60 protein-coding genes, 1 tRNA gene, 2 rRNA genes and 1 other RNA gene are annotated in these 46,728 nt (G+C 66.5%); 45 read left to right on the top strand and 19 right to left on the bottom strand.

Annotated elements, in window-relative coordinates:
* A 23S ribosomal RNA gene (locus A9310_RS16630) occupies nucleotides 1–228 on the top strand; the annotation flags it as partial.
* Between the two features lie 114 nt (nucleotides 229–342).
* Nucleotides 343–459 (top strand): 5S ribosomal RNA (gene rrf, locus A9310_RS16625).
* 56 nt (nucleotides 460–515) lie between these two features.
* Here the strand turns inward: rrf and A9310_RS16620 are convergent.
* On the bottom strand, nucleotides 516–2,381 hold the full coding sequence (locus A9310_RS16620) for an NAD(P)/FAD-dependent oxidoreductase (protein WP_065631573.1): 1,866 nt from the start codon (nucleotides 2,379–2,381) through the stop codon (nucleotides 516–518).
* Nucleotides 2,382–2,536: 155 nt separating this feature from the next.
* Here A9310_RS16620 and A9310_RS16615 point away from each other — a divergent pair, with 155 nt between their 5' ends.
* Nucleotides 2,537–3,796: a helix-turn-helix domain-containing protein gene (locus tag A9310_RS16615; protein WP_065631572.1), complete on the top strand. Its 1,260-nt coding sequence runs from the start codon at nucleotides 2,537–2,539 to the stop codon at nucleotides 3,794–3,796.
* An 11-nt stretch (nucleotides 3,797–3,807) separates the two neighbouring features.
* Here the strand turns inward: A9310_RS16615 and A9310_RS16610 are convergent, their stop codons facing one another.
* Both A9310_RS16610 and A9310_RS16605 read right to left on the bottom strand, forming a co-directional pair.
* Entirely contained in the window at nucleotides 3,808–4,494 is a 687-nt protein-coding gene (locus A9310_RS16610) for a response regulator transcription factor (protein ID WP_065631571.1), read from the bottom strand.
* The gene (locus tag A9310_RS16605; protein WP_065631570.1) at nucleotides 4,491–5,663 is read right to left on the bottom strand and encodes a sensor histidine kinase; all 1,173 of its coding nucleotides are present in this window, start codon (nucleotides 5,661–5,663) and stop codon (nucleotides 4,491–4,493) included. The genes A9310_RS16610 and A9310_RS16605 overlap by 4 nt, the downstream gene beginning before the upstream one ends.
* A gap of 159 nt (nucleotides 5,664–5,822) precedes the next feature.
* On the opposite strand from A9310_RS16605, the gene A9310_RS16600 reads away from it, so the two are divergent.
* Both A9310_RS16600 and A9310_RS16595 read left to right on the top strand, forming a co-directional pair.
* Complete coding sequence (locus A9310_RS16600; protein ID WP_065631569.1) at nucleotides 5,823–6,464, top strand: universal stress protein; 642 nt, start codon at nucleotides 5,823–5,825, stop codon at nucleotides 6,462–6,464.
* A gap of 26 nt (nucleotides 6,465–6,490) precedes the next feature.
* The gene (locus tag A9310_RS16595; RefSeq protein WP_065631582.1) at nucleotides 6,491–7,090 is read left to right on the top strand and encodes an MSMEG_1061 family FMN-dependent PPOX-type flavoprotein; all 600 of its coding nucleotides are present in this window, start codon (nucleotides 6,491–6,493) and stop codon (nucleotides 7,088–7,090) included.
* Nucleotides 7,091–7,100: 10 nt separating this feature from the next.
* Here A9310_RS16595 and A9310_RS16590 read toward each other — a convergent pair whose 3' ends face one another.
* Nucleotides 7,101–7,994, bottom strand: coding sequence for an alpha/beta fold hydrolase (locus A9310_RS16590; protein WP_065631568.1), 894 nt, complete (start codon nucleotides 7,992–7,994; stop codon nucleotides 7,101–7,103).
* A gap of 72 nt (nucleotides 7,995–8,066) precedes the next feature.
* Here A9310_RS16590 and A9310_RS16585 point away from each other — a divergent pair, with 72 nt between their 5' ends.
* The 5 genes from A9310_RS16585 (at nucleotide 8,067) to crcB (ending at nucleotide 11,831) form a co-directional block, all read left to right on the top strand.
* Nucleotides 8,067–8,510, top strand: a complete 444-nt coding sequence (locus A9310_RS16585) for a MarR family winged helix-turn-helix transcriptional regulator (protein ID WP_065631567.1) — start codon at nucleotides 8,067–8,069, stop codon at nucleotides 8,508–8,510.
* Nucleotides 8,511–8,619: 109 nt separating this feature from the next.
* Nucleotides 8,620–10,500 (top strand): propionyl-CoA synthetase, encoded by a 1,881-nt coding sequence (locus A9310_RS16580; protein WP_065631581.1) that lies wholly within the window; start codon nucleotides 8,620–8,622, stop codon nucleotides 10,498–10,500.
* A gap of 4 nt (nucleotides 10,501–10,504) precedes the next feature.
* Complete coding sequence (locus A9310_RS16575) at nucleotides 10,505–10,987, top strand: DUF6790 family protein (protein WP_065631566.1); 483 nt, start codon at nucleotides 10,505–10,507, stop codon at nucleotides 10,985–10,987.
* 14 nt (nucleotides 10,988–11,001) lie between these two features.
* The gene (locus tag A9310_RS16570) at nucleotides 11,002–11,466 is read left to right on the top strand and encodes a CrcB family protein (RefSeq protein WP_065631565.1); all 465 of its coding nucleotides are present in this window, start codon (nucleotides 11,002–11,004) and stop codon (nucleotides 11,464–11,466) included.
* On the top strand, nucleotides 11,463–11,831 hold the full coding sequence (gene crcB, locus A9310_RS16565; RefSeq protein WP_175401157.1) for a fluoride efflux transporter CrcB: 369 nt from the start codon (nucleotides 11,463–11,465) through the stop codon (nucleotides 11,829–11,831). The genes A9310_RS16570 and crcB overlap by 4 nt, the downstream gene beginning before the upstream one ends.
* 73 nt (nucleotides 11,832–11,904) lie before the next feature.
* Here the strand turns inward: crcB and A9310_RS16560 are convergent, their stop codons facing one another.
* Together A9310_RS16560 and A9310_RS16555 are read right to left on the bottom strand one after the other, a co-directional pair.
* Nucleotides 11,905–13,128 carry an acyl-CoA dehydrogenase family protein gene (locus A9310_RS16560; RefSeq protein ID WP_065631564.1) on the bottom strand — a complete coding sequence of 408 codons (1,224 nt, stop codon included), beginning with the start codon at nucleotides 13,126–13,128 and terminating at the stop codon, nucleotides 11,905–11,907.
* Nucleotides 13,129–13,161: 33 nt separating this feature from the next.
* Nucleotides 13,162–14,532 carry an acyl-CoA dehydrogenase family protein gene (locus A9310_RS16555; protein ID WP_065631579.1) on the bottom strand — a complete coding sequence of 457 codons (1,371 nt, stop codon included), beginning with the start codon at nucleotides 14,530–14,532 and terminating at the stop codon, nucleotides 13,162–13,164.
* Between the two features lie 179 nt (nucleotides 14,533–14,711).
* Here A9310_RS16555 and A9310_RS16550 point away from each other — a divergent pair, with 179 nt between their 5' ends.
* Both A9310_RS16550 and A9310_RS16545 read left to right on the top strand, forming a co-directional pair.
* Entirely contained in the window at nucleotides 14,712–15,170 is a 459-nt protein-coding gene (locus A9310_RS16550; protein ID WP_065631563.1) for a DUF2752 domain-containing protein, read from the top strand.
* A gap of 17 nt (nucleotides 15,171–15,187) precedes the next feature.
* Nucleotides 15,188–15,847: an MBL fold metallo-hydrolase gene (locus A9310_RS16545; protein WP_065631562.1), complete on the top strand. Its 660-nt coding sequence runs from the start codon at nucleotides 15,188–15,190 to the stop codon at nucleotides 15,845–15,847.
* A gap of 114 nt (nucleotides 15,848–15,961) precedes the next feature.
* Here A9310_RS16545 and hisN read toward each other — a convergent pair whose 3' ends face one another.
* Nucleotides 15,962–16,774 carry a histidinol-phosphatase gene (gene hisN, locus A9310_RS16540; RefSeq protein ID WP_065631561.1) on the bottom strand — a complete coding sequence of 271 codons (813 nt, stop codon included), beginning with the start codon at nucleotides 16,772–16,774 and terminating at the stop codon, nucleotides 15,962–15,964.
* A 19-nt stretch (nucleotides 16,775–16,793) separates the two neighbouring features.
* Here hisN and A9310_RS16535 point away from each other — a divergent pair, with 19 nt between their 5' ends.
* From A9310_RS16535 to smpB, 7 genes are all read left to right on the top strand, one after another.
* Nucleotides 16,794–17,186 (top strand): hypothetical protein, encoded by a 393-nt coding sequence (locus A9310_RS16535; protein ID WP_058253670.1) that lies wholly within the window; start codon nucleotides 16,794–16,796, stop codon nucleotides 17,184–17,186.
* A gap of 46 nt (nucleotides 17,187–17,232) precedes the next feature.
* Nucleotides 17,233–18,348 carry a peptide chain release factor 2 gene (prfB, locus tag A9310_RS16530; RefSeq protein WP_058253669.1) on the top strand — a complete coding sequence of 372 codons (1,116 nt, stop codon included), beginning with the start codon at nucleotides 17,233–17,235 and terminating at the stop codon, nucleotides 18,346–18,348.
* The gene (locus A9310_RS16525; RefSeq protein WP_065631578.1) at nucleotides 18,348–19,301 is read left to right on the top strand and encodes a mechanosensitive ion channel family protein; all 954 of its coding nucleotides are present in this window, start codon (nucleotides 18,348–18,350) and stop codon (nucleotides 19,299–19,301) included. Before prfB ends, A9310_RS16525 begins: the two co-directional genes overlap by 1 nt.
* Nucleotides 19,301–19,918, top strand: coding sequence for a hypothetical protein (locus A9310_RS16520; protein WP_083207414.1), 618 nt, complete (start codon nucleotides 19,301–19,303; stop codon nucleotides 19,916–19,918). Before A9310_RS16525 ends, A9310_RS16520 begins: the two co-directional genes overlap by 1 nt.
* 91 nt (nucleotides 19,919–20,009) lie before the next feature.
* Nucleotides 20,010–20,696, top strand: a complete 687-nt coding sequence (gene ftsE / locus A9310_RS16515; RefSeq protein WP_058253667.1) for a cell division ATP-binding protein FtsE — start codon at nucleotides 20,010–20,012, stop codon at nucleotides 20,694–20,696.
* A 54-nt stretch (nucleotides 20,697–20,750) separates the two neighbouring features.
* Nucleotides 20,751–21,659: a permease-like cell division protein FtsX gene (gene ftsX / locus A9310_RS16510; RefSeq protein WP_058253666.1), complete on the top strand. Its 909-nt coding sequence runs from the start codon at nucleotides 20,751–20,753 to the stop codon at nucleotides 21,657–21,659.
* A 90-nt stretch (nucleotides 21,660–21,749) separates the two neighbouring features.
* Nucleotides 21,750–22,226: an SsrA-binding protein SmpB gene (gene smpB, locus A9310_RS16505; protein ID WP_058253665.1), complete on the top strand. Its 477-nt coding sequence runs from the start codon at nucleotides 21,750–21,752 to the stop codon at nucleotides 22,224–22,226.
* Between the two features lies 1 nt (nucleotide 22,227).
* On the opposite strand, the gene A9310_RS16500 is transcribed toward smpB, so the two are convergent.
* Nucleotides 22,228–22,779 (bottom strand): hypothetical protein, encoded by a 552-nt coding sequence (locus A9310_RS16500; protein ID WP_139104647.1) that lies wholly within the window; start codon nucleotides 22,777–22,779, stop codon nucleotides 22,228–22,230.
* Nucleotides 22,780–22,985: 206 nt separating this feature from the next.
* Here A9310_RS16500 and ssrA point away from each other — a divergent pair.
* Nucleotides 22,986–23,359, top strand: a transfer-messenger RNA (tmRNA) gene (gene ssrA, locus A9310_RS16495).
* Nucleotides 23,360–23,414: 55 nt separating this feature from the next.
* On the opposite strand, the gene A9310_RS16490 is transcribed toward ssrA, so the two are convergent.
* The 7 genes from A9310_RS16490 to A9310_RS16460 all read right to left on the bottom strand — a co-directional run bounded on the left by A9310_RS16490 (nucleotide 23,415) and on the right by A9310_RS16460 (nucleotide 29,962).
* Nucleotides 23,415–24,293: a metal ABC transporter permease gene (locus A9310_RS16490; RefSeq protein WP_058253663.1), complete on the bottom strand. Its 879-nt coding sequence runs from the start codon at nucleotides 24,291–24,293 to the stop codon at nucleotides 23,415–23,417.
* Entirely contained in the window at nucleotides 24,290–25,111 is an 822-nt protein-coding gene (locus tag A9310_RS16485) for a metal ABC transporter ATP-binding protein (RefSeq protein WP_065631559.1), read from the bottom strand. Before A9310_RS16485 ends, A9310_RS16490 begins: the two co-directional genes overlap by 4 nt.
* Nucleotides 25,108–26,031 carry a metal ABC transporter substrate-binding protein gene (locus A9310_RS16480; protein WP_065631558.1) on the bottom strand — a complete coding sequence of 308 codons (924 nt, stop codon included), beginning with the start codon at nucleotides 26,029–26,031 and terminating at the stop codon, nucleotides 25,108–25,110. Before A9310_RS16480 ends, A9310_RS16485 begins: the two co-directional genes overlap by 4 nt.
* Before the next feature lie 64 nt (nucleotides 26,032–26,095).
* Nucleotides 26,096–26,737, bottom strand: coding sequence for a class I SAM-dependent methyltransferase (locus tag A9310_RS16475; RefSeq protein WP_065631557.1), 642 nt, complete (start codon nucleotides 26,735–26,737; stop codon nucleotides 26,096–26,098).
* Nucleotides 26,734–27,870, bottom strand: coding sequence for an ABC transporter permease (locus A9310_RS16470; RefSeq protein WP_065631556.1), 1,137 nt, complete (start codon nucleotides 27,868–27,870; stop codon nucleotides 26,734–26,736). Before A9310_RS16470 ends, A9310_RS16475 begins: the two co-directional genes overlap by 4 nt.
* Entirely contained in the window at nucleotides 27,867–28,706 is an 840-nt protein-coding gene (locus A9310_RS16465) for an ABC transporter ATP-binding protein (RefSeq protein ID WP_065631555.1), read from the bottom strand. Before A9310_RS16465 ends, A9310_RS16470 begins: the two co-directional genes overlap by 4 nt.
* A gap of 20 nt (nucleotides 28,707–28,726) precedes the next feature.
* Nucleotides 28,727–29,962 (bottom strand): CaiB/BaiF CoA-transferase family protein, encoded by a 1,236-nt coding sequence (locus A9310_RS16460; protein WP_065631554.1) that lies wholly within the window; start codon nucleotides 29,960–29,962, stop codon nucleotides 28,727–28,729.
* A gap of 187 nt (nucleotides 29,963–30,149) precedes the next feature.
* Here A9310_RS16460 and A9310_RS16455 point away from each other — a divergent pair, with 187 nt between their 5' ends.
* On the top strand, nucleotides 30,150–31,931 hold the full coding sequence (locus A9310_RS16455; RefSeq protein WP_065631575.1) for a long-chain-acyl-CoA synthetase: 1,782 nt from the start codon (nucleotides 30,150–30,152) through the stop codon (nucleotides 31,929–31,931).
* Nucleotides 31,932–31,933: 2 nt separating this feature from the next.
* On the opposite strand, the gene A9310_RS16450 is transcribed toward A9310_RS16455, so the two are convergent.
* Complete coding sequence (locus tag A9310_RS16450) at nucleotides 31,934–32,569, bottom strand: alpha/beta hydrolase (RefSeq protein WP_065631576.1); 636 nt, start codon at nucleotides 32,567–32,569, stop codon at nucleotides 31,934–31,936.
* Nucleotides 32,570–32,690: 121 nt separating this feature from the next.
* Here A9310_RS16450 and pgm point away from each other — a divergent pair, with 121 nt between their 5' ends.
* From pgm to A9310_RS16430, 6 genes are all read left to right on the top strand, one after another.
* On the top strand, nucleotides 32,691–34,334 hold the full coding sequence (gene pgm, locus A9310_RS16445; protein WP_065631553.1) for a phosphoglucomutase (alpha-D-glucose-1,6-bisphosphate-dependent): 1,644 nt from the start codon (nucleotides 32,691–32,693) through the stop codon (nucleotides 34,332–34,334).
* A 92-nt stretch (nucleotides 34,335–34,426) separates the two neighbouring features.
* Nucleotides 34,427–35,179: a DsbA family protein gene (locus A9310_RS16440; RefSeq protein ID WP_065631552.1), complete on the top strand. Its 753-nt coding sequence runs from the start codon at nucleotides 34,427–34,429 to the stop codon at nucleotides 35,177–35,179.
* 113 nt (nucleotides 35,180–35,292) lie between these two features.
* Nucleotides 35,293–35,368, top strand: a tRNA-Ala gene (locus A9310_RS16435).
* Between the two features lie 98 nt (nucleotides 35,369–35,466).
* A complete protein-coding gene (locus tag A9310_RS26495; protein ID WP_302621824.1) occupies nucleotides 35,467–35,601 on the top strand; it encodes a hypothetical protein in 135 nt (44 codons plus the stop codon).
* Nucleotides 35,594–35,767 (top strand): hypothetical protein, encoded by a 174-nt coding sequence (locus A9310_RS25960; RefSeq protein WP_175401156.1) that lies wholly within the window; start codon nucleotides 35,594–35,596, stop codon nucleotides 35,765–35,767. The genes A9310_RS26495 and A9310_RS25960 overlap by 8 nt, the downstream gene beginning before the upstream one ends.
* Nucleotides 35,767–36,855: a site-specific integrase gene (locus tag A9310_RS16430; protein WP_065631551.1), complete on the top strand. Its 1,089-nt coding sequence runs from the start codon at nucleotides 35,767–35,769 to the stop codon at nucleotides 36,853–36,855. Before A9310_RS25960 ends, A9310_RS16430 begins: the two co-directional genes overlap by 1 nt.
* Here A9310_RS16430 and A9310_RS16425 read toward each other — a convergent pair.
* From A9310_RS16425 to A9310_RS16415, 3 genes are all read right to left on the bottom strand, one after another.
* Nucleotides 36,852–37,064, bottom strand: coding sequence for a DUF3263 domain-containing protein (locus tag A9310_RS16425; RefSeq protein WP_065631574.1), 213 nt, complete (start codon nucleotides 37,062–37,064; stop codon nucleotides 36,852–36,854). The two genes, A9310_RS16430 and A9310_RS16425, sit on opposite strands and share 4 nt — an antisense overlap.
* The gene (locus A9310_RS16420) at nucleotides 37,061–37,477 is read right to left on the bottom strand and encodes a hypothetical protein (RefSeq protein WP_065631550.1); all 417 of its coding nucleotides are present in this window, start codon (nucleotides 37,475–37,477) and stop codon (nucleotides 37,061–37,063) included. The genes A9310_RS16425 and A9310_RS16420 overlap by 4 nt, the downstream gene beginning before the upstream one ends.
* A gap of 63 nt (nucleotides 37,478–37,540) precedes the next feature.
* Complete coding sequence (locus A9310_RS16415; protein ID WP_139104645.1) at nucleotides 37,541–38,071, bottom strand: hypothetical protein; 531 nt, start codon at nucleotides 38,069–38,071, stop codon at nucleotides 37,541–37,543.
* Nucleotides 38,072–38,587: 516 nt separating this feature from the next.
* Between A9310_RS16415 and A9310_RS16405 the strand changes: the two genes are divergently transcribed.
* The 18 genes from A9310_RS16405 to A9310_RS16330 form a co-directional block, all read left to right on the top strand.
* Entirely contained in the window at nucleotides 38,588–38,869 is a 282-nt protein-coding gene (locus tag A9310_RS16405; RefSeq protein WP_065631547.1) for a hypothetical protein, read from the top strand.
* Nucleotides 38,870–39,038: 169 nt separating this feature from the next.
* Nucleotides 39,039–39,410 carry a hypothetical protein gene (locus A9310_RS16400; RefSeq protein WP_065631546.1) on the top strand — a complete coding sequence of 124 codons (372 nt, stop codon included), beginning with the start codon at nucleotides 39,039–39,041 and terminating at the stop codon, nucleotides 39,408–39,410.
* Nucleotides 39,411–39,813: 403 nt separating this feature from the next.
* Entirely contained in the window at nucleotides 39,814–40,572 is a 759-nt protein-coding gene (locus A9310_RS16390) for a phage antirepressor KilAC domain-containing protein (protein WP_083207413.1), read from the top strand.
* Nucleotides 40,569–40,796 carry a hypothetical protein gene (locus tag A9310_RS16385; RefSeq protein ID WP_065631543.1) on the top strand — a complete coding sequence of 76 codons (228 nt, stop codon included), beginning with the start codon at nucleotides 40,569–40,571 and terminating at the stop codon, nucleotides 40,794–40,796. The genes A9310_RS16390 and A9310_RS16385 overlap by 4 nt, the downstream gene beginning before the upstream one ends.
* A complete protein-coding gene (locus A9310_RS16380; protein WP_139104644.1) occupies nucleotides 40,793–41,065 on the top strand; it encodes a hypothetical protein in 273 nt (90 codons plus the stop codon). Before A9310_RS16385 ends, A9310_RS16380 begins: the two co-directional genes overlap by 4 nt.
* Nucleotides 41,062–41,214, top strand: coding sequence for a hypothetical protein (locus tag A9310_RS25955; protein ID WP_175401155.1), 153 nt, complete (start codon nucleotides 41,062–41,064; stop codon nucleotides 41,212–41,214). Before A9310_RS16380 ends, A9310_RS25955 begins: the two co-directional genes overlap by 4 nt.
* Before the next feature lie 175 nt (nucleotides 41,215–41,389).
* Nucleotides 41,390–41,575: a hypothetical protein gene (locus A9310_RS16375; RefSeq protein ID WP_065631541.1), complete on the top strand. Its 186-nt coding sequence runs from the start codon at nucleotides 41,390–41,392 to the stop codon at nucleotides 41,573–41,575.
* The gene (locus A9310_RS16370) at nucleotides 41,572–41,850 is read left to right on the top strand and encodes a hypothetical protein (RefSeq protein ID WP_065631540.1); all 279 of its coding nucleotides are present in this window, start codon (nucleotides 41,572–41,574) and stop codon (nucleotides 41,848–41,850) included. The genes A9310_RS16375 and A9310_RS16370 overlap by 4 nt, the downstream gene beginning before the upstream one ends.
* Nucleotides 41,847–42,662 carry a lambda exonuclease family protein gene (locus A9310_RS16365; protein ID WP_065631539.1) on the top strand — a complete coding sequence of 272 codons (816 nt, stop codon included), beginning with the start codon at nucleotides 41,847–41,849 and terminating at the stop codon, nucleotides 42,660–42,662. The genes A9310_RS16370 and A9310_RS16365 overlap by 4 nt, the downstream gene beginning before the upstream one ends.
* Complete coding sequence (locus A9310_RS26615) at nucleotides 42,659–43,156, top strand: NUMOD4 domain-containing protein (protein WP_083207412.1); 498 nt, start codon at nucleotides 42,659–42,661, stop codon at nucleotides 43,154–43,156. Before A9310_RS16365 ends, A9310_RS26615 begins: the two co-directional genes overlap by 4 nt.
* Nucleotides 43,157–43,167: 11 nt before the next feature.
* On the top strand, nucleotides 43,168–43,716 hold the full coding sequence (locus tag A9310_RS16360; protein ID WP_139104643.1) for a hypothetical protein: 549 nt from the start codon (nucleotides 43,168–43,170) through the stop codon (nucleotides 43,714–43,716).
* Nucleotides 43,709–44,017, top strand: coding sequence for a YegP family protein (locus tag A9310_RS16355; RefSeq protein WP_065631537.1), 309 nt, complete (start codon nucleotides 43,709–43,711; stop codon nucleotides 44,015–44,017). Before A9310_RS16360 ends, A9310_RS16355 begins: the two co-directional genes overlap by 8 nt.
* Before the next feature lie 169 nt (nucleotides 44,018–44,186).
* Nucleotides 44,187–44,807, top strand: a complete 621-nt coding sequence (locus tag A9310_RS16350) for a 3'-5' exoribonuclease (RefSeq protein ID WP_065631536.1) — start codon at nucleotides 44,187–44,189, stop codon at nucleotides 44,805–44,807.
* Nucleotides 44,804–45,043 (top strand): hypothetical protein, encoded by a 240-nt coding sequence (locus A9310_RS16345; RefSeq protein ID WP_254661279.1) that lies wholly within the window; start codon nucleotides 44,804–44,806, stop codon nucleotides 45,041–45,043. Before A9310_RS16350 ends, A9310_RS16345 begins: the two co-directional genes overlap by 4 nt.
* 204 nt (nucleotides 45,044–45,247) lie before the next feature.
* Nucleotides 45,248–45,784: a DNA N-6-adenine-methyltransferase gene (locus A9310_RS25255; protein WP_083207411.1), complete on the top strand. Its 537-nt coding sequence runs from the start codon at nucleotides 45,248–45,250 to the stop codon at nucleotides 45,782–45,784.
* Entirely contained in the window at nucleotides 45,781–46,059 is a 279-nt protein-coding gene (locus A9310_RS16340; RefSeq protein ID WP_139104642.1) for a hypothetical protein, read from the top strand. Before A9310_RS25255 ends, A9310_RS16340 begins: the two co-directional genes overlap by 4 nt.
* A gap of 154 nt (nucleotides 46,060–46,213) precedes the next feature.
* Nucleotides 46,214–46,492 carry a hypothetical protein gene (locus A9310_RS16335; protein ID WP_139104641.1) on the top strand — a complete coding sequence of 93 codons (279 nt, stop codon included), beginning with the start codon at nucleotides 46,214–46,216 and terminating at the stop codon, nucleotides 46,490–46,492.
* On the top strand, nucleotides 46,489–46,728 hold a 240-nt coding region (locus tag A9310_RS16330; RefSeq protein ID WP_139104574.1), incomplete at its 3' end, for a hypothetical protein. The genes A9310_RS16335 and A9310_RS16330, both read left to right, overlap by 4 nt.

Raw genomic sequence — 46,728 nt, 5'->3', positions numbered from 1 at the left:
GACGAACCTCTGGTGTGCCAGTTGTCCCGCCAGGGGCACTGCTGGTTAGCTACGTTCGGAAGGGATAACCGCTGAAAGCATCTAAGCGGGAAGCCTGTTCCAAGATGAGGTTTCTCACCCCCTTCGCGGGGTTAAGGCCCCCCACAGACCATGGGGTTGATAGGCCAGAACTGTACGCACAGCAATGTGTTCAGGTGACTGGTACTAATCGGCCGAGGACTTACCAACAACACCCACAACATCACCAAACACGGTTTTGGTGTGTTCGCATCCACTATGTACTTCTGAAACAACACACAACAAACAAATAAACACTGTTGTGTGACAGTTGTTTCACAAAGTTACGGCGGCTATAGCGGAGGGGAAACGCCCGGCCCCATTCCGAACCCGGAAGCTAAGCCCTCCAGCGCCAATGGTACTGCACCCTAATCAGTGTGGGAGAGTAGGACACCGCCGAACACAATTTCAGAAAGGCCCCGCAACCCTCGTGGTTGCGGGGCCTTTCTCATTGGTGATCAGCTCAGGTGGTGGACGTCCGCCAAGCCGTATACGGGCGTGGGGATTCCTTCATATCGCGCCTTCAGCTGTAGCGCGAGATACAGCGAATAGTGTCGCGATTGGTGCAGATTTCCGCCGTGGAACCACAGGCCCGGTTGCTGGGTGGGCTTCCACATGTTCCGCTGCTCGCCCTCCCAGGGGCCCGGGTCCTTGGTCGTCTCGGAACCGAGTCCCCACACCTTGCCGACACGGTCGGCGACCTTTTGGCCCATGAGGTCGGCGGCCCAGCCGTTCATCGATCCGTACCCCGTTGCGTAGACGACCACGTCGGCGTCGATCTCCGTCCCGTCGGCGAGCACCACCGAATTCTCGGTGAGGTGGTCCAGTTGACCGTGGACCAGCTTGATCGTTCCGTCGGCGATGAGTTCGCTCGCGCCCACGTCGATGTAGTAGCCGGATCCGCGGCGTAGGTACTTCATGAAGAGTCCGGAGTCGTCATCCCCGAAGTCGAGCTGAAAGCCGGCCGCCTCGAGGCGTTCGTAGAAGTCCTTGTCCTGCTCGCGGATCTGGTCGTACACCGGTACCTGGAACTGGTGCATGATCCGGTAGGGCAATGAGGCGAAGGTGAGATCCGCCTTCTTGGTCGTCATTCCGGAGGCGACCGCCTCCTCGCTGTACAGGGAACCGAGGGCGATCGACCGCAGCGAGTCGGATTTCACGATGTGGGTCGAGGAGCGCTGCACCATCGTGGCGTCGACGCCGTTGTCCACCAGCGCCTTGCAGATGTCGTGCGCGGAGTTGTTGGAGCCGATGACGACGACCTTCTTGCCGAGGTAGCCGTCCGGTCCGGGATGTGCGCTCGAGTGGTGTTGCTCGCCGGCGAACACATCCTGCCCGGGGACCGAAGGGACGGCAGGTTTGCCGGACATCCCGGTCGCAAGGACCAGCTGCGTCGGATGGAGCGTGAGGCGCTCATCGTCCCGGTCGACCTCAACCGTCCACCGTGACTCGGCCTCGTCGTACTCGGCGGACAGACACGTCGTCTTGCTCCAGTACGGAACCTCCATGACCTTGGTGTAGAACTCGAGCCAGTCGCCGATCTTGTCCTTGGGTGCGAAGACCGGCCAGTTGTCGGGGAACGGTAGGTACGGGAGATGGTCGTACCAGACCGGGTCGTGCAGGCACAGTAACTTGTAGCGTTTGCGCCACTGGTCCCCGGGACGGTCATGGCGATCGACGACGACCGACGGCACGCCGAGCTGGCGGAGTCGTGCGCCGAGCGCGATACCGCCCTGCCCGCCGCCGATCACGAGCACGTACGGTTGCGCCGACCGTCCGAGCGACAGTTCCTCGTCGGCCTTCTTCTCCGCCCAGGAACGGGTGTCGGGGTCGGAACCGTGCACCGCCCCGAGCGGTCGATTCGGGCCGGCCGACTCCTCGTGTCCCTTGAGTTCCTGCATCGTCGTCAGCAGCGTCCATGCCTTGTCCTCCCCGGCGTCGCGCCCGCCACCGTCGGTGCCGTCGTCGTCGCGACGGATGCGCAGGTGTCCCTCACACCGTCCGACGGCGGTCTCGAACGCGATGAACGCCGAGACGACGCCGTCCCCGTCGTCGGTGGCCGGTTCAGTGGTGGTGAAGTTCGATGGCCGGGTGTCGGCGAGACGCGCGGTCAGCATGTCGGCGATCTGCTCGTGGCCCTCCACCGTCTTGATGTTCCAGGTGAATGCGGTCAGGTCGCGCCAGTAGCTGTCGGTCAGAAACGCGTTCGTCGCGCGGGCGATGTCGTCTGCGGCGAGTGCGGATTCGAACTCACGCAGCCAGGCGTCCATCCGCTTCTGCGGGGTGCGGTCGAGATGGACCAGCGGTTCCAATGTCTGAGTCATGATGCCTCCTCGAGATGTGCCCCGCGAACGTGATGTGGAACACAGCGGGTTGTGGACAGCAGACGCCCCGGTGCCGGGTGGCGGCAAGGGTTGCAGGGGGTTGCGAGGGGCGGGGTACGTTGTCGTCGTCTGTGACGTGACGCACAATCGAAGAGATGAACGCTTACGAGTCGGCCTCCGAGCTGGAGCCCGCGGTGCACGCCGGCGACGATCCGCGCGAGTTCGCGTCCGTTCTCAGCGCGGTTCACGACGCGGCGATGTCGGGCGGGCGCATGCCGGCGCGTCCGCGCAGCGTCATCGACGACTCGTGGCAGCGACTCCGACGTGCCGGTCTCGACCCGGACGTGGACTGCGCCGGGGAACGGACGCTTCAGCTCGAGGAGCTCGAAGAACGCCGCCGACGCTCCGGCCTGGCGGAGGTCGTGGACGAGTTGGCACGTGGCCTCGACTCGCTGATCGCCGACGGTGACAACATCCTGGTCGTCTCGGATGCCGACGGGCACGTGCTGTGGCGGAGCGGGTCGTCGAAGGTGCTCACGCGCGCGGACACTCTCGGATTCGTCGAGGGTGCCGACTGGGCCGAGGGCTCGGTGGGGACCAACGCGATCGGTACGGCACTGATGTCCGGTCGTTCGGTGCAGGTGTTCTCGGCCGAGCACTTCGTGCGCAGTCATCATTCGTGGACCTGTACCGGTGCACCGATCAAGGACCCGCGGACCGGTGAGATGTTGGGGGTGGTCGATGTGAGTGGTCCGGCCGCCACCATCCATCCGACCACCTTGGCGCTGGTGCATGCGGTCGCCCGGCTGGCCGAATCACAACTACGCGAGAGCCACCACCGACGACTCGATTCGTTGCGGGCGGTGGCCGCGCCGATCCTCGCCCGCATGCCCGGCCCGGCGTTGGCGGTCGACACCGACGGGTGGGTCGCCGCCGTGGACACCGTGTCTCCGCGATCGCGACTGATCCTGCCGCCGCGGCTCGGCCCCGGCCGGATCTTCGTGAATGCGCTGGGGGAGTGCGACGTCGAGGCGTTGCCCGGCGGATGGTTGGTGCGCGTCGCGGAGACCTCGGACGCATCCACCACACGGGTGATCGTGCGGGTACCGCCGGACGCGTCGGGTCTCCGAAATGTCGAGGTCACTGTCGAAGGCGCGAGCGGTGCCTGGACCCATCGCTGTTCGCCCCGGCACGGCGAGATCCTCACCCTCCTGGCGCGACGGCCCGGCGGCGTCACCGCGGCCCAGATGTCGATGCACCTGTTCGGCGTCGACGACCGGACGGTCACAGTGCGGGCCGAGATGTCCCGGCTGCGCAAGCACTTCGGTGGTCTGCTCGTGGCGGGCCCGTACCGGTTCGTCGACGGGGTCGACGTCGAGGTGATCGCCCCTGAGATCACCACCGTGCACGACTGATCTACACGGGCTCAGTCGTACTCGGCGACCACGAGCCCACGGTCGAAGGCGTATACGATCGCCGCCGCCCGGTCGCGGAGATCGAGCTTCGTGAAGATGTGGTTGATGTGGCTCTTCACGGTCACCTGCGAGATGCCGAGCGCCGCACCGATTTCCGCGTTCGTACGGCCGCGGGCGATCAGGCGGAGGACATCGGTCTCGCGATCGGTGAGCCCGGGTACGGTGCTCACCTGCTCACGACCCGACCGTCGGAAACCGTGGAGAACGCGTTCGGTCACCGCCGGATCGAGGAACGCGCCGTCGCGAACCACCGCGCGGACCGCCCAGATCAGCGCCTCGGCCGGCGAATCCTTGAGGACGAATCCGGCAGCTCCGGCGCGCAGGGCACGGGACAACAGGGCGTCGTCGTCGAAGGTCGTCAGGATCAGCACCGGCGGCGGCACCCGCAGGGTGCGCACCATCGTGGTGGCGGTGATGCCGTCGACGTCGCGCATCCGCAGATCCATCAGGACGATGTCGGGCCGGTTTTCGGCGATCCCCGCGAGGACTCCGGAGCCGTCCGCGCACTCACCCACGATGTCGAAGCCGTCGCGCAGGCGCAGGATGCGACGCAGGCCCGTACGGATGAGCTCCTGGTCGTCGACGAGGAGGACCCGGATCGGGTCGGTCGCGGGATCGGTGGGTGCGGTCGTCGTCATACGGGCGCCCCCGCGGTGATCGGTCGCGACGGCAGCGTCGCGTGTACCGACCAGGAGCCTGCGCGATGTGATGTGTGGAGCGTGCCGCCGAGCAGTGCCGCGCGCTGGGTCATTCCCTCGATACCGGTGCCGTCGCATTCTCGAGGCCGATCCTCGGTCGCCGGGTTCTCGACCGTGAGAGCCACTGCATCGGCCACCGACACCGAGACCGAGGCCTGCTTGGCCACCGAGTGTTTGACGACGTTGGCCAGGGACTCCTGGGTGATCCGATACAGCGCCGCACCGACCGGACGTGGCAGCTCGGTGAGGTCGCCGACGAGGCTGAAGTCGATGTCGACGCCGGCCTTGCGGTAGTCCTCGACGAGCCGGACGAGGTCTCCGGCGCCCGGTGACGGGGCCGTCGTTCCCGTCGGCTCGGTCGTCCCCAATACGTGGACGATGGTGCGGATCTCGGTCATCGCCTGTCGGCCTTGGCGTTCGGCGTCGGAGAGTGCCTCCAGTGCCTCCTCGATGTCACGATCCTGTTCGAGCACGCGACGGGCGCCGGTGACGTTGAGCATGGTGATCGACAGGGAATGCGCGATGACATCGTGGATCTCGCGGGCGATCCGCTGTCGTTCGTCGCTCGCGGCGCGGTCGGCACGCTCGGCGAGCACCCGGGCCCGGTTGTCGGCCAGACGCTTCTGGATCAGCATCATGTAGCCGATCAGCCAACCGCACGCGACGCCGAGCGCGTAGATGGCCGGTGACTCGAGACCGCCGACGGCGCCGAACCACACGATGACGGCGAGGCAGGCCGCCGTCACGATCAGTCCGCCGGGAAGGGGATACATCGCGGCGGCGATCGCCGCCACCAGGACGAGTTGGAGTGGGGCGGCGTCGGTGGGCGTCGGGACCATGAGGAAGCAGACCGTACTGGTGATCACCGCAGAGCACGGGTACGCGGTCGGCGGCAGGGTCAGGTCGAGCACCAGCGAGAGCACGGCGAGGACCAGAGCCGCGATCACCCACCCGATCTGATCGAACGGGAAACGTTGTGCCGTCGACACCAGTGTGACCACGACGCTCGACGACAGGATCACCGCGGGGTACAGCGGCGGGTAGTCGCCGCCCGCCCGTTCGATCCGCCGGCGCAGCCCCGCGCCCATCTCCGCTGTGAAGACCGTCACCGTTCCAGGATAGTTCCGCAGAACTGCCGAACGTCCGCCTCACGGTGGATTCCGCTGTCCACCCTGGGGTGGAGAACCGGTCAACCCGCGGGATGGCGACTCGGGACGATGGCCTCCATAACGTTGTGAGCAGCGAAATCGCCGACCGAGGAGGACATCATGAGCACGCTGCGGACACGACCCCGGCGCTGGGAGCGCCTCGAGACCCGACCAGGGCCGACAGATCCCGCCCTGGCCCCGCCGATCGACGCGCGCGGCGTACCGGTGCCGGGCCACGCGGGGTTCGGCCGTCCGGTCGTCGTCGGAGTCGACGGGACCGACGCCTCACTGCGTGCGGTGAAGGTCGCCTTTCGACTGCTCGGCGATTCCGGCGACCTGATCCTGATCTGCGCCACGCGGCGTCGTCGGAAAGAAGCGAGCACCACGCTCCACGACGCCCTCAAGGACGAGTCCTATCTGCTTTCCGGTCAGGCGGGAGTCGACGAGACCCTGCGGACCGCCGCCGAACTCGCGAGGTGGCACGGTGCACGGACGGTGTCGACCATGAGCGAGGTCGGCGACCCGACGTCGGTCCTGCACCGGGCAGCCCGACGTGTGGAGGCCGGCGCCGTCGTCATCGGAACCGGTGGGACACGACCGGGCTGGATCGCCCGACGTCTCGCCGGACGCCTCGACGCCGACGTCACCCTGATCGTCACCGACGGGTCGGTCCATCTGCGCCGACGGGCGGCGCGGGTCGACGATGTCCGCGACACCAGTTGGACCTTCCCCTGGCCGGCGCCCGCACCGCGACCCGTGTAGCAACGGCCGCGTGACACGATGTGCAGATGCACATCACCGACGAGTCGAGGCTGCGGGACATCGTCGGCCATCCGATGGAGCTCATCCGCGACAAGGCGCGGAACTCACTCGCCGACGTCGACCGGGAATGGCTCGCGGAGTCGCCGATGGTGTTCCTGGCGACCGCCGACGAACTCGGACGGATCGACGTGTCGCCCAAGGGCGACCCGGCCGGCAAGGTCGTCCACGTCATCGACGACCGGCACATCGCGATACCCGAGCGGCCGGGCAACCGTCGTGTCGACGGCTACGTGAACATACTCCGGAACCCCAACGCGGGCACCATCTTCGTCGTACCCGGTCGCGGGGACACGCTGCGGATCAACGGCCGCGCCCGCATCGTCGACGACGCCGACTRCTTCGACGACCTCACGGTCAGCGGTAAGCGGCCGATCCTCGCGGTGGAGATCACCGTCGACGAGGTGTTCTATCACTGTCCCAAGGCGTTTCTCCGATCCGATCTGTGGAAGCCGGACTCATGGCGACCCGACGCGCTGCCCTCGGTCGCGGAGATCACCCGGCGCGTGATGCCCGAAGCGGGCAACGAACGGTTCACCGAGGACAGCTTCCGTCCCTACCTCTACTGAGGGCGGCGAGCTACGCCGAGGTGTCGTCGAAAGCGCCGACGAGTGCATCAGCGATCTCGTCCGCGGGTTCGAGGGGAACAGTGTGATGACTGCCGCTGTGCAGCATCGTCACCCGCGCCGAGGGCAACAATGCCCGTGCACGCCGTGAGACGACCCTCGGATCGTGCGCCCGGCTGTCGGGGGCGACTATCACGGTCACCGACCCGCCGTCTCCCAGTGCCGAGAGTGCTTCATCGGTGGGCCGTTTCGGAACCACGGTCGGCGCGGTGGGGAACCGGGCTCCGGCGCAGTACATGTCACGCCAGTCGGGGTTCAACGCGGCCCCACCGGTCTCCCATCGGAGGAAACGCCGGAGCCGCCCGGGGTTGGGAGACAACAAGACTGGCAGAGCCCGCAGGAGATAGGTCGTGCGCAGGCCGGTGAAGGACGAGGTGGGGTCGACGAGCGCGAGCCGGTCCACCCGGTCCTTGCCGGGACCGACCGCGTAGGCCAGCGCGACCATGGCACCGTAGGAGTGGCCGGCGAGGTCGACGTGTGCGGCGCCGAGCCCGTCGAGGACGGACGACAGCCAGTCGAGTAGGTCGCCTGCGGTGTCCGGGGGCCGGGTCACGTGGGAACGGCCGACGTCGTTGATGAGGTCGACTGCGTGTACCCGGCGTGTTCGTGCGAGGGAGCCGGCGACGTTCACCCAGGCCATCGAGGTCGCCCCGCCGCCTGGCAGCAAAATCACCGGTCTGGTCCCGGCCGGTCCGAAACTGTTGACTCGCGTGGTGCCGAACCGACTGCCGATGTCGAGTGGTGTGGCGGACGACCTCTGCACGAGGGCGTCGTAGTGGGCGAAGAACGTGGCGCCGTCGGGCGTGGCGGCAAAGGTGTCGATCGTCGGGCGGACCTTGGCGAACATCGGACTCCCTCCGGCAAATTACTCGATCATCGAGATACTAGACTGTCGAGTGGTGACGAGTACAGTAACCGTGTGAACAACGACGACCTCGTGCACCGGTTGCGATCGTTGACCTTGGAGCTCGATGTGTTCGGCTCCGCTTTCGCCGCCCGAAACGAATTGCACGCCACCGATCTCCGAGCCCTCGTCGCGCTGTTGGACCGGCAGCGGTCAGGCGACGTCGCGTCGCCGGGTTGGCTGGCCGGTCATCTCGGCCTCAACAGCGCATCGACGACGGCCCTGATAGATCGCCTGGAGACGAAGGGCCTGGTTTCGCGCTCGCGGGACGGCACCGACCGTCGGAAGGTGGCGCTGCACGTCACCGACGCGGCTCAGCAGATGGGGTGGTCGTTCTTCGGACCGCTCATCGAGCAGGTCATCGCCGTGGCCGACGGATTCTCCGACGATGAACTTGCCGCCATCCGCACCTTCCTCGATCGGGTCACGACTGCGGTGGCCGACGCTCGCAGCCGCTGACCGAGACCGGGCATCTCATTTTCGTGGTGACGGTCACACCGATACCCTCGAAGGGCGATGCGGCACCGACGACACCGGTGCCCTCACCGACGACGGCGAAGGGATGGCCATGGGCCGGTACATCGAAGCGTTCACACGGGCAGCCGACGATCGGGAGGCGTTCTGGCTCGACGCCGCCACCGGCGTCGAATGGATCACCCCACCCACCTCCGCACTCGACGACTCGGCCGCCCCGCTCTACCGCTGGTTCCCGGACGCGACGCTGAACACCTGCGCCAACGCCCTTGATCGCCACGTGTCGGCCGGACACGGCGACCGGACCGCGCTGATCTGGGACTCGGCGATGGTGGGCGAGGTCCGTCGGTACTCCTACGCCGAACTGCTCGACGAGGTCTCCCGATTCGCCGGTGTCCTCACCGAGCAGGGGATCGGTTACGGCGATCGCGTGGTGATCTACATGCCGATGATCCCCGAGGCGGCCGTCGCGATGCTGGCGTGCGCGCGGATCGGCGCGGTGCACTCGGTGGTCTTCGGCGGTTTCGCCGCTCGTGAGCTCGCGACCCGTATCGACGACGCCGAGCCCGTCGCCGTCCTCACCGCCTCGGGCGGTCTGGAACCGGGCCGGGTCGTCGAGTATCTGCCGATGGTGGCCAAGGCCATCGAGTTGTCGGCGACGCCCCCGCGCGTCGTCATCGTCAAGGACCGTCCCGAGATCGACGGTGCTGCAGCGGATCACGAGGGTTGGCTCGACTGGGACGACGTGCTCGCCGGGGCCGATCCGGTCGAGCCGGTTCCGGTGAAGGCCACCGATCCGCTGTACATCCTCTACACCTCGGGGACCACCGGGAAGCCCAAGGGCGTCGTCCGCGACAACGGCGGGCATGCGGTGGCCCTGACATGGTCGATGGCGAACATCTACGACATCTCCGCCGGCGACGTGTGGTGGACCGCCTCCGATGTCGGGTGGGTCGTCGGACACTCCTACATCGTGTACGGGCCCCTGCTCGTCGGAGCGACGTCGGTGATGTACGAGGGCAAGCCGGTCGGTACCCCGGACGCGGGCGCGTTCTGGCGTGTCATCGGCGAACACGGGGTGAAGGCGTTGTTCACCGCACCCACCGCGATCCGCGCCATCCGCAAGGCCGACCCGGACGCGGCCGAATTGCGCACACACGATGTGTCCTCGCTCGAGACGTTGTTCGCCGCGGGCGAGCGACTCGACCCGGACACGTTCACGTGGGCCTCGGAGGTGCTCGGTGTCCCGGTCGTGGACCACTGGTGGCAGACCGAGACCGGTTGGGCGATCGCGGCGAATCTCCGTGGGCTGGAACCGATGCCGATCAAGGCGGGCTCGCCGACGGTCCCCGTTCCCGGCTACCGCGTGGGCGTCGTCGACGCCGAGGGCAATTCGCTGCGCCCGGGCGAGGAGGGCAACATCGTCATCGGTCTGCCGCTGCCGCCCGGAACCCTCGCCGGGTTGTGGCGTGACGAGGAGCGGTACCGCAAGTCGTATCTGTCGGCGTTCGACGGCTTCTACCTGACCGGCGACTCCGGTTACGTCGACGCCGACGGTTACGTGTTCGTTCTCGGCCGGTCCGACGACGTGATCAACGTTGCCGGACACCGTCTCTCGACGGGCAGTATCGAGGCGGTGGTGGCGTCGCACCCGGCGGTGGCCGAGTGCGCGGTCATCGGCATCCACGACGAACTGAAGGGCCAGCGTCCCAGCGGGTACGTGGTGCTCAAGTCCGGCGTCGACATCGACGCCGAGACTCTGCGCACCGAACTCGTGGCCATGGTGCGCGACGAGATCGGGGCCGTCGCGACGTTCCGCGACGTGACGGTGGTGCCGGCGCTGCCGAAGACACGGTCGGGCAAGATCCTCCGGAAGACCATGCGACAGATCGCCGACCACGAGGAGTACACCGTGCCCTCCACCATCGAGGACCCCGACGTCCTGACCGCGCTGGCCGCACAACTCGAGGGCTGAGTCGATGCTCGATGGTGTGCTTCGCACCGCGATCCGGCTGGTGCCGTTCGTCGGGCTGGTCGGCACGATCATCACCACGATCGTCGACGCGTCGACCCCGGGTGGTGACCTGGGCCGGGATCTGCTCGAGAACTCCGTGCTGTGGATGATCGGTGTCCAGGGATGGATGACCGGGTGCGGCCACATGTTCTTCGGCGAGCCGATCGCCGAGTCGATCGGGTGGCCCCCGAAGACGCCGTGGCAATGGGAGGTCGGGCTCGCCAGCCTGGCGACGGGTGTCTTGGGCGTGATCGCATCGGGTTTCGGTGACGAGTTCACTCTCGCCACCATCATCGCGTTCTCGGTGTTCTACCTGGGCGCCGCGGTCGGGCACGCACGGGAGATGGTGACCCGGCGGAACTTCAAGGCGGGCAACGCCGGTCCCATCTTCTTCTTCGACGTGCTGGTACCGATCTACCTGATCGTGTTGTACGTGTCGGTCACGTAGCGGAGACTTGGCGCGTGCACCGAGACGAGCACCGCGAACTCCCGGTCGATCCGGACGAACGCCCTGTGCACCTGCGTGTGCAGGCCGTCGCCTGGGTGTTCGCCGGCGGGATTCTCGGCACCGGGCTCCGGCTGTGGGCCGAGAACTCGTTCCCGGTCGTCGAAGGGCAGTGGCCCTGGGCGACGTTCGGGGTGAACGTCGCCGGCGCGTTCGTGCTGGGAGCGTTGCTCGAGTTGCTAGTGCGTTCGGGACCCGACGACGGATGGCGCCAGCGCATCCGTCTCTTCGGCGGCACCGGCGTCTGTGGGGCGCTGACCACCTACAGCACCTTCGCGCTGGAGATCACCGAACTGACACGGGCTTCGGCGGTCGTGACCGCAACCATGTATGCGGTGCTGAGCGTGGTGCTGGGGGTTCTCGCGGCGGGTTGCGGGATCGGAGTCGCATCGACGATCGCCGGGCGGAGGGAACGATCGTGATCGCGTTCGCCGTGATGGTGGCGGGAGCGCTCGGAGCCGTCACCCGGTTCGTCGTCGACGGAGCGATTCGACACCGATGGCCGTCGACGACGCCCTGGGGCACCCTCGCGATCAACGTCAGCGGGTCGGCACTGTTGGGTGTGCTCGCCGGTCTCGTCGTCTTCCACGGGGCGCCGCACGACTGGCAGCTGGTCCTCGGGACCGGATTCTGCGGTGGCTACACGACTTTCAGCACGGCTGCGTTCGAGACGGTGCGGCTGGGGCAGCAGGAGGACAGGTGGCGGTCCGCCGCGTACGCCGTCGGAACGCTGGTCGCGTCGGTGTTCGCGTGCGCGGCCGCCGTGTGGGTGGTGCGGCTCGTCTGATCGCCGGCCCACGAACGACTCGGCCCCGCGACGGAAGCTCCGTCGCGGGGCCGAGAGGCGTTGTGTCAGATGATCACTTGAGTTCGGCGCTGCTCTTGTTCAGCACCCGCCGGGCGATGATCAGATTCTGGATCTGCTGGGTGCCCTCGAAGATGTCGAGGATCTTGGAGTCGCGTGCCCATTTCTCCACCAGGAACCGCTCCGAGTAGCCGAGGGTGCCGGTGAGTTCGACGACCTTGTTGGTGACGTCGGTGGCGGTGCGGCCCGCCTTCGCCTTCGACATCGACGCCTCGGTCGAGTTCGGCTGCTTGTTGTCGGCCATCCAGGCGGCCCGCATGGTGTGCAGGTACGCGGCCTCGAAATCCGCCTCCATGCGCAGGAACTCGGCAGCGGCGGCGTGCTGGTCGGCGGCAGGCCGATCGTAGTCGACCTCGATGCCGGCCTCGTCGAGGATCGCGCGCAGTTCCTCGAGCGCGGCACGGGTCACGCCGACGGCCATGCCGGCCACCAGCGGACGGGTGTTGTCGAAGGTCTGCATGACCCCGCCGAAGCCCTTCTTGGTGTCGACCTCGGGTGAGCCGAGCAGGTTCTCCTTCGGGATCCGGCAGTTCTCGAAGCGGATCGCCGCGGTGTCGGAAACCTTGATACCGAGCTTGTGCTCGAGGCGTTCGACGGTGACACCCGGATGGGTACGCGGCACCACAAAGCTCTTGATGGCGGCGCGGCCGGCGCTCTTGTCGACGGTCGCCCAGACGACGATGTGGGTGGCGCGGGATCCCGCTGTCACGTAGATCTTCTCGCCGTTGATGACGTATTCGTCGCCGTCGAGGGTGGCGGTGGTCGAGACGGCGGCCGAGTCGGAGCCGAAGCCGGGCTCGGTGATGGCCATGGCGGCCCACACCTTGCCGAAGCGCTCGAGCTGCTCGTCGGTCGCGACGGCGGCGATCGCCGAGTTCCCCAGTCCCTGATAGGGAATCGAGAGCATGAGGCCGACATCGCCCCAGGAGGTCTCCATCACGTTGACGACGGACTGCATGTTGCCGCCGTTGACCACGGCGCCCTCGGCCTTGGGCTTGTCCTTCTTCTGTTGGCTACGTCCGCCGTCGGCGCCCGCACCGGCCTGTCCGGTCTCGGACAGACCGTCGTACAGGCTGGCGAGGGTGTCGAGCTCGACGGGGTAGTCGTGCTCGCGCAGGTCGTACTTGCGCGAGATGGGCCGGAAGATCTCCGCGGCCGCCTGATGGGCCTGGTCGACGGTGACGCGCAGCTTCTTCGGGAGTTCGAGATTGATGCTCATGAGAGGTTCTTTCGCTACGTTCGCACAACGCGGTCAGAGGACGACGATGCCTTCGCCGATGCCGGCACCGCGGAGATCGCGGTACCAGCGCTCGACGGGGTGCTCCTTGGTGAAGCCGTGGCCGCCGAGCAGCTGCACGCCGTCGAGGCCGATCTGCAGCCCCTTGTCGATGGTCAGCTTGCGCGCCAGTGCGGCTTCGCGGGCGAAGGACAGACCCTGCTCAGCACGCGCGGCACCGCGCAGCGTGACGAGGCGGATCGAGTCGACCTCGGTCGCCATCGTGGCGACCATGAAGGCCACCGCCTGACGGTTGGAGATCGGCTCGCCGAACGCCTCGCGCTCGTTCACGTAGGGGATCACGTAGTCGAGGACGGCGCGCGCGGTGCCCGCGGCCAGCGCCGACCAGCCCAGCCGGGACAGGCGAACGACGTCGCGGTACGCCGACGTCGCGGCGTCGGCCTCGCCGCCGATGATGGCGGTCGCCGGTACGGCGACGTCCTGCAGCAGCAGACGACCCATGCCCGCGGCGCGCACACCCATGCCCGGGTCGGCCTCGACGATCAGACCCTTCGTGTCGGATTCGACGATGAAGAGGGCCGGCTTGCCGTCGAGCTGGGCGCCGACGATGAACAGTTCCGACGAGCCGGCAGCCGGGACGAAGGACTTGACACCGTTGAGACGGAACCCGCTCGGCACGCGAGTTGCCTTGGTGCTCAACGAGAAGGCGTCGAACAGCGGACGCGGCTCGGCGATGACGACCGCGGACTGGGGCACGTTCTCCCCGGCGAAGTCGGGCAGGTAGGTGCGCTGCTGCTCGTCGGTACCGAAGTTGGTCAGGGTGGTGGCCACGCCACTCGGCGCGAGGAGCGGAAGCGCCAGGCCCATGTCGCCGTAGGCCATCGCCTCGGCGACGAGCGCGTTGGTCACGACCCCGCGCTCGGAGGCGGCGCCCTCGAACTCCTCGGGGACGTTGATCATGGTGATGCCGAGCTCGGCAGACCGCTTGACCAGGTCTTCGGGGGCCGCCGCGGCGGCGTCGGCATCGTGTGCCGCCGGACGCAGGAGCTCGGTGGCGAACTCCTTCACCGTCTCGGCGATCATCTGCTGTTCGTCGTCGGGGGTGAGGTTGAAGTAGTCCTTGGGCGTGCTGGTGAGACGCTTGGCCAGGCCCGAGCCGCCGCCCTGAGCGGCCTTGAACGCTCGGTTCGCCGCCCCGAGGGTCTGGAATCCGGTCTTGGTGCCCTGGTAGGCGATGCGGTTGATCGGTTCGCGGATCTTGTACTTCTCGGCGAACTCGGAGCCCGTCACCGTGGTCAGGACGCGCATCGCGGTGCCGATGAAGTTGCGCGGGTGCGGGTTGCGGCCGACTGCGGAGGTGTCGCGCGGTTCGGTGTGGGTTGTCATGATCACCAGCCGTTTCTTTCCAGTCGCCCCGGTGGGGGTCTGTGCGTGGATCCACGTGTGGGTGGAGGGTCGATGCGACCTATCTTACTCAGTAGTAAGTCCATACCTTACTTCGGAGTAAGAAGTTTGTCACGCGCTTGCCCGACACCACCGTTCCGCATACCCGCTACGCTGGCCGCATGACCCTCGATCACCGCCGCGAACAGGGCTTATCAGGCACTCAGGTGGTGGGCGCGACGACCGTCGCGGTGGTCGGTGCCGCCGCGCTCGGCACCGCGTGTGTGTTCAGTCCGAATGGTGTGGAGAGCGGACCGCCGCTGTGTCCGTTCGCCGTGATGACCGGCCTTCCGTGTCCCGGCTGCGGACTCACCCGGAGCTGGGTTGCCTTCATGCACGGCGACGTCGGGTCCGCGTTCACTTTCAATGTCTTCGGGCCGGTGTTCCTGGTGCTCACCGCGGTGACCGTCGTCGCGGCGACGGTTACCCTGGTTCGCCGTCGCGGGGCGCCGCTCGCCGGCTGGCGCGACCGCGTGCTCGGACCCGTCGGTGCCGTCCTGCTGGGGGTGTGGCTGACCTACGGTTTCGTGCGGATCCTCGACGCCGCGTTCGGGTGGGGGTTCTTCCCGGTCGTCGTGTGAACGGGCAGAGTGGAGTCATGCAGATCACCCACTTCGGCCATTCCTGTCTGCTCGTCGAGATCGACGGGACCAAGGTGCTGTTCGACCCGGGAAACTTCTCCCACGGGTTCGACGACATCGACGATCTCGACGCGATCCTGATCACCCACCAGCATCCCGACCACTGCGACGTCGCGAAGCTGCCCGACCTCGTCGCCGCGAACCCCGACGCGATCCTCTACGCCGATCCCCAGACGACCAAGCAGCTCAACGACGACGACGTGGCCGGCGCGTGGACGGCCGCCCGCAGCGGCGACCAGATCGAGATCGGTTCACTCACCGCGCGTTTCACCGGCGGCCGGCATGCCGTCATCCATCCCGAGATCCCGGTCATCGACAACGTCGCCTATGTCCTCGGGACCGCCGACCAGCCGGGCCAATTCATGCATCCGGGGGACTCGTTCTACATTCCGTTCGAGCATGTCGATGTTCTCGCGCTGCCGTCGGCCGCGCCGTGGATGAAACTCAGCGAATCGGTCGACTACCTCCGGGCGATGGCGCCGCGCGTCGCCGTCCCCATCCATCAGGCGGTCCTGTCCGACGCCGGCAGCGGCATCCACTACGGGCGACTCGCGGACATGAAGGACGACGCGACCGAGTTCACGGTGCTGGAGAAGGAGAGCGCCACGCAGGTGTGAGGGGCCGGGAGGTGGCTTCGACTCGGTTCGTCGCTGCGCTCCTCACCGGCTCAACCAGCGAGGGGGGCCTGCGAGCGGGCTCCCTCCGGTCCCTGAGGAGCGAGCTTGCGAGCGTCACGAAGGGTCGACGCGCAGCGCTCCCAGCACCTCGTCGTGCAGCAGTCCGTTGCTGGCGATCGCACTGCCGCCGGCGGGTCCGGGCGTGCCGTCGAGGGCGGTGAAGCGTCCGCCTGCCTCGCGTACCAGGATGTCGAGCGGCGCCAGGTCCCACAGCGAGACCTCGGGTTCGGCGGTCACGTCGACCGCGCCCTCGGCGACGAGGCAGTAGTTGAAGAAGTCGCCGTAGCCGCGCACGCGCCACACCCGGTCGGTGAGGTCGATGAACTTCCCGCGGATGCCGCGATCGGCCCAGCCCGACAGGCTCGAGAACGCGAGGCTCGCCGACCCGAGGTCGGCCACTCCGGACACCGACAGGCGTCGGACATCCTCGTCGTCGAAACGCACGTGCGCACCGAGACCTGTTGCCGCCCACCAGCGTCGGCGAAGTGCCGGTGCCGAGACAACCCCGACCGTGGGTACGCCGTCGATGAGGAGTGCGATCAGCGTGGCCCATACCGGGACGCCGCGGACGAAGTTCTTGGTCCCGTCGATGGGATCGACGACCCACTGCCGCCCGGAGAGCACGGCGTCGCCGCCGAACTCCTCACCGAGCACGGTGTCGGCGGGGCGACGGGCCGAAAGGCGTTCGCGGATCAGGGTTTCGCACGCCAGGTCGGCATCGGACACCGGTGTGAGATCCGGCTTGTCGTCCACCTTTAGATCCACGGCGCCGAAGCGGTCCATGGTGAGCGCATCGGCGGAGTCGGCGAGGGAGAGCGCGAGCTCGAGGTCATCGCTGAACGTCGTCGGACCGGGAGGGGCGGACATGCCCGGTAGGGTAGCTGTCATGGTGCTGACCGTGACGTTCACCCTGTTGATCGCGGCTCTCGTGGTGGTGCTGGTGGTGCAGTGGCAGCGCGGCCGCAACCCGCAGCCGATGTCGGCGGCCAAGGCCTCTCAGTTCGTACAGGGCACGTTCACGGTCGTCGGGGTCTCCGACCGCGACGACGAGCCGACCAAGAGCGCGGCCGACAAGGACGGAAACCGGTTCTGCACCATCTCCGGGACGATCGTCGGTCCCGAGACCAGTCCGACCGAGGTGTACGGGACGCTCGTGCTGGGCGCGGGCGACCCCTGGCCGCAGGTCGGCGACGATCTGCCGGTCCTCTACAAACCGCAGAAGGCCGCGACGTCGTGGCGGTTCGGGGTGATGCCCGAAGCCGGTCCCGGCCCTCTGTAGATCCGCCGGGCGCTGACGCGCCCGACTGTCGGTACTCTGGATAACCGTGCATCCCGACGTGACCGCTGACCTCGACTCCCTCGACGCCACCTTGACCACCGTGGAGAAGGTGCTCGATCTCGAGGAGCTGCGTCGTCGCATCGACGAGCTCGAGATGCAGGCGTCGGACCCGGACCTGTGGAACGACCAGGATCACGCCCAGAAGGTGACCAGCGAGCTCTCGCACGCGCAGTCGGAGTTCCGCAGGGTCTCCGAGTTGCGTCAGCGCCTCGAGGATCTGCCCGTGCTCTACGAGCTCGCCGAGGCCGAAGAGGGTGACGACAAGACGGCTGCGCTGGCCGACGCCGACGCCGAACGTGAGAGCCTGCGGACCGACATCGAGGCGATGGAGGTCAAGACGATGCTCGCCGGCGAGTACGACTCGCGCGACGCCGTCGTGAACATCCGCTCCGGCGCGGGCGGCGTCGACGCGGCGGACTGGGCGCAGATGCTGATGCGCATGTACATCCGCTGGGCCGAGCAGAAGGGCTACGGCGTCGAGGTCTACGACACCTCGTACGCCGAAGAAGCGGGGCTCAAGAGCGCGACGTTCGCGGTGAAGGCCCCGTACATGTACGGCACGCTGTCGGTCGAGCAGGGCACCCACCGGCTCGTGCGTATCAGCCCGTTCGACAACCAGAGCCGCCGCCAGACGTCGTTCGCCGAGGTCGAGGTGCTGCCGGTGGTGGAGACCACCGACCACATCGACGTCGACGAGAACGACATCAAGGTGGACGTGTACCGCTCGTCGGGCCCCGGCGGGCAGTCGGTCAACACGACCGACTCCGCGGTCCGGCTGACCCACATCCCCACCGGCATCGTCGTGACCTGTCAGAACGAGAAGAGTCAGCTGCAGAACAAGGCGTCGGCCATGCGCGTGCTGCAGGCGAAGCTGCTCGACCGCAAGCGGCAGGAGGAGCGTGCCGAACTCGACGCACTGAAGGGTGACGGCGGTTCGAGCTGGGGCAACCAGATGCGCTCCTACGTACTGCACCCGTATCAGATGGTGAAGGACCTGCGGACCGGCGTCGAGGACAACAACCCGACGTCGGTGCTCGACGGGGAGCTGGACAAGTTCATCGAGGCCGGGATCCGCTGGCGGATGGCGACCGCCGAAGCGTGATGCCCGACCCCGCAATCCTGCTGCTCGCCGCCCCGCCGAGCCCGACCGAGGTCCTGATCGGTCGGGTCTATGTGTGGATGGCCACCAACGGCTTGGAGATCCTCATCTGGATCCTGGGCGCGGTGCTACTCGCCCGATTGATCCGGTGGGGCGCCGACAAATACGCCTCCCGGGTGGACTCGCGGTTCTCCACCAGCGACCTCATCGTGCAGACCGAGGACGCCAAACACCGTCGCGCTCTGGTCGACGTGGTGGCGTGGACGCTGATCGTGGTGATCGCGATCATCGTCATCGTGCACACCCTGTCGGTGTTCGGGATTCCGCTGAGCGGATTGACCGGTCCGACCGCGGTGATCGGTGCCGCCCTCGGCTTCGGTGCGCAGCGCATCGTGCAGGACATCCTCGCCGGGTTCTTCGTGGTCGCCGAGAAGCAGTACGGCTACGGCGACGTCGTCAACCTGACTGTCACGGGCAACGCGCCGGCCGAGGGAACGGTTGAGGACGTGACCCTGCGGGTGACCAAGCTGCGTACCGCGGAAGGTGAGGTCATCACTGTCCCGAACGGTCAGATCGTCAAGGCGACCAACCTGTCCAAGGACTGGGCACGCGCGGTCGTCGACGTCCCGGTCCCGTCCGAGGCCGACATCGGGCTCGTCAACGACACGCTCGACCGGGTAGGCCGCGAGTTCTATGCCCTGCCCCGGTGGCACGACCTCCTACTCGACGCACCGTCGTCCCTCGGTGTCATCAGCCTCGAGCTCGACGCCATCACGGTGCGCATGGTCACCCGTACGCTTCCGGGCAAGCAATTCGAGGTCGGGCGCGCGCTGCGCGTCCACATCATCCGAGCGCTCGCGCGTGAGGGCATCAATGTGCCCGCCCGCGATGTCCGATCCGCGGGTGGGCCGCCGGCGACACAGGCCGATCAGGGCATTCGGGACGGGGGAGACTGATGGCTGAGACACCGAATTCCCCGCGCCGGAACGGGCCGGGTGGGGACAGGCCCGACGAGAGCCTGCCTCGCGAGAGCCTGTTCCGCGAGGAGCAGTCCGGCGAGGGCGGGCCCGGCACAGACATCCCCGCCGACGACGCCCCGACACAGATCATCCCGACGCAGGGCATCCCCCCGGAGTCCCCACCGCCGCAGCAGTCGCCGGACGAGTCCGACGGCAGGCGAGGGCACGACTGGCGACACATCGCCCGAACCCGGCTGCGGACCAGCACCGCGATCTTGGTTGCGGTCTTCCTCGCCTGTTGCGTGCTGTACGGATACACCTCGCAGCGCTACGGCGTGGTGTACTCACCGGCACGGCCCGCGCCGACGACATCGCAGACGGTCGAACCGACGTACGAGCCGCCACCGTCGACGTCGTCATCCACGACCACCACCTCGACCGAACCGTCGACGACCGACTCGACCAGTGGCGTCGAGGGTACGGACGGCTCGTCGACGGACGGGGCCCCGGCGCCCGCGCCCGGTACGAGCCGCGAGACCATCCCGGGTCTGCCCAACATCCCGCTCCCGAATTTCGGCGGACAGACGCCGACCACCACGGTCCCGACACGCTGAACCGGCGGGGAATTCGCTGGTCAGGCGGGTGGCTGAGCTGGGGCGTCGTGCCTGAACGCACTCTCAGGAGTCGTCGTTACACTGGCACATCGTGATCAAGCTGGAGAACGTCACGATGCAGTACAAGGCGTCCAGTCGACCCGCTCTGCGAGATCTGAGCTTCGAGGTCGACAAGGGGGAGTTCGCGTTCCTGATCGGTCCGTCGGGATCAGGTAAGTCGACGTTCTTCCGTCTGCTCCTCAAGGAGGACCGCCCGACGAGCGGCGAGGTGTACCTCGGGGAGTTCCACGTCAACCGACTGAAGGCGCGCAGCGTGCCGAAGCTGCGGCAGTCGATCGGGTGTGTGTTCCAGGACTTCCGTCTGCTCCAGAAGAAGACGGTGGCCGAGAACGTCGCGTTCGCGCTCGAGGTGATCGGTCGGCCTCGCTCCACCATCCAGCGGGTGGTGCCGGAGGTGCTCGAGTACGTCGGCCTGGAAGGGAAGCACGATCGCATGCCGAACGAGTTGTCGGGCGGCGAGATGCAGCGCGTGGCCATCGCCCGCGCCATCGTGAACCGTCCGCTGGTGCTCCTGGCCGACGAGCCCACCGGCAACCTCGATCCCGAGACCAGCGAGGAGATCGTCGACGTCCTCGACCGGGTCAACCGCCGCGGCACCACGGTGGTGATGGCCACTCACGACCGGCACATCGTCGACGCGATGCGACGACGGGTTCTCGAGTTCGACAGCGGCCAACTCGTCCGCAACGACCCGCAGGGCGTGTACGGAATCGGCTGACGCGCAGCCCGACCCGACACACTTCCCCGAGACCCAAGGACTGTCTGAGCAGACATGCGAGCGAATTTCATCATCAGCGAGGTTCTCCACGGACTCCGCCGCAACGCGACCATGACCATCGCGATGATCATCACCACCGCGATCACGCTGGGAATGTTCGGCGGTGGGCTCCTGGTGATCCAGATGGCGGACAAGAGTCAGCAGATCTTCCTCGACCGGGTGGAGATGGAGTTCTATCTCAATCCCGAGGTGACCGAACGTGATCCGCAGTGCGAGTCCGACCCGTGCGCCCAGCTTCGCCGCGGACTGGAGAACGAACCCGGAGTCACCTCGGTGACCTACCTCGACAAGGACGAGGCCTTCAAACGCGCGAAGGAGATCTTCGCGAACAACCCCGATCTCGCCGAGAACATCGTCGAGGGCACGTTGCCGGCCTCGCTGCGTGTGCGGGTGTCCGATCCCGGCCAGTTCGACGCGGTGCTCACCAAGTACGCGACGCGGAAAGATCTGGGGGTGGACGCCTTCAAGGACGACCGTAAGCTCGTGCAGCGGATCTTCAGCGTCCTCGACGGCGTCCGCAACGCGACCTTCGCCATCGCTTCGGTCCTGGCGATCGCCGCCATCCTGTTGATCATCAACACGGTTCAGGTCGCGGCGTTCACCAGACGGACCGAGGTGTCGATCATGCGCCTCGTCGGCGCGACCCGCTGGTACACCCAGTTACCGTTCCTGCTCGAGGCGGTGGTGTCGGCCTTCGTCGGCTCGATGCTGGCCATCGGCGGTCTGCTGCTGGCCAAGAAGTTCTTCTTCGACAACGCGTTACGCGAGTTGTACGGGGTCAGCTTCTTCGCCCGGATCGAGCTGACCGACGTACTGTTCGTCGCACCGTGGCTGGTGCTCGGCGGAATTGTGTTGGCGGGTGCGACCGCGTATGTCACGCTTCGTGTCTATGTCCGGGAATGATCCGTCCGTCCGGGCGGTTCGGATTGTCGGCGATCGGCAACCGGTCGGTCACCAACAGGGCGATCGACCACACTACGAGGAGGTGAGTGCATGCCGAAGGAAAAGGGACGCAATGTGATCGCGTCCAACCGCAAGGCGCGGCACAACTACGCCATCCTCGACGTCTACGAGGCCGGCGTCGTCCTGGTCGGCACCGAGGTGAAAAGCCTGCGGGCGGGCAAGGCCTCGCTGGTCGACGCGTTCGCGACGATCGACGACGGCGAGGTGTGGCTTCATGCCCTGCACATCGCCGAGTACGGCAACGGCTCCTGGACCAACCACTCGGTCCGCCGCAAGCGCAAACTGCTGATGCACCGACGCGAGATCGACAACCTCGTCGGCAAGATCCGCGACGGCAACCTCACGCTGGTGCCGCTGTCGATGTACTTCAACGACGGCAAGGTGAAGGTCGAGCTCGCGCTGGCCCGCGGCAAGCAGGCGCACGACAAGCGCCAGGACATCGCCAAGCGCACCGCTCAACGCGAGGTCGAACGTGAGGTCGGCCGCCGCGTGAAGGGCATGGGCTGACTCAGGCGCCGGTGCCGGTCTGGCCCTGTTGCTCAGTCGACATTCCCGGCGACGTGTTCGGTCCGTTCTGGTCGTCGGATTCCGAGCCGCTCTCGCCGTCTCGGTTCTGTCGGCCCGGCAGGCCGCCCATCCCGGGGCCACGCATCTGCGGTTCACCCATCTGTGGTCCACCCATCTGGGGACCGCCGCCCATTCCGGGCCCGTTGCCGCCCTGCTGCCAGACGGCGGCCGGCGACGGCCGCTCGGGCGTCGTGTTGTCCCCGGTGATGTAGCCGGCGCCGAAGCCGAGTGCGCCCGCGACGATGGCCAGCCCGGCTGCACCGGCGATCAGGGCCGACCGGGCCGGTGCGGTCTTCGGGGCCACCGGGCTCGGTTCGCCGACCGGGCCGCGTGAATCGGGTGAGTTGCCCGCGCCGATGGACTCGTGGGAGTTCGCTCCCGGGGTCGGCGCCGGGCCCATGGGAGTGGTCGCGGCGTCGTCGGATGTCGTGGGCGCCGGCGGGGCCGGGGAGGTGCGGTCGGGGTCGTGTCCGCCAGGGGTCGGGGAGGTCACGTGGTCTCGCTCTCGTCGGTCGGCCGAGTCCGTCCTCGGCTCACGAGGTCTCCACAATCCCGGCGGTGTCTTGGTCGACGCTGTCGGTCAGCTGTGAAAGCGCTGGTGATCGCGGCGAGCGGTAGGCGACCGGTAATGGGAATGAACTCTGAGTGACGAGTTGTTAGACTGAAGTGCCCGCTGACTCCGGTCGGCGGGTCCTACTCGGGGCTGATCGGTTTCGACTTCGTGCGTCGAGATAGGGGAAGCGTGTCGGTGCAGGCTGGAGACCACCGTGAGCGTCGCAGCAACCAATTAAGCGCCGATTCCAATCAGCGCGACTACGCCCTCGCTGCCTGAGTAGCGCCGGCTAGTCTGTCGGCCCGGGTTATGCTCCCAGACCCGGTTGCCGGCATCATCCATGGGAGCTCACCGTCCTCGCCGGTCGCGGGTGAGGTCGGAACATCAAACAGCGACTGGGATCGTCATCTCGGCTTGTTCGCGTGACCGAGAGATCCGAGTAGAGACATAGCGGACTGCACACGGAGAAGCCCTAACAACACGACGGAGGACCCGGGTTCAATTCCCGGCAGCTCCACGAGAAGGCGCCCCACCGGATTCGGTGGGGCGCCTTTCGTTTCGCGCCGGCCGGTTCGCTAACCGGTACTCAGCGCATCGAGCGTCGCGCTCTCGCGATGCTTGCGTCGTTTGGTGACGACGCCGTGGGTCGGGCTGAACAGGTAGACACCGAAGAACGCGATGCCCTGGACGAGGACGACCATCCCGCCGGGGGAGGTGTCCTGGTAGTAGGAGACGTAGAGGCCGATGACCCCGCAGATCGCCGAGATCGCGGGCGCGATGACGAGCATCCGGCCGAAGCGATCGGTGAGCAGTCGGGCCGTCGCGCCGGGGATGATGAGCATCGCGACCACGAGCACGATGCCGACCACCTGCAGCGCGGTCACCGCGGTGAGGGCGAGCAGCGCGAGAAGGGCCGCGCCGAGGAGTTTCGGGCTGAGTCCGATCGCGAAGGCGTGCGTGCGGTCGAAGGCGTAGAGGGTGAAGTCGCGTCTCTTGAGCAGCAGCAAGGTCGCCACGATCGCACCCAGGATCGCGATCTGCACGAGATCCGACGTCGAGACGCCCAGGAGGTTGCCGAAGATGATGTGGTTCAGGTCGGTCTGGCTCGGCGTCACCGAGATCAGCACCAGGCCGAAGGCGAAGAGGGTGGTGAAGACGATGCCGATGGCGGCGTCCTCCTTGACCCGGCCGCCGTCGCGGACAGCGCCGATCAGTGCCACCGCCAGGAAGCCGAAGATCACCGCGCCGATGGCGAACGGCACGCCGACGATGTAGGCGAGGACCACGCCCGGCAGCACCGCGTGCGAGACCGCGTCACCCATCAGCGACCAGCCGATCAGCACGAGCCAGCACGACAACAACGCACACACGACCGAGGCGATCAGCGTCGCCCACAGGGCACGCGTCATGAACGCGTAGGCGAACGGGTCGAGAAGGATGTCGACGATGTTCACGAGACCTCCTCGTGGCGATCGGTGGCGAGGCGCCCGGACTCGAGGCGTTCGGACTCGAGGCGTTCGAACGTCGGTCGGGCGAGCGGATCGAGCCCGAACGCGCGGACGAGGTTGTCGGTGGTGATCACCTCGGCCGGCGCGCCCTGCGCGATCACGCGGCGCATCAGCAGGATCGCCTCGTCGGCCAGCTCGGGCAGGACCTGCAGATCGTGCGTGGACACCAGGATCGTCGTCCCGGCATCGGCGAGTTCGCGTAGCAGTGCGGTGATGGTCCCCTCGGTGCGTTTGTCGACGCCGGCGAACGGTTCGTCGAGCAGCAGGATCTCGGCTTCCTGTGCGATGCCGCGGGCCACGAAGGCCCGCTTGCGCTGCCCGCCGGACAACTGGCCGATCTGGCGGTCGGCGAAGTCGGTGAGCTCGACGCGTGCGAGGGCTTCGTCGACGGCGTCGTGGTCGGCCCGCTTGGGGCGGCGCGTGAATCCGAGATGGCCGTAGCGACCCGTCATCACGACGTCACGGACCGAGACCGGGAAGCTCCAGTCGATGTCCTCGGACTGCGGCACGTAACCGAGCGCGCCGGCCCGACGCGCCGCGGCGGGGGTCCGGCCGCCGAGCCGGACCGTGCCGGTCGTCGGGGTCACCGACCCCACGATCGTCTTGAACAGCGTCGACTTGCCCGATCCGTTCATCCCGACGAGGCCGCACACCTGGCCGGACGGTACTCGTACCGACGCGTGGTCGAGCGCGAGGATGTCGCCGTACCGTACGGTCACGTCCGTCACCTCGATGGCGGAACCGCTTGTCGCTGAGACGTTCACGTGTTGCTCCCGGTCAGGCCCGACACGATGGTCGCGACGTCGTGGCGGATGAGGTCGAGATAGGTGGGTACGGGGCCGTCGGCCTCGGAGAGCGAGTCGACGTACAGGGTGCCGCCGAACCGGGCGTCGGTCGCGTTCACGACTTGTCGCATCGGGGCGTCGGAGACCGTGGACTCGCAGAACACGCCGGGGACACGGTTCGCCCGGACGAAGTCGATCGTCTCGGCGACCTGTTGCGGCGTCGCCTGCTGTTCGGCGTTGACCGGCCAGATGTAGCGCTCGACGAGTCCGGCGTCGCGGGCGAGATACGAGAACGCGCCCTCGCAGGTGACGAGGGCCCGCTCGTTGGCGGGTAGTCCGGCGAGTGCGGAGGTGAGATCGGTCTGTACCTGCTGGAGCTGCCGCTTGTACGCGGTCGCGTTCGATTCGAAGGTGGCGGCGCCGTCGGGGTCGAGCTCGGTGAACGCGCGCACCATGTTGTCGACATAGATCTGCACATTCACCGGACTCATCCACGCATGCGGATTCGGCTTGCCCGCATAGGCATCCGACGCAATGTCGATCGGTTCGACACCCTCGCTGACGACGACGTGCCGGACGTCGAGGCCGTCGACGAACTGTGCGAACCAGGCTTCGAGGTTGAGACCGTTGTCGAGGACGAGCGACGCGGTCGCGGCCCGGCGGATGTCGCCGGGAGTCGGCTCGTAGCCGTGGATCTCGGCTCCCGGCTTGGTGATCGACTCCACCTGCAGACGGTCGCCGGCGACCTCCGAGGCGATGTCGGCGAGCACGGTGAACGTGGTGAGCACGACCTTCTCGTCGGGCAGCCGACTCGACAGCGTGCATCCTGCGAGGATCGTGCACACGGCAGCAAGCAGTGCCCCGACGGTGACGAACCGGCGACGCACGAGCTTGGGCATGCCGACACTATAGTTTCGGTTCGCCGAACTTTCTAGTTCGGGGGCTACGTGCCCGGGAGCAGCGTCATCGGCGTATCGCGAGGAGATGGAACTCGGCGAAGCGGTGGGTGTCGTCGGCACGCTTCACCGTGCGCCACTCCTCGTCGAAACCAGCGTCGGCCAGGGCCGCCGCCATCCGATCCGGGTGCCAACGCCAGGCGGGCGCCACCCGATGATCGAATTCGACGATCTCGTCGGTGTCGATCGTCTGCCCGGCGACCAGCACGCCGCCGCCGGTGGGCATCCGACCGGCCCAGCCGTCGAGAATGCCGGGAACGGACGCGGGTGGCACATGGATCAGGCTGAAGCGCGCCACGATTGCGGCGACGTCGATGTCGTCGAGCTCCGTCGAGGTCAAATGCGCGTCGTCGAGAACGAAGCGTAGGTCGGCATGCGACGATCTCGCGATCCGCAGCATCTCGGCGCTCGGATCGACGCCGATCACATCGAGACCGGCGGAAGCCAATTCCGCCGTCACACCGCCCGGTCCGCAACCCGCGTCCAGCACGGTCCCGGGGATCCCGCTCCCGCGAACGTGGTCGACGAAGGACTCGATCACACGGCGCTGCAGCGCGTTCGAGAACGGCGAGGGGAATGTCTCGGCGTACAGGTCGGCGAGGGCGTCGTAACCGGGCTGATACCCGGCAGAGTCGTCGCCGGCACTCATGCGATCCGGACTCCGCGCGGCAGCTTGCCCGCAGGGATCCGCAGACGACGTGCCGCGGCACCGTATCCGAGTCCGCCGAGCGCCACATAGATCCCCAGGCCGACGTACCACGAGTGGCCCATCTCGGACGTCTCATGTGCTGCTTCACGGGCGCGATGGCCGGTGGGGTCGCTCCCGTCGCTGTAACCGTAGGAGATGTCGGCACATGTCCGCGGGCCGATGTACGGACCCGCCCGGACTGCCGACAGAGTCCGTGCGATCTCCTGGGCTGCCGTGCTGTCGGAGGTCCTCATCGGGTTCTGCGGCGGCGAGGAGACGGCGTCGGCCACGATGAAGAACGGGTTCGGGGCGAGGAGCCACCAGATGCGTTCGTGGTGGTGGAATTCCTCTCCTCGGGTGACCTCGCGACACGTCCAGGTGGGCGTCGGGCTCGATGGATCGGTCACCGTCGTGTCGGTGCGGACCACCGAATGCGTCTGCGCGACTGTCGGATACAGCAGGCCGAACACCACCGGCAGGCCGAGCAGGAGGAAGAAGACGGCGGCTTGCGTCAGCACCGCGGACCCTGCCGGTCGCGCCGTCACCGCGGAGAACCCGAGTCCGATCCCCGCGTAGCAAGCGAAGACGAGCGCGAGGACGACCGCGCCGACCACCCCGCGCCAGATCGGCTGGGGCGCTTCGACCAAGCCCCAGATCACATACGGTGCGGCGACGGCGACCAAGGCCATCCCCGCCACCCAACTGCCGATGAGCTTGCCGAGTGCGAGTTGCCAATTGCTGATCGCGGTGTCCTGCACCACGGCCAGGGTCGCGTCCTTGCGGTCACCGTTGATCGTGGTCGCCGCCAGGGTTGGGGCCACGATGATCCCGAGTAGCACCAGGAATCCGATCAGGAGCCCGTACAGATTCGACGCCCACCCGGCGTAGGTGCCGCCGAATGCCCCGACGGCCAGGTACATCGATCCGAAGACGGCGAGGGAGGTCACGACGAAGGCGACGACGAGCGTGGCCTTCCATCTCGTCGTCCGTAGCCGTTGGCGGAGTTCGAGTTCGACGATGACCCCGACCATCCGCCACCACGACGAGAATCGGGCCCGCGGCGAGACATCTGCTTCGTGCGTCTCGGTGGTCATCGGCGCTCCGGGTCGAGTGCGAGGTAGGCATCTTCGATGCCGGAGGACACAGGAGCGAATTCGCTGACCGCCGCACCGGACGACACCACCTGCGCGAGGTGCCGCGCGGCAGCGGACTCGTCGTCGAAGCGAACTTCCCGCGCCTGCCCGGGCGGCTGCCCGACGAGCCGGATCCGCCACACCCCGCCGGCCGCACCGTGCGGTGTGCGGGTTCGGCCCCCGGTCATCAGCACGACGTCGTCGACCATCTCCTCCAGCTCGGAGAGGATGTGCGAGGACACCAGGATGGCGCACCCGTCGTCGGCGAGGCGGCGCAAGTGGCCGCGCAGCTCCATCCGTGACCGCGGGTCCATTCCGGATGCCGGCTCGTCGAGCAGCAGAATCCGGGGCCGGTGCACCAGGGCTCGGGCGAAGCCGAGGCGCTGTTTCTGGCCGCGCGACAGCTCGTGCGCCGGCCGTGTCGCGAAATCGGTGAGATGGACCGACTCGAGCAGTTCGGCGGCGCGTTGCCGCGCCTGGGTGGTGGGCATTCCGTACAGCTTGGCGAAGGTCGTCAGGATCTCGTGCGTCGTGAGGCTTTCCCAGGTGCCGAAGATGTCCGGCATCCACCCCGTCAGTCGACGCATGTCCGCCGGCTTCGCCGGCGCGTCGTCGACCACGATCGCACCGGTGTCGGGGGCGAGCAGGCCGGCGAGAAGCAGGAGCAGGGTGGTCTTGCCCGCCCCGTTGGGCCCCACGAGCCCGGTGATCCTGCCGGATCCGAGTTCGAGGCTCGCATCGGCGACGGCCGTGTGCCGGCCGAAGGTGCGCGAGAGCCCGGTCGCGACCAGTGACATGGCTCGACCGTAGCCGAGTGTCAGATGACCCCGGCCGTCCGCAACGCCGCGATCTCGTCTTCGGGCAGCCCGAGCAATCCGCCGTAGACGGCCTCGTTGTCGCAACCGGGGGCGGGGGGACCGGCGTTGCGGATGCCACCGGGGGTGTCGCTGAACTGTGGCACGACGCCGGGACCGAGGACGGTGCGGTGCGCACGCTCGTCGTAGTGTTCGGCGATCATCCCCCGTGCCTGTAGATGCGGGTCGGCGACCACCTCGGCGACGGAGTTCACCGGTCCGACAACGACTCCCGCGGCACCGAGTACTTCGGTCAGCTTCTCCGGTGTGTACTGCCGCGACCATTCGCCGATCAAATCGTCGAGCTCGTCCTGGTTGCGTCCGCGCGCGGCGTGATCGACGAAGCGGTCGTCGGTCGCGAGCTCGGGTTGTCCCATCGCCGCGCACAGCCGGGCGAACACCGAATCCTGGTTGGCGGCGATGATGACGTGAGTGCCCGCGCTGGTCGGGTAGAGGTTCGACGGTGCGATGCCGTCGAGCCGAGTGCCTGACGGGCCGCGGACGACGCCACCTGCGTCGTAGTCCGCGATGGCCGATTCCTGCACGGCGACACACGATTCGATGAGCGAGGTGTCGACGACCTGCCCCTCGCCGGTCACCGAACGCCGGTACAGTGCCGCGAGGGCGCCCTGCGCGGCGAACATGCCGGCCAGGGTGTCGCCGAGTGACAGCGCCAGCCGGGGCGGGAGCTGTCCGGGGTAGCCGTTGAGATACCGCAGACCGCTGGCAGCCTCGGCGACGGAGGCGTACCCGGCTCGTGTCGAATCCGGGCCGGTCTGGCCGTAGCCCGAGACGCGCACCACGACGATGCCCGGGTTGCGTGCGGACAGAATGTCCGGGCCGATACCGAGCCGCTCGAGCGTCCCGGGACGGAAATTCTCGACGATGATGTCGGCCCGTTCGACGAGATCGAGGAACAGCTCGCGCCCTCGGTCCGCCCGCAGATCGAGGGTCACCGCCTTCTTGTTGCGGCCGTGCACCGTCCAATAGAAGCGGTGACCGTCGACCTCCGCCTGTCCCCAGGTGCGGATCGGATCGGGCTTGCCGGGCGGTTCGATCTTGATGACGTCCGCGCCCATGTCACCCAACAGTCGTGCCGCGTGTGGTCCGGCGATGAGCGTGCCCAGTTCGAGGACGGTGACGCCGTCGAGCGGGCCGGTGGGACGGTCGCTCGTCGATCGCGGCGAGGTGTCGGTCATCCAGACAGTGTGGCCGGTGACCCGGCGCGCGCCAAGGGTCGGCCCGGGTGGCCGGTGGATCGCGGTGCGGTCTCGCCTGCTGGCTCGACGCATTCGGAACGTTTGAAACAAAACACCCCCGATGTGTCAATGGGGACGAGCCGACGCTAGGGTGTGTGTCGTCGAACACACCGAAGGGCTGGGGAACATGGTTGATCACGCGTCGGGCACGGGACTGCTGCCGGACATCCGGCTGGCCGACATGGTGTCGGGAGTCGCGTCGTTGCGTCGTGACGCCGGCACGATTCTGCGGACCCTACCGGCGATGCTGCCCACACCGCCGACCACGAAGATGTCCATCGGCAAGCGGTTCCAGCAGAGCGCGCAGAAGTACCCCGACCGGGACTTCCTCCGGTTCGAGGGTGCGTCGATCACTTACCGCGAGGCCAATGCTCGGGCCAACCGGCTCGCGGATTTCCTCACTCGCGAGGGTGTCGGGCGCGGTGACGTGGTCGCGGTGCTCTCGCGAAACCACCCCGATGTCGTCATCGCGATGTTCGCGATCGTCAAGATCGGGGCGATCTGCGGAATGCTCAACTTCAACCAGCGCGGCGCGGTGCTGGAACACAGTCTCGGACTCATCGAGCCGAAAGTGGTTCTCTATCAGCATGATCTGCTGGAGGCGCTGGAATCGGTGCCGGCCGGATGCCGGCCGGAGAAGGAGTTCACCTTCGCCGAACTCGCCACATTGACCGCGCGCTGCTCACCGCTCGACCGGCCGGTCACCGACTCGATCGAGGTCGGGTCGACCGCGATCTACATCTTCACCTCGGGCACAACGGGTTACCCGAAGGCGAGCAAGATGAGTCATTACCGCTGGCTGGTGGCGATGAACGGCATCGGCGGGCTGGGAATCCGTCTGCGCGGCGACGACGTCATGTACACGGCGTTGCCCTTCTACCACAACAACGCTCTCACGATCTCGGTCTCGTCGGTCCTCGCGTCGGGCGCCTGCCTGGCCATCGGCAAGCAGTTCTCGGCGTCGAAGTTCATCGACGAGATCATCGAGAACAACGCCACCGCGTTCGCCTACATCGGTGAGCTGTGCCGCTATCTCCTCGCGCAGCCGCCGAAGTTGACCGATCGCGCGCACCGCCTCCGGCTGGCCGTCGGCAACGGTCTGCGCCCGGACATCTGGGATGACTTCACCGAGAGGTTCGGTATCCACCGCGTCGTCGAGTTGTATGCGGCGAGCGAGGCGAACATCGGTTTCATCAACGTCTTCGGCTTGTCCAAGACGGCAGGGTTCTCGCCGTTGCCGTACACGATCGTCGAATACGACGAGGAGACCGGCGAGCCACTGCGCGGTCCCGACGGGCGGGTGCGGCCGGTCGGGAAGGGTGGTACCGGATTGCTTCTCGCGCAGATCAATGCACGGGTACCGTTCGACGGTTACACCGACCCGGCCGCGACCGAACGAAAGATCGTCCGCGACGCGAAGCGCAAGGGCGACAGGTGGTTCAACAGCGGCGACGTCGTCCGCGATCAGGGCTTCTCGCACATCGGCTTCGTCGACCGCATCGGCGACACCTTCCGCTGGAAGGGCGAGAACGTGGCCACCACCGAGGTCGAGGCGGTGCTCGACGCGCACCCCGCCGTCGAGGAGGCGGTCGTGTTCGGTGTGCCCGTTCCGGGGGTCGACGGCAAGGCCGGCATGGCGGCGGTGAGCCTGCGCGACGGCGAGACCTTCGACGCCGACGGTCTCGCCCGGCACGTTCGCGACGGTCTGCCCGCGTACGCCGTGCCGTTGTTCGTCCGGATCGTCGAGGCGCTGGAACACACCTCGACGTTCAAGAACATGCGCACCGAACTCCGCAAGCAGGCCTACGGGCAGACCGGCGACGATCCGCTCTACGTGCTCGTCGGGGAGAAATACGTCGAGTTCTATCCGGAGTTCGTCGAGGAGTTGGCCGGCCGGCCGACGCGCTGAGGTCAGGCGCCGCGCAGCGCGGACAGGCGCTCGCCGACGAAGTCGAGCGCGCTGCGCTGCCAGAGCCCGATGTGATCGAGCATGGCGTGACCGCCACCGGGGACCGGGACGAACTCGGCGTCGACGCCCAGCGCCGAGAGCTCGTCGATGCCCTTGCGGGTCCGCTTTGCGAGCGTGCGGGTGTCGGCGTCGCCGTGCACCGCGACGACCCGCGCGCCGGGCTGGATGTGTCGCCAGTCGGCGAACTGCCACCACGGCGCCAGGCCGAGGACGCCGATGACCCGGCGGTCGGCGGCGAGATGGGCGGCCACGCGTCCGCCCATCGAGTGTCCGATCGCGACCACCGGCACGCCCGGGTGCCGTCGGCAGATCTCGTCGAGTGCCGCACGGGCGGGGAGCAGGGGCGAGTTGTCGTCGCCGTTCCAGCCGTACACGCGGTAGCCGACCTGGTGGACGCGCACCGACCGGCCGAATCGCAGTCGCAGCGACCAGGTGAACGGGTACATGCGCAGGGCGGACGGCTGCCAGGGACTGAACGGTTTGTGGCTGTTGTCCGTGCCGCCCGGCAGGACGAGCACGAGCAGGCCTGGGGATCGGCGTCCGGGGGACAGCAGTCCCGACAATCCGGCGATCAGCATGTGTGCAGGCCCCTTCGATGCGACGTCGACGATCGTCCCACCGTAGCGATTCGGTATCCGGGTCCGGACGGATCGGTTCGTCGACCGGGCGAACGGCGTGTGGAGTGGCACAATCGCGGTCATGGCACATCCTCGCGCTGGTACCTTGGCCCTGCCCGAAGACCTCGTCGACGTGGACGCCCTGGTGCGTGCCTATTACGACAACACACCCGACCCGTCGGACCCGTTGCAGCAGGTCGTGTTCGGGACGTCGGGGCATCGCGGATCGAGTTTCGACAACGCGTTCAACGAGGCCCACATCCTCGCGACGACGCAGGCGATCGTCGACTACCGCCGCTCGGCCGGGATCTCCGGTCCGCTGTTCATCGGGTTCGACACCCACGCTCTCTCGGTCCCCGCCTGGCGCACCGCTCTCGAGGTGCTCGCGGCCAACGAGATCACCGTCTACACCGCCGAGAGCGACTCGTTCACACCCACGCCGGCGGTCAGCCGCGCCATCCTCATGTTCAACCAGGACAACCCGGGGGTGCTGTCCGACGGCATCGTCGTGACGCCGTCACACAATCCGCCGCGGGACGGCGGGTTCAAGTACAACCCGCCGACCGGCGGTCCCGCGGACACCTCGATCACCTCGGTCGTGGCGGCGCGGGCGAACGAACTGCTCGAGCAGAAGCTCGACGGTGTCGCGCGCATCCCGTTCGAGCGTGCGCGCGGCAGCGAGTTCGTGCACGACTACTCGTTCCTCCTCAACTACATCGACGGACTCGGCGATGTGGTCGACATGCGGGCGATCCGCGACGCCGGCATCCACATCGGCGCCGACCCGCTCGGCGGCGCGTCCGTCGGCTACTGGGCGCTGCTGGGCCTCCGATACAACCTCGAGCACCTGACGGTCGTGAATCCGACGGTGGACCCGACGTTCTCGTTCATGACGCTCGACACCGACGGCAAGATCCGGATGGACTGTTCGTCGGCCAACGCGATGGCCTCACTCATCTCCTCCCGTGATTCCTACGACATCGCGACCGGCAACGACGCCGACTCGGACCGGCACGGCATCGTCACGCCCGACGCCGGTCTGATGAACCCCAACCACTACTTGGCCGTCGCGATCGACTACCTGTTCACGCACCGGCCGCAGTGGTCGGAGTCGGCGGCCGTCGGCAAGACGCTCGTGTCGTCGTCGCTGATCGACCGGGTGGTTGCCGGGATCGGACGACCGCTACTCGAGGTTCCCGTCGGCTTCAAGTGGTTCGTCGACGGCCTGCTGAACGGTCGCGTCGCCTTCGGTGGTGAGGAGAGCGCCGGGGCGTCGTTCCTGACCTTCGACGGCAGCCCGTGGTCGACCGACAAGGACGGCATCATCATGGCGCTGCTGGCGTCGGAGATCCTCGCGGTGACGGGCAAGTCGCCGTCGCAGCGCTACGCCGAACTCGCCGAGGAGTACGGGACAACGGCGTACGCGCGGATCGACGCGCCGGCCAGCCGGGAGCAGAAGGCGGTGCTGTCGAAGTTGTCACCGGAGCAGGTGACGGCCACGGAACTGGCGGGCGAACCCATCTCGGCGATCATGACGACCGCACCGGGCAACGGCGCACCGATCGGCGGCCTCAAGGTCACGACGGAGAACGCCTGGTTCGCGGCTCGCCCGTCGGGGACCGAGGACGTGTACAAGATCTACGCCGAATCCTTCAAGGGCGCAGACCATCTCGCGCAGGTGCAGAGCGAGGCGCAGCAGGTCGTCGACGCGGCGCTGGGGGCCTGAGCGAGTAGCGGGCCGGCGGTGGCGGTCACCGCCCCGTTCCGGCCGGACGTTCCCTCAGACAATTTTCAGCGCGACGCCGTTATTGTCGGAATGTGAGCAAGAAGCGCAAGCCGGGAGCATCGGTGCCCCGCACCACCAACTCGAAGTATCAGCCGAGCGCGCCGTCGAACACGATGACCTACGTGCTCGGCGGCATCGCCGTCCTGGTGATCGCGGGCCTCGTGATCGGCGGGATCTGGTGGAGCGGACGCGATCAGGGTGACACCGATCAAGCCGCGCTGGCGTCGAGTTCGACGATGATCGTCGGTCCCGAGACCGCTCCGCTCATCGACGTCTTCGAAGACCCGATGTGTCCGGTGTGCAAGGTGTTCGAGCAGCAGTCCGGACCGGCCATCACCAAGGCCGTGACCGAGGGCAAACTCCGCGTGCGCTACCACACGCTGCACTTCTTGAACTCGCGGTCGGCGACCGGTGACTACAGCTCGCGCGCTGCCGGTGCGCTGACCTGCGTGGCCGACGAGCAGAACACCGATCTGTTCCTGCGATTCCACAGCGCACTGTTCGCCGCCCAGCCGCCCGAGGACGGCACCGGCAACATCACCAGCCCCGAGCTCGCGCGTCTCGCCACCGAGCAGGGCGCGACGCCGGCCACCGCCACGTGCATCACCGACAACGCGAAGGTCGCCCAGGCCGAGGAGAACGCGCAGAAGTCGACCGACGAACTGTCGAAGGCGACCGGCGGCCAGGTCGGCACCCCGACCGTGCTGCACGACGGCGAGCCCGTCAACGGCGTCCTCGAGGGCACCGGTTGGCTCGACAGCATCTTGGGTGGCGGCAACTCCTGAGTCGCGGACGCCGACTCGACACCAACCGGGTCGGCGTCCTGGCGATTTGGCTGGTATCGCCGAGATGGTGTAACTTCGCCAGTGCCCTTGAACAGGGCGGAACAACAAAATACGGGGCTATGGCGCAGCTGGTAGCGCACCACACTGGCAGTGTGGGGGTCAGGGGTTCGAGTCCCCTTAGCTCCACCAATCACCGCAGGTCACAGACACGCGGCATTGGCAGGTAACACTTCCGGGTAACACTCCAGGTAGACTGGGTGGAACGACAAACCTGGGAGTGTTCAGCCATGTCCGAAACATTCGACGAGGGTACCGTCGATCTTCCTGCAGCCCTCGGTCTTATGCTCCGCATGTACGGCACGATCGACGCTGACGAGGTCGCCCGCATTCGCGCACTCGAAGCGCGGGTGGACGATGCCTGAGTTCAAGCCCGGCGACCGGGTGCGGGTCTCAGGCACCGACATGTACGGGAAGGTCGGGGCAGTAGGGCTCTACCGAGGGGTGGCCGCGTTCGTTGTCGAACTGCTGGGGCCGCGCCGTGGAGACGTCCACCTAAGTCTCGCTGCAGAGTTGGAGTACATCGACTGATGGCGTCCATCCACCCCTCCACGCGCGCCGACGGCACCGAAGTCTTCAAGGTCGCCTGGCGCCACAACGGCCGCCAACGACGCCTGTCCTTCGAAACCATCCAAGCCGCCACCACCCACAAACTCAACGTCGAGAAGTTCGGCCACGACCGCGCGATGCAGATCCTCGGCATCATCGAAACCCACCGCGACGAAACCACTTTGGCCCAAGCGCTCGAACACCACATCGACTCGCTGACCGGTGTCGAACCCGGCACCATCAAGCGCTACAAGGCGTACGCGCGCAACGACTTCGCGAGCATCGGCCAGCTCCCGATCTCCGGGATCTCCGAAACCGTCATTGCCTCATGGATCGGCGAGCTCGAGCGCCGCGGCAACAGTGGCAAGACGATCGCGAACAAGCACGGCCTCCTGTCTGCGGCGCTCGCCCGGGCCGTCCGTGAAGGCCGACTCACCGCCAACCCGTGCGACCTCACAAGCAAGAGGCTCCCACGCAAGGACCCGGTCGACGACCCCGTGTTCCTGACACGCGAGCAGTTCTACGAACTCGCCGCAGCCATGCCCGAACAATGGCAGCCACTCGCCACCTGGCTCGTCATGACCGGCATGCGCTTCAGTGAGGCCACCGCGCTCACCGTCGGCGACATCACCCCGACAGACACCGGCGGCGTCGTCCGCATCTCCAAAGCCTGGAAGTGGACCGGCACCACCGAGAAACGCCTGTCCTACCCGAAATCCCGTGCAAGCAGGCGCACCATCAACGTGCCTGCGCAGGCGATCGAACTACTCGACCTCGACCGCCCCAAGACCAAGCTGCTGTTCACCAACAAACTCGGCGACCGCGTCACCTACAGCCGCTTCTACGACGGCGGCTGGCGCGTCGCCATGCAAAAGACCGCCTGGCACGCCTCACCCCACGACCTCCGCCACACCTGCGCCAGCTGGATGATCGCCGCCGGCGTCCCGCTCCCCGTCATCCAAGCCCACCTAGGCCACGAGTCGATCACGGTCACCATTTCCGTGTATGGACACCTGGATCGGACGTCGCACGAATCTGCAGCCGCTGCCATCGGGAAGGTGTTCGGCTAGCGACGCCTCGGAGTTCGCAGCCGCCGCAACCGATTCACCACCACCGGGGAGTACGCCAACGCCTCCTCTGTGTCGATGAGCTGATTGATCCGTTGATAGAACCGAGTGAGGCTGATCCCGAACTCATCACGCACTGTCTGCTCGAGACTGCCGGCGTAGTTCCAGCGCGCGCCCGCGAGGTCGAGCATCCGTCTGTCGTCGTCGGTCATGCGACCGCGCTCCATGACCAGTCGCCCTCTGTGGCCGCCTCGATCTCGGCGACCTCGATCGGGTCCAGGTTCTCCATTCGCGTCCAGGCTGTCTGCTCGTCCACCCATAGATGGTCCGCAAGATCTGGGAGTGATGGGTGACGCAGCCACCGGAACGCGTCCACCAACTGCGGCAGCGTGATGAGCCGGCGGGCCGTCTCACGCTCGATCGTCTCCTCGTCAGCGTCCGGCATCTCCCGGTGCAGCAACTCGTGGGTGAGGGTGCACCGTCTCTCCGCCTGGGTGAGGCCGCGGTGAATCCAGATGGTGCGCTCGCCGTTGAGGCCCATCGTTCCGGGTGAGAGTCGCTGTGTGCAGTCGATCGCGATGTGCGGGTAGTCATCGCGGGCCGACCGCCAGGGATGCCAGTTCATGTCCGAATCAGAACATCAAGGTCTGACAGAAACGGTCCTGACCTGGAGTTACATCGGTGTAAGTTAGGCGTCCGGGTCCTGCGGCGGGAACCGCGGATCACGTTTACGTGCAGCCTTCGCATCCTCGGGTCGTTCAGGCTTGAGGGCTTGATCTGGGCGACGCAAGGGTGTGACCTTGTCGTCGCCCCGGGTCTTCTCGTCCGTGTGCGGCGCGCCCGGTGTTCCCTGTTCCTCGGCCGGCGTATCGGAAGGTTGAGTGACATGGCGGTCCCTCGCGTCAAGGAGCGCCCGGACCATGGCCCGGATGACGTTGCGCTCATCGTGGGTGAGCCTGCCCGCGTCATCGGGCAGGGTGAACGGCTCCCGCTCCACCGCCGGCTCGCCTCGCAACTCGCGGATCACTGACGCCTTTACTCCGAGTGCATCGGCAACCTGTTGGATCGCGGCGTCGGTTGTTCCGCCGCCGCGTATCAGTCGGTGCACCCGAGTGTGGGTCATGCCTGCGCGTGCTGCGAGCGGCCGATACCCGAACTCAATGTTGGCCCGGTCAAACAGGGGCCGCCACTGTTCGGGCGGTAGGTTCGGTTCGCTCACAGCCCCACCATGCCTCTCGATGCTCGTGTTCGAATAGCGCGCAACTAGCACCAGCCGCTAGGAACAACCCGCTTGTTATTGCTGGTCAAGCGTCGTGCCTGCATATTCTTTCAGATTCCCTCTTGCGGTAGCTCGCTAGTCGTGTAACGTGGAACGCGTGACACGGACCATGGAAGGGGTAGGGGTGAACGCCACTTCTCGCGACTTCTACGCAGACTGCGACCACGAAATGCTCATCCGAGCTATGCGCCGCGCCGACGTGACCCATGAGGAGTTGGCGGACGAGTCGAGCATCCAGTTGCGGAAGATCGCACGCTCCGAACGACGCAAGGGCCGCGGTAGTGACGTGCCGACCTCGATCTCTCGCCAGCTCATCGGGCAGCTCTGCAGCGGTAAGGCGAAGTCCACGAACGAGCTTCGGGGCGTCGCGATTGAGAGGGCTCTCGGTGTGGACGATGGTGCTCTTTTCGTGCCGCGGGTGTATCGCGGAACGCGTGACGGAAACCGGAGGGCATCGTGACTACCGCAGAGCTACTGACCTTCAGCGATCCCGGCCGACCGTTGCCGACGCTCGAGGGCAAGGTGTCCGGCGTCGTGGGCTGGCAGACGGACGCCACAGGCAAGTCGATTTCCTCAGTGCAGTGCTCGACATGCCATCGGGTCGCGGCTGGGCCGACGCTCTTCGCGGTGCAGTGGGCGCTGTTCACGAAAGACGCCGGCGAGCCGGGGATTCACCCGTATCGGCGTTGCCAGGACTGTCGCGACGCCCGCCGGCATCCCGAGGCGGCGTCGTCATGACCGGGTACGCGAGTGGTGGGCGTCTTGAGCGTCCGATCACTTGGCCGTGTGAACACGGCGGCAAGTGTGGTGGCCGGTGGGAACGGGAATCGGTGTGGCAGTACGACCGCGGCACTCCTATCTGCCATTCGCACTGGGTGTGCGGCACCGAGCAGGCGGGCGACAAGTCATGACCGACGATACGAAGACCGTCGCCCGCGAATGGCTCGACACGTGGCCGGGTCCGCTGACGCTGTGGTCGGGAAGCGGCAACCGTGACCAGTCAATCCCGGACGCGCACAACGCCGCACCCGATCTCGTACGAGGCCTCCTCGCCGAACTCGACCGGGCGCAACAGATTGCCGAGTGGCTGATCGCCGAGACGGAATACAAGGCCGACGCCTACTCCGTGAAGATGGAAGCGAGGACCCTGCGCCAGAGGGACGAGGCTCGCGCTGACATCAAACGGGCACAAGCCGCCCTCGACGAACTGACGACGCACGGCGACCTCACACCGTCGGGTAAGCGCGTGTTGCGGAGCATCCTCGGCGGTGACTCGTGACGTCTGCGGTGTGGCGCCCCCGCCCTGGCGCCTCGTACCCCGTGCTCGGTGTTGAGTCCAACGGCTACCTCGACGGGCTCGTGGACATCGTCTTCGAGGCCCCTGACGGCTCGAGGGAACGCGGGTTTGTCCGCCTGCGGGACATCGAAGTTCGGCCGCGGTCCATCGTCCGCGCATTGACCGCGGACTTCACTGACCACTCCCGTGCTGGCTGCTGTCAGTGCGGGAGCGCGCAGGCCAACCCCCTCTCACAGGAGCCTGCGCAGCCCGCCCCGGTCGCCACCCAGAGCTACGGGCTCATAGGTGGAGGGGAAGCCGGGGCGGGACCCAACCTCCCGCAATAGAAGAAGCCGCCCGGTGCGCGAACACCGGACGGCCCAAGACGAACTGCAAAGGAGTTCGTATGTCCCAGAATCCTACGGCATCCGCGGTGGTGCCCTTCACCTACGACGGCGCCGCTGTCAGAACCGTCATGGTCGCCGGCGAGCCGTGGTTCGTCCTCGCCGACCTCTGCAACGTCCTCGGCTTGGCTCGCCGCCCCGGTCAGGTCGCGGATCGCCTCGATGAGGGGGTACGCCAGACGTACACCCTTCCGACCGCTGGCGGCGCGCAGTCGATGACCATCGTGTCCGAGGCCGGCATGTACGAGGTCGTGATCCGGTCCGACAAGCCCGACGCGGTTGCCTTCCGTCGGTGGATCACCGGCACCGTCCTCCCCGAGATCCGCAAGACCGGCTCCTACAACTCGACACCGGCGCCCACGCTGGCCGGCCCAAAGCTCCTCGCACACGCGGTCATCGAGGCCCAGCACATGCTCGCGCAGAAGGACGCCGAGATCGCAGAGCTCACACCGAAGGCCGAACTCGCGAACGACTACCTCCTCGCACAGGGCGGCGCCCGTCTGGTGCGTGAGGTCGCGAAGATCCTGGGTTGGAAAGAGAAGGATCTCCGCCGCTGGCTGATCGACGAGAAGCTGATCTTCGTCAAGCACTCACAGTGCGGCGCAACGCAGTACGACTTCTACGCACAGTACGCGCACCACTTCCAGACCCGGGAGAAGGTTGTCGAGCATCAGTGGGGGTCTTGCACCCATTACACGTTGCAGATCCTCCCGCGTGGTGTCGAGCTCATCCACCGCCGCATTCACGGGAGCGCAGCATGAGCCACTTCGCCTTCTATGCCGAGCCGACCCCGGTCGCGACCCGTCACGGTGACTGTTACGTCGGCGTCGGCGAATCGACTGAGGGTGTCGAGTCGATCGCGGTCGTCACTCCGGGCGACGACTCCACGGACCTGCATCTGTCTCTCAACCAGGCACTCGCCCTGATGGCCGAACTCGTGAATGCGACTGCGGTCCTCGTCGAACGTGAAGGAGTAGCAGCGTGATTGGTAGACCTGTCGACGATTTGTGTGAGTCGGAGTTGTGGCCGTTGAAGCCGCGGTATGTGAAGCACCATCTGTCGCGTGAGGGTGGCCGGTTCAAGGGCATCGGTTCGCGGGTGGGCCGGCAGTGGCTGCTGGATGAGGACGACGTTGCGGCGATCAAGGATCGTCTGCACGAGAAGCCGGTCGATCTCGATCAGCCGAATCCGTCTGGTCTGTCGCGGCATTCGCGTACGGCCCGGGCTCTGCAGCAGCAGCGGGTGGCGTCATGAACGCGGCCGGTGCGGTGCTGTTATGCGGGATGGGTGTGGTGACCGCGGTCATCATCCTGGGTGACCTCATCTATCGGGCGTTCTTCAATCGGTGGGACCCGATGTTGGTGGACCGCGGGGAGATCGTGGACGGCGGTGATCAGCCGTGAGCGCCGAACACGAGGAGCCGCCGGTGGTGCGTCGCTGTCCGGTGTGTTGGCAGCCAGCGCGGGTCGGGGACCGCAACACGTTCCTCGCGCATTTGGATACGGCGGATCGTTTGTGTCACATGGTGGGCCGTTCGGCGCCGACCAGGTGGACTGACGGGTTCAGGCTGGTGGCGGCATGAGTGGGTCGTTTCCGGCGAAGTGGCCGCGCGAGTGCCCGGCGTGCAAGCGCTGGTGGGGTATCGGCGATCTGATCGCCTACGACAAGACCGTCCTGATGCACGAGCACTGCGCGCGCGGGGTCGCCGGGTTGCGTGCCGAGGACATTCGCCGGCGCCGCGCAGAGAAGGCGGGCGAGTCATGACAGCGGCGCGACATCTCCACGCCGTCACAGACGACGACACCATCGGCCGCGCCTGGCGGCAACTGTCCGACACCATCACCGACCCCGACGTTGACGCCATCGTCGGCATCAGCCACTGGAAGAACCCCGACGGAACCATGCATCACAAGGTGTCCGTCTCCAACTTCACCGACCTCATGTCCTGGGAGACATCTGTTTCCGAGGAATCCACCAGCCTCGCCGACGCGCTCGACCGCGTCCGGTTGCGCATCAACAGACGGGACTACGACCGATGACCCTCACTGTTCACGAGAAGATTGAGCAGCGTTCGGAGGAGTGGTTTGAGCAGCGCCGCGGGATCGTCACCGCGAGTGTTGTCGGCCAACTCATCACGTGCCGGAAGCTGTCGGCGATCGACTTCGACTGCCCGAAATGCCACACCCGCGCCAACGATGCGTGTCTCGGGCAGAAGGGGCAGCCGATCAAGACGATGCATCCGGAGCGCGCGGAAGAGGCACGCCGGAACAGTTCGGCCCCCATCCTCGAGGTCGCCAGCAACGACGATTCCCGCAGCCTCACAGCGCTGTTGGTGTCGGAACGCATCACGGGCTGGTCGTACCCGACGTACGTGTCGGACGACATGCTTCGTGGGATCGAGCATGAGCCGATCGCCCGCAGCCTGTACGCCGCCGAGACCAAAGCGGCGGTGTCCGAAGTGGGGTTCATGGTCCGCACCCTCGGTGGCGCGAAGCTCGGGTACAGCCCCGATGGGCTGGTCGGTGAAGAGGGACTCTTGGAAGTGAAGTGTCCGCGGCCGAAGTCGCACATGAACACCATCATCGCCAACACGGTGCCGCCGGAGCACATGCCGCAGCTGCAGGCCGGACTGCTTGTGTCCGGGCGGAAGTGGATCGATTTTGTCAGCTTCTGTGCCGGGATGCCGCTGTTCATCCGCCGCGTCTATCCGAGCGTCGAGTGGCAGCGTGTGATCGTCGAAGCGGTCCGTCGGTTCGAGGACAACGCAATGGAATTGGCGCGCATCTACCACGAGAACGCCGCCGAACTGGCAGCCACCGAACGCATCATCGAGCAGGAGATCGTCGTATGAGCGAGCAGTGGAGGTCCGTCCCCGGTTACGAGGGCCTTTATGAGGTCTCCGATCTAGGGCGTGTCCGGTCTGTAGACCGAAAGGACATGCGCGGCAGGCGATGCAAGGGCGTTGTCCGCCGCCTCCAGACTGATCCGGATGGGCACCGGAGGGTGCTGCTCTCGAAGGACGGTAAGCAGTCCACGGCGAAGGTCTACCGCCTGGTTCTCCTGGCATTCGTTGGCCCACCGCCCGAAGGGTTCGAGGCTTTGCATGCCGATGGCAACCCCGCCAACGACACCCTAGCCAACCTCTCATGGGGTAGCCGATCCGAGAACCTGCTCGACCGAGTTCGCCACGGCACGCACCACATGGCGAACAAGTCGCATTGCCCCCAAGGGCATGAATACGACCGGCTGAACACGTATGTGAACACGGCCGGTTCCCGTGAGTGCCGTGAATGTCGGCGCACCAGGCGGCGAGAGCGACGCCTGGCTGCGGCAGGAAGGAACTGAGAAAAGTGGACATGTTGAAGACGATCGAGGCGGACTCGACGCAGGTCAACGCTGACGACCTGACCGAAGAGCCGCGCATCGTGACGATCACCGGAGTAAGCAAGGGCAACGCCGAGCAGCCGGTGAACTTCGAGCTCGCCGAGTTCCCGGGCCGCGCGTACCGGCCGTGTAAGTCGATGCGGCGGGTGATTGTGCAGGCGTGGGGGCCGGACGCCTCTGTGTATGTGGGTCGCCAGCTCGCGATCTACAACGACCGCAGGGTGCAGTGGGGTGGTCAGGCTGTGGGTGGTGTGCGTATCAAGGCCATGTCGCACATCGAGAAACGGCTGACGCTGCCGTTGACAGTCACCCGCGGCAAGAGAGCCCCGTACGTGGTGGAGCCGCTGAAGGTGTCGTTCAAGCCGATCCCGGAGTCGTTTGGGGCGAAGGTGAAGGCGGGGGGCTTGAGTTCGGAGGATCAAGCGAAAGCCCTTGAGTATCTGTCGAAGTTGGGCGAGTCCGATCCGGCTGAGGTTGCCGAGTTGCGGGCGCTGCTTGAGGACGGGGCGAGTGATGATTGATCTCGACTCCACGCCGGCCCGGTATCGCGGCACCATCGAGGTGTACACGGGTGTGTGCGTGTGCGGTTGCAACGAGCCCGAGTGGCGTTGGCGGTGCAAGTCGAACAACCACACGATCCTCGGTCATGGTGAAGGCTATCGGCGGAAGGCTGGGGCTCTCAACGCCATCGACGCACAGTACTCGGTCGTCTTGAGTGAGGCTGGGATGTACACCGGTCATCGGCTGTTGCCGCTCGTTGTTCCGTGGATGTTGGTTATCGTCGACCGCCACCATGACACCACCACCGGGGCGGTGTACTGATGCGGTTCCGAAATCGACGCCACTGCGCCCATTCTCGACTCCGTCCCATCTACGGCGACGAAATCAACTTCGTCGGCGGATGGCGACTGCAGTGCAGAGACTGCCGCCGGTTCATTGACGGGCCAGTGAAGTTGGCCGCCATGCGTAAGCCTGAGATCGAGGGTGACAGATGAGGTTCTGGTACGACACAGAGTTTCTTGAAGATGGCAAGACGATCGAGCTGATCTCGATCGGGATCGTCGCCGAGAACGAAGCCACCTATTACGCCGTCAACTCTGATGCGCCGTGGGATCGACTGCGCGACGACGACTGGATGATGGACAACGTCGTGCGCCATCTCCCGACCCACAGCACTGGCCGGGTCAAGGAGAACAAGGGCTTCGGATACAAGCGGAAGTACTCGTGGGGTGGTATCTCCATGCGTTCGACTGAGGTGAAGCCGAAGTGGGTGATTGCCAACGAGGTTCGCGAGTTCCTGACCGGCATCCGCAACAACGACGGCACCCCGGTCGAACTGTGGGCTGACTACGCCGCCTACGACCACGTAGTCCTGGCGCAACTGTGGGGGAAGATGATCGGCCTGCCGAAGGGCATCCCGATGTGGACCCACGATCTTCGACAGCTGTGGGAGCAGGCCGGGCGCCCCGAGTTCCCCGACTTCGTCCTGAGCGACGAACCGATGCCCGAACATCATGCCCTCGCTGATGCACGCGAATTGCAGGCCCGGTGGCGTTGGCTCCAACACGAACTCGAAGGCCCAGGCGAAACGTTCGACGGCGGCCTGTCGTGAGTGCCGCAGAGATGGATCTGTGGCCTCGGATCGAGCAGGCCATCAACGCCGCCGCCATCAGCAGATTCGATGCCGAGTACTGCCTTCCTCGTTGCACGCAGAAGCGTTGTAAGCAAACCGATCCCGGGCAACTGGACTGGCTGTACCGGATGTTCGTCGACTCGGTTCGCGATGTGGTCTACAAGGAACTGCTCTGCAAGGCCATCAGCGAGCCAGACGTCGGCGGTTCGTCGTGACCCGCCTCTACGTGTGGTGGTTCGACGGCCTGTGGCGGCACACCGTATGCCACAACCCGACCACCGCCAACCTCCTGGACCGCATGTTGCAGGCAGCGGGGCCACGAAACCCAAATCATCGAAGGAACACCATGAGTGACGGATACAAGAGCGCGACCGAATGGAAGCAAGGCATCACATGTCACCGATTAGGAGAGGCCTGAAATGACGAGCACGGCGAGAACAGCGCGCTCCTATGGGGCACATGAGTCACACCGGATCACGACTGACGTGTGGCTGACGCCCCGACGGATTCTTGACGCGCTCGGTGAGTTTGACCTCGATCCGTGCTCTGCGCCCGATCCCGTGCTGTGGCCAACAGCCCGTCGCCACATCACCCTCCCGGACGATGGGCTCATGCAGATGTGGGAGGGGAGGGTGTGGCTGAACCCGCCGTATGGCAAGCATATCGGTGTCTGGCTGGAGCGCATGGCTCTTCACGGACGCGGCACTGCTCTAATCTTCGCCCGCACGGAGACAGCCTTGTTCCGTCAGCATGTTTGGGATGCTGCAACGGCGGTCCTATTCCTTCACCGCCGCATCATATTTCATCATCCTGATGGCAGTCTGCCCGACAGATCGAGGGGCGGCGGGCAAGCGGGCGCACCATCAGTGCTCGTCGCTTACGGCGATGACGATGCACAGATTCTGCGCGACTCGGGTATCGCTGGAGCGTTCGTACCGACATGGAGGCTCTCATGACCGCCGAACAGATTCTGGAACAGATCGCTGAACTGGTGAATCTTCAGCCCGGTATTGAACCCGACGCCACGATGACCCAGACGCCGGAAGAAGCTATCGGATGGGAAGCCCTCGCCCACTGGGTCCGCCTCCTACTCGACGGACAGCCCAGGACGGGCCTAGGAGCGCAGGTGATCGAATACGTCGAGACCACCGACGCGTGGGCAGCCTACGTGAGACGTAATGGTCAACAAGATGTTTCCCGAGTGTCACCGCTTACGCAGGCGGGGCGGTGACACCCTGATGGGTAACAAGAGGCAACAGCTGAGAGCAATCCCAGATAAATCTACCAGCCCTGGCTTTGCGTCACAGCGAAACTCATCTATCCCGGGGGCGGGCTATGACCACCCCCAACCTCGAACAGAAAGCGGGACAACCAACATGAGCGGAATGATGGCTGACGCAATGGGGGCAATGGGGGATAAGGAGTTCCAGCGCGCCCGCCTCGACGAGATCGCTGAGAAACCGTCTCTGCCTGAACCGGATGCCACCAACCCCGATCATCTGCGGTGGTGCGCGGACGTCGTCGACCTGGTTGCCCCGAACGATGCCCTCGACCCGATCGCCCTCCGCTCCATGGCCGATCGTTGCCACAACCCGACCAACCTGCTGGACCGCATGTTGCAGGCAGCGGGCCACACCACCCAAATCATCGAAGGAACACCATGAGTGACAACGAAGATCGACTGACCAATGCCATGGAGAGTTGGAAGGCCCGCCACGACCGCTTGCGCGACGCCGTACTCGAATCCGGCGTAGCCATTCAAATCGCGGGCGGGTGTGACATGTCGCCACCGACTCTGTACGTGGGTACCGGTTTCACTAAGACACTGAAAGACGCCGTTGCCGAGCGTATCGAGCTGAAGCGACAGGAGAAGGACTACGAGAGGGTGGCTCGGCAGTTC

Origin of the sequence: Gordonia sp. UCD-TK1, from assembly GCF_001691435.1 — a bacterium.
Taxonomy (GTDB): Bacteria; Actinomycetota; Actinomycetes; order Mycobacteriales; family Mycobacteriaceae; genus Gordonia; species Gordonia hongkongensis.
The sequence above is the reverse complement of the archived record's forward strand: the minus strand, read 5'-3'. Positions and strand labels throughout refer to the sequence as shown.

Bases quoted from the DNA above. Each gene is read 5' to 3' on its own strand.
- A9310_RS16620 (WP_065631573.1), bottom strand. From the start codon at position 2,381: ATGACTCAGACATTGGAACCGCTGGTCCATCTCGACCGCACCCCGCAG.
- A9310_RS16615 (WP_065631572.1), top strand. From the start codon at position 2,537: ATGAACGCTTACGAGTCGGCCTCCGAGCTGGAGCCCGCGGTGCACGCC.
- A9310_RS16610 (WP_065631571.1), bottom strand. From the start codon at position 4,494: ATGACGACGACCGCACCCACCGATCCCGCGACCGACCCGATCCGGGTC.
- A9310_RS16600 (WP_065631569.1), top strand. From the start codon at position 5,823: ATGAGCACGCTGCGGACACGACCCCGGCGCTGGGAGCGCCTCGAGACC.
- A9310_RS16590 (WP_065631568.1), bottom strand. From the start codon at position 7,994: ATGTTCGCCAAGGTCCGCCCGACGATCGACACCTTTGCCGCCACGCCC.
- A9310_RS16580 (WP_065631581.1), top strand. From the start codon at position 8,620: ATGGGCCGGTACATCGAAGCGTTCACACGGGCAGCCGACGATCGGGAG.
- A9310_RS16575 (WP_065631566.1), top strand. From the start codon at position 10,505: ATGCTCGATGGTGTGCTTCGCACCGCGATCCGGCTGGTGCCGTTCGTC.
- A9310_RS16560 (WP_065631564.1), bottom strand. From the start codon at position 13,128: ATGAGCATCAATCTCGAACTCCCGAAGAAGCTGCGCGTCACCGTCGAC.
- A9310_RS16555 (WP_065631579.1), bottom strand. From the start codon at position 14,532: ATGACAACCCACACCGAACCGCGCGACACCTCCGCAGTCGGCCGCAAC.
- A9310_RS16550 (WP_065631563.1), top strand. From the start codon at position 14,712: ATGACCCTCGATCACCGCCGCGAACAGGGCTTATCAGGCACTCAGGTG.
- A9310_RS16545 (WP_065631562.1), top strand. From the start codon at position 15,188: ATGCAGATCACCCACTTCGGCCATTCCTGTCTGCTCGTCGAGATCGAC.
- hisN (WP_065631561.1), bottom strand. From the start codon at position 16,774: ATGTCCGCCCCTCCCGGTCCGACGACGTTCAGCGATGACCTCGAGCTC.
- A9310_RS16535 (WP_058253670.1), top strand. From the start codon at position 16,794: ATGGTGCTGACCGTGACGTTCACCCTGTTGATCGCGGCTCTCGTGGTG.
- A9310_RS16525 (WP_065631578.1), top strand. From the start codon at position 18,348: ATGCCCGACCCCGCAATCCTGCTGCTCGCCGCCCCGCCGAGCCCGACC.
- A9310_RS16520 (WP_083207414.1), top strand. From the start codon at position 19,301: ATGGCTGAGACACCGAATTCCCCGCGCCGGAACGGGCCGGGTGGGGAC.
- ftsX (WP_058253666.1), top strand. From the start codon at position 20,751: ATGCGAGCGAATTTCATCATCAGCGAGGTTCTCCACGGACTCCGCCGC.
- smpB (WP_058253665.1), top strand. From the start codon at position 21,750: ATGCCGAAGGAAAAGGGACGCAATGTGATCGCGTCCAACCGCAAGGCG.
- A9310_RS16480 (WP_065631558.1), bottom strand. From the start codon at position 26,031: ATGCCCAAGCTCGTGCGTCGCCGGTTCGTCACCGTCGGGGCACTGCTT.
- A9310_RS16475 (WP_065631557.1), bottom strand. From the start codon at position 26,737: ATGAGTGCCGGCGACGACTCTGCCGGGTATCAGCCCGGTTACGACGCC.
- A9310_RS16470 (WP_065631556.1), bottom strand. From the start codon at position 27,870: ATGACCACCGAGACGCACGAAGCAGATGTCTCGCCGCGGGCCCGATTC.
- A9310_RS16465 (WP_065631555.1), bottom strand. From the start codon at position 28,706: ATGTCACTGGTCGCGACCGGGCTCTCGCGCACCTTCGGCCGGCACACG.
- A9310_RS16460 (WP_065631554.1), bottom strand. From the start codon at position 29,962: ATGACCGACACCTCGCCGCGATCGACGAGCGACCGTCCCACCGGCCCG.
- A9310_RS16455 (WP_065631575.1), top strand. From the start codon at position 30,150: ATGGTTGATCACGCGTCGGGCACGGGACTGCTGCCGGACATCCGGCTG.
- A9310_RS16450 (WP_065631576.1), bottom strand. From the start codon at position 32,569: ATGCTGATCGCCGGATTGTCGGGACTGCTGTCCCCCGGACGCCGATCC.
- pgm (WP_065631553.1), top strand. From the start codon at position 32,691: ATGGCACATCCTCGCGCTGGTACCTTGGCCCTGCCCGAAGACCTCGTC.
- A9310_RS26495 (WP_302621824.1), top strand. From the start codon at position 35,467: ATGTCCGAAACATTCGACGAGGGTACCGTCGATCTTCCTGCAGCCCTC.
- A9310_RS25960 (WP_175401156.1), top strand. From the start codon at position 35,594: ATGCCTGAGTTCAAGCCCGGCGACCGGGTGCGGGTCTCAGGCACCGAC.
- A9310_RS16430 (WP_065631551.1), top strand. From the start codon at position 35,767: ATGGCGTCCATCCACCCCTCCACGCGCGCCGACGGCACCGAAGTCTTC.
- A9310_RS16425 (WP_065631574.1), bottom strand. From the start codon at position 37,064: ATGACCGACGACGACAGACGGATGCTCGACCTCGCGGGCGCGCGCTGG.
- A9310_RS16420 (WP_065631550.1), bottom strand. From the start codon at position 37,477: ATGAACTGGCATCCCTGGCGGTCGGCCCGCGATGACTACCCGCACATC.
- A9310_RS16400 (WP_065631546.1), top strand. From the start codon at position 39,039: ATGACCGACGATACGAAGACCGTCGCCCGCGAATGGCTCGACACGTGG.
- A9310_RS16390 (WP_083207413.1), top strand. From the start codon at position 39,814: ATGTCCCAGAATCCTACGGCATCCGCGGTGGTGCCCTTCACCTACGAC.
- A9310_RS16385 (WP_065631543.1), top strand. From the start codon at position 40,569: ATGAGCCACTTCGCCTTCTATGCCGAGCCGACCCCGGTCGCGACCCGT.
- A9310_RS25955 (WP_175401155.1), top strand. From the start codon at position 41,062: ATGAACGCGGCCGGTGCGGTGCTGTTATGCGGGATGGGTGTGGTGACC.
- A9310_RS16375 (WP_065631541.1), top strand. From the start codon at position 41,390: ATGAGTGGGTCGTTTCCGGCGAAGTGGCCGCGCGAGTGCCCGGCGTGC.
- A9310_RS16370 (WP_065631540.1), top strand. From the start codon at position 41,572: ATGACAGCGGCGCGACATCTCCACGCCGTCACAGACGACGACACCATC.
- A9310_RS16365 (WP_065631539.1), top strand. From the start codon at position 41,847: ATGACCCTCACTGTTCACGAGAAGATTGAGCAGCGTTCGGAGGAGTGG.
- A9310_RS26615 (WP_083207412.1), top strand. From the start codon at position 42,659: ATGAGCGAGCAGTGGAGGTCCGTCCCCGGTTACGAGGGCCTTTATGAG.
- A9310_RS16360 (WP_139104643.1), top strand. From the start codon at position 43,168: ATGTTGAAGACGATCGAGGCGGACTCGACGCAGGTCAACGCTGACGAC.
- A9310_RS16355 (WP_065631537.1), top strand. From the start codon at position 43,709: ATGATTGATCTCGACTCCACGCCGGCCCGGTATCGCGGCACCATCGAG.
- A9310_RS16350 (WP_065631536.1), top strand. From the start codon at position 44,187: ATGAGGTTCTGGTACGACACAGAGTTTCTTGAAGATGGCAAGACGATC.
- A9310_RS25255 (WP_083207411.1), top strand. From the start codon at position 45,248: ATGACGAGCACGGCGAGAACAGCGCGCTCCTATGGGGCACATGAGTCA.
- A9310_RS16340 (WP_139104642.1), top strand. From the start codon at position 45,781: ATGACCGCCGAACAGATTCTGGAACAGATCGCTGAACTGGTGAATCTT.
- A9310_RS16335 (WP_139104641.1), top strand. From the start codon at position 46,214: ATGATGGCTGACGCAATGGGGGCAATGGGGGATAAGGAGTTCCAGCGC.